Source organism: Methylophilus sp. E2MeOHC9 (genome assembly GCF_058744375.1).
Window position 1 is genome coordinate 1,035,196 of record NZ_CP196024.1, and the last position, 57,671, is coordinate 1,092,866.

The window sequence follows — 57,671 nt, forward strand, 5'->3', positions numbered from 1 at the left end:
TGGGCAAATTCGCCAGTGACCAATACCGCAGTGCCCTGCGCTTTTCATTCAGCCAGCCCTTATTGCGCAATGCCGGGCGTGATGTGAATGAAGCCAGCATCCGTATAGCCGAGCTGGATCGGGACGGCGTACAGTTGCGCACCCGTTTGCAAACTATCCGTATTGTGGCCATGGTGGATAAAGCCTACTGGGAGTTATACGAAGCCTGGGCGGCGCTGGATGTGAGGAAAAATCAGTTTGAATATGCCAGCCAGAATATGTCCATGGTCAAACGCCGGGTACAGGAAGGCCTCACCGCTGCTGTAGAGATCAATCGCGCCGAGATCGGTGTCGCTGATCGCATGGAAGCGCTGATTATCGCTGAAACCAACCTCAAACTCGCGCACAGGCAATTACAGTTTTTGTTGAATGACTTGCCGGATGACCAGGAAAAGCAATCGCCCTGGGTACCTGCGACCCCGCCTAACCTGGTCAGGTTCGAGTTTGACCGTGCGCACCTGATCCGTGACGCGCTCGATAGCCGCATTGAACTGCTGGACCAGGAGCTGAAATTAAGTGCTGACCTGATCCAGATTGACTATTTACAGAACCAGACATTGCCGATGTTTTCACTGGATTATCAATATGGCGCATTATCAGGCTCTGGCGAGCGCTTCAGCGATATCGGCCAGGATTTGTTTGATGGCCGCTACCGCGACTGGTCGCTGGGACTGAAGTTCGAGATGCCGGTCAGCAACGAGGCACGCAAAGCCAAGCTGGACCGGGCAGTTGCGCAGCGCATGCAACGCCTGACCACAAAAACATTGCAAACGCTGACCGTGAAACGCGAGATTCATGATGCGCTGGATAAAATAGACCAGAACTGGCAGCGTATCATTGCGGCGCGGCAGCAGGTATTGGTCGCTGGCATCAACTACGAAGCCGAACTCAAGCAGTTTAATGAAGGATTGCGCACCATGACTGAAGTACTGGAAACCCTGACCCGCCTTGGCGAAGCGCAACTCAAGGAGATACGTGCTATCAGTGATTACCAGATCTCGCTGGTCGATGTGGCTTTTGCGACTGGGACAGTATTAGGTCACGGCCAGATCAGTTTGCAGTAGTGTTTTTTAAAGTAAGCTAATGGATTTGCCGACGGGAGATTTGATTATGCCGGGTCTGCTGATGGCTTCGCGCGCACCAATTCGCTAAATTGCGATAAATTCATACGCTGTATGCCGGACTTCTCGCCATTTTTACGTGGCGCCGATCGAATATCATCCGCCTCAAAAATACTGATACGTTGCGTACCGAATCTCGTTTCCACCAACACTACCGGCACGCGTTTGCGCACCAATTCATGTTTCTGCTTGCCCGGACGGTCTGACATGCGGTATTGCTGCTCATCGCCGTGATAGGGGATATTCTGATTGAGCAGGTATATCTCCAGTTCTTTGGCGCTTTCGGCGAAGACGTGGATATCCGTATCGGCATAAGGCCCGGCGGTGCCGTCCAAGACCGAGCCAGTCAGGTGCGGATTGAATTTTTGTAATAGCTGCATGGTCAGCAACGCTGCCTGGCGCAGATCCAGCAAATGGGCAGCGTCGGCTTCGTCGGCATACAAGGCATGATATTCGCGCAAAGCCATATCGATTTCGGCATTGGTTGGCAATGGCGCATCCTGCTGTATCCCCAGTACCTTCACCGCCTTGCGCTTGGCGCGCGCGTAGTCGCTGATGCCTTCTTCAAACATCAGCCTGGCTGCCGATTGCGCTATTTCCTGGCGCAGGTCATTTGGAAAGTCGTCAAACATACGCGCTTTTTAACAATCAATCTCTAGTTAGGGCTCAATAGTTTTGCAGCAGGGTTGACCGGCGCTTTTCTGTCCTCATCGCCGCCGGAATGTTCACCGATCAAGCGCTCGAGGAAGGAAGGTTCATCTTGCTCCGGCGCTTGATCGCTTTCCGGGTCAAACAATCCTGGCAGGTTTTCAGGTTTCGATTGCGGCAAGTGTTCTTCATAGAAGTACTCAAAAATGCCCTGGTCATCTTCGCCCACCTGCGCGCCAGTGTAAGTGTCCACTTTTAGCTGCAGGATGCCCTCAGGCACTTTGTACTGATAAATCGGCACCCCTTTGAGTGTGTCCTGCATGTATTTGATCCAGATCGGCAAGGCGGCACGGCCACCGGTTTCGCCACGCCCCAGGTTGTGCGGGTTGTCATAACCGACCCAGGCCACTGCGACTTCTTTCGGGTGGTAGCCGGCGAACCAGGCATCAAACTGGTCATTGGTGGTGCCGGTTTTACCAGCGATATCCGGGCGACGCAGCGACAGGGCGGCACGTGCCGTTCCGTCACGCACCACGTCTTGCAGCATGGTGGTGATAATGAAGGCATTACGCTGGTCTATGACCCGCTCTTGCGAGATATGCTTGCCTGGTTGCACTGCCATCACCACTTTGTCACGGCTGTCTGTGATTTTTTCTATCAGGTAAGGGTGTACCTGGTATCCGCTGTTGGCAAAGGTCGCATACGCTGCCGCCAATTGCCAGGAGGTGGTAGAACCTGCGCCCAACGCAGTTGATAAATAGGGTGGGTGGTCTTTAGGATTAAAGCCGAATTTACGCAGGTAATTTTGCGCATAGCGCGCACCGATGGCATTCATCAGGCGGATGGAAATCGTATTCTTCGATTGTGCCAATGCTTCACGCAAACGCATGGGTCCGGCGTATTTCTCATCATAGTTGCGTGGCTCCCAGTTGCTGTTGCTGCCGGTTTCGGTAGAGGCAAAGCTGATAGGCGCATCTTCAAATACGCTGGCCGGCGAGTAACCTTTTTCCAGCGCTGCAGAGTAAATAAACGGTTTGAAACTGGAACCAGGCTGGCGACGGCCTTGGGTCACGTGGTTGTATTTATTACGCAGGAAACTGAAGCCGCCTATCAATGCATTGACCTGACCGGTTTCCGGGTTGAGCGCAATAAAACCGCTTTCTACTTCTGGCAATTGCACCACCATCCAGTGATCGTTTTGCTGGTAGACGCGAATCACGGCACCTGCGACCAGTGTGGTCGGTGTGCGTTTGGCGGGTGGCATATGGTTTTTCACCAGCAACAGGGCTTTATCCTGCAACTTGAGCACGGTGCCACGCTGAGTGACCAAAGTGAGCAGGTTGGGTTCGACCTTGGTGACCAAGGCGGGCACAAACTGGTTGTAAGTGACAAAATCACGCAGTAATTCCCTGGCTTCCGAAGCTCGCATTTTGCCCGATGGCAATGGAATGACTTTTTCCGGACCGCGGAACCCATGGCGCAGCTCAAAGTTGATGATGCCCTGTATCACGGCTGCATTGGCGGCTTCCTGGTGCTGTTTGTGGATGGTGGTGTAAACCTTGAATCCGCTGCTATAGACTTTTTCACCATAACGTTTGTACAAGCTGGTACGGACAATTTCAGACACATATTCTGCGCCCAATGCCTGCACCATGCGTTTTGAAGACTGGAACTTGAGCGGTGCCTGCATGGCGGTCTCAAATTCATTTTGTGAAATCATGTTGTAGCGGCGCATGTCGCGCAGTACTTCATGCTGGCGCCTGATGGCAAAGTCCGGGTGTATATAAGGGTCGTATTTGCTAGGCGCCTTCGGCAGGCCGGCTAGCAGGGCAGCTTCAGCCAGGTTGAGTTGGCGAAGGTCTTTATCAAAATAGGTTTTCGAGGCCGCGGCAAACCCATAGGCACGCTCGCCCAGGTAAATCTGGTTCAGGTAGAGTTCGAGGATTTTATCTTTGCTGATGGCGTTTTCAATCTTAATCGCCAGCAGCGCTTCCTTGATTTTGGTCCACATGTTGCGTGGCGTGGTCGGGCTGCTGAAAAAGTTCTTCGCCACTTGCATGGTGATGGTGCTGGCGCCTTCGTGGCCGCGCCCGGTCATGTTGTTGCGGATCGCCCGCAGAATGCCAGTAGTATCAATGCCGTTGTGCTGGTAAAAGCGCCGGTCTTCGATCGCCAGGATGGCGTCTTTCATCACCTTGGGCGTCTGTTCAATCGGTACAAACGCGCGTCTTTCCTGGCCAAACTCACCGATGAGGTTGCTTTCAGCATCGTAAATGCGCAAGGGAAGTTTCGGGTGGTAATCGGTCAGGGCTTCCAGCGACGGCAGTGAAGGGTAAAGGATGCTTATCATCAATACCAGTAGTGCCGCGACGATCAAACTGCCGATGATGGAGATAAAAAGAAAAGACTGTAACCAGCGTTTTGAATTCATGCCTAGTGTTGCCATCGTGAGAATTACCCCTGAATTGTAATCTTTTTTTGCTGATTCATCGGCAGTTAATTATGGAATCATGCAAATTGTCAGGGCTCGTCTATATCTATGAGCAATAACATAATTTACACAATTTACATTAATGCATAAAAAATTGATGGGTTGGCACGTTTGATGCATGCCCCTTTAAGAATTTAATACTAGCAAAGGGCAATTCAGTTGAGTCTGGGCTTTTTACAACGGAAAAAAACCAGTTTTATCGGTGTGGATGTCAGCGCGACCGCCATCAAGATGGTGGAGCTATCGGCGATTGGCAAGCACCAGTTCCGACTGGATGGTTACGCCAGCGTTGCCCTGCCTAAAGGTGTGATCAGCGACGGCAATATCAATGATTTAACGCAGGTGGCAGACACGATACGTTCTGCCTGGCGATTACTGGGCTCGCGTGCGCGGCAAGTGGTCATGGCGTTGCCTGCATCTGCTGTCATTTCAAAACGCGTCATCATGCCTGCCGGTTTAAGCGATGAAGACCTCGAGTTGCAGGTCGAAGCCGAGGCGAATCAGTACATTCCGTTTCCGCTGGAAGAAATGAATCTGGATTTCCAGGTGCTGGGGCCGATAGGTAAAAGCACAGATGAAGTGGAAGTGCTGATTGCCGCAGCCAAAAAAGAAAAGATTGATGACCGTGTCGCCGTGGCTGAAGAGGCTGGCTTGAAAGTCAGCATCATGGATGTAGATGCCTACGCCACAGAAACCGCTTACAGCCAGATTTTTAAGCAATTACCCGCGCATACCAAAAAAACCGTGACCATGATTCTCGATATCGGTGCCCATGTGACCCATATCAGCGTGATGGTCGGTTTGCATTCGGTGTATTCGCGAGAGCAGGCATTTGGCGGCGCCATGCTGTCACAGGAGATCCAGCGCCGGTTTGGGCTTTCTCCTGAAGAAAGCGAGATTGCCAAACGCCAGGGTGGCTTGCCTGATTCTTATGACCAGGAAGTATTGCAGCCGTTTTTGCAGACGCTGGCAGGTGAAGCGGCGCGTGCCGTGTCTTTCTTCACTAACTCGACCCAATACAACAAAGTAGACCATTTGCTATTGGCAGGTGGCGTGGCCGCGACTGAAGGCCTGGCTGCACTGATCCAGCAAAAAACCGAGATACACACACTGGTGGCTAATCCGTTTCACGGCATGACGCTGGTGAATAAAGTGAAACCGTCACAACTGGAGACTGACGCACCTGCGCTGATGATTGCCTGTGGCCTGGCATTGCGAGGGGTAGACGCATGATTAAAGTCAACCTGCTACCGCACCGACAGATCCGCCGTGCCGAACGGCAGCGTGAGTTTGGCCTGATGGCATCGCTGGTCGCTACTGCCGCCGCAGCCATCCTGTTTGTCAGCTGGAGTTATGTGGGTGCGCAGATACGTACCCAGCAAGAGCGTAACCAGCGCCTGCAGGACGAAATGGGGCGCCTGGATAAAGAAATCGCCGTGATTGTGACGCTTAAAGAGCAGATCAAGCACGTGCTTGAGCGCAAGCAGATTGTGGAAGGCTTGCAAAGTGACAGGAACCAGGCAGTGCAGATTCTGGATGAACTGGCCAGGCTGTTGCCGGAAGGCGTATCGCTGAAAAGTATCAAGCAGATCGAAAATGAGATAGAACTGAAAGGCATCGCCGATACTAATGCCAGGGTGGCTTCACTGGTGCATAACCTGAGCGGCTCGGCCATCATCCATAGCCCCAACCTGGTGGAAATCAAGGCCAGCACTAATCAGCAAGACATCAAGCAATATGAGTTTGTAGTCAAGATTACGCTCAAGCAAGAGCAAGCGGATGATAGCCAGGCCAAGCAAAAGCCTGCGGCACCACAAGGATAATGCGCGTCATGCAACTTTCGGATTTTAACAATATTGATTTAAAAAACGCCGGCAACCTGCCAGTGCCCATGAAAGTGGTGCTGCTGACCATATTGGCTGCTGTGGTGCTGGTGCTCGGGTATATGTTTCTGCTCAACCCTAATCTGAAGGAGTTGCACGCCGAAAAAGAAAAAGAGCAAGGATTGCGCGATGAATACCTCGCCAAAAAGATCCAGGCGCTGAAAGTGCCAGCCTATGAGCAGCAAGTGCAGGAGATCCAGCGTACCTTTGGCGTGTTGCTCAAGCAATTGCCGGATAAATCAGAGATGGATGGCTTGCTGACTGATGTGAACCAGGCCGGTTTGAGCCAGGGATTATCGTTTGAGGCTTTTGTGCCGCAGCCGGAAGTGTTTGCCGAGTTTTATGCCGAAAAGCCTATCAATATCAAGGTGTTGGGGCGTTATCACGAACTGGGTGCCTTTGTGACCGAAGTGGCCAAATTGTCGCGGATTGTCACCTTGCACAACTTGCAAGTGCAGCCGATGGCCAAAGATGACAAGCAGCCACACAGAGATATTCTGGTCATGGAAGCGGTGGCAAAAACCTACCGCTACCTGGACGCGGAAGAAGTCGCCGCACGCAAGGCACAAGAAGACGCCAAGGCAGGTAAAAAATGATGCGCATTCAATCCCTGTTAATCATCAGTCTGACCCTGCTTCTGGCGGCATGCGACGCGCCAAAAGAGGATGATCTGACGCAGTTTATGAACGAAGCCGAGCATACCCCGGTTGCGCCGATTGAGCCATTGCCGCAAGTGCAGGGGTTTTCGCCCAAGCAATATAACGCGGATGGCACGCTGCATGACCCGTTTGTGCCACGCAAGGCGACGGTGCATAACACTTTCCAGCCCGACCTCAAGCGCCATAAAGAACCGCTGGAAGCTTATCCGCTGGAAAGCCTGAAGTTTGTCGGCGTGATGAGCAAGGCGAGCAAAATATTTGCCACCATACAAACGCCGGATAACATGGTTTACCAGGTCAAGCCAGGCAATTATGTAGGCGAGAAGCTGGGGCTGATCACCGCGCTGGCTGAAAACAGACAGACGTTGAAGTATGAATTAAAAGTTAAAGAGACCATTCAGGATACGGTAACTGGTGAATGGACCGAGCAAATGACGACATTGGAATTGCAGGAACATCAATGATGAAAACACTTATATCTTTTGCTACACCGCTAGCATTATTTTTCGTTGGGATGACAACGCAACCAGTGATGGCGGCAGACATGCCCGCGGCTAATAATCAATTGCAGGCGGTTGAAGTGACGACGCTGCCGGGAGGCCGCCTGAACGTACAGTTGCAAATGGCACGGCCTTTGTCCGCAGCCCCGGCCAGCTTCACCTTGTCGAATCCGCCAAGAGTGGTGTTTGATATCCCTCGCACCAGTAATGCAACGGGTAAAAATGTGGTGGCTATCAATCAAGGTGCGTTGAAATCCGTGCAAGTCGCGCAAGCGAATGATCGTAGCCGCATCGTACTGAATTTATCAAAACCGGTGCAACACCAGTTGCAGTTACAGCAAAATAACTTGCTGATCGCGCTTGCGCAGGAAGGCGGCGAGCTGGTACCCGCCACCGCTGCTGCAAAAAGATTCTCGGAACCAGCCGCAGTTGCCAATCATCGCATCCAGAATATTGATTTTGTGCGTGGCAAAAATGGCGAAGGCCGCATCCTGGTCGACCTGTCTGACAGTCATGTGGGCGTGAATGTGCGTAATGCCGGTAAAACAGTGGTCATCGATTTCACTAACACAGAGTTGCCAGAATCCTTGCAACGCCGCCTGAATGTCACCAATTTCAACACGCCGGTACTGTATGTCGACGCCATGCGACACAACAACCAGGCGCAAATCGTGATTGAGCCGCAGGGCGACTGGGAACAATCGGCTTATCAGGCAGACCGCAAGCTGGTGGTGGATATACGGCCATTGGTGAAAGATCAGAACAAGTTAATCCAGGGCTCCAAGCAGGGCTATGCTGGTGAAAAGCTATCGCTTAATTTCCAGCGTGTCGATGTCAGGGATGTACTGAAAGTGATTGCTGACTTCACAGGTAAAAATATCGTCGTCAGCGACTCTGTTTCTGGCAGTGTCACCATAGGCCTGAAAGATGTGCCATGGGATCAGGCTTTGGACGTCATCATGCAAAGCAAAGGCCTGGATATGCGGGTGAACGGCAGCGTGATTTCCATCGCCCCGGCGGAAGAGTTTGCGGCCAAAGAGAAAGCACAATTAACAGCTGACGCAGAGCGTGAAACGCTGGAAACGTTACGCACAGAAGTGTTTTCCTTAAAGTATCAAAAAGCCGCTGATTTCAGGAATATGTTGCTGGGTGGTGGTGCCGGTGGGGCTGCAGCGCCGAGTGCTTCATCATCCACAGGCTCTTCAGCAGGACGTTTGAATCGTATCCTGTCGCAACGTGGCAGCGTGACTTTCGATGCACGTACCAATACCATTTTTGTGCAAGACACGACCAAAAAACTGGAAGAGATCCAAACCATCATTAATAAAGTGGATGTGCCGGTGAAGCAGGTGATGATTGAATCGCGCATGGTGATCGCTTCCAATACCTTCTCCAAAGCGCTGGGTGCGCGTTTCGGTATTCAGCAAACGGGTACGCCTGGCAGTAACTCTGCCGTGGCGATTGGTGGCAACATCGGTAATAGAGCCACCGCTTATACTGCACCAACAACGCCAACCGGTAATGGTACCTACACCCAGGGCACGCAAGGTGGTACTGTGCAAACAGTGACTGGTTTTGATAACGGGCGTGTGGACCCAAATGGCTATCTGCTGAGTTCCAATGGTCAACCTGACCTGATGTCCAACTTGCCAGTGACCAATGCCTATGGCGGGATCGCCCTGAGCCTGCTCAAGTTGTCCGCTAACTTGTTGTTAAACCTGGAGTTGTCGGCCCTGGAAGCGGATTCTCGCGGTAAAGTGATTTCCAGCCCGCGTGTGACCACTGCCAACCAGCAAAAAGCACGCATTGCACAAGGTGTAGAGATCCCTTACCAAACGGCGACCAGCAGCGGCGCAACAGCGGTCAGCTTTAAGAAGGCTGAATTAAGCCTGGAAGTCACACCACAGATCACGCCTGATCAGAAGATCATCATGGATCTGGATGTGCGTAAAGACAGCAGGGGTGAAGTATTGCCTGGCGGCGTCGCTATCAATACGCAAAACGTGCAAACACAAGTGTTGGTCGGCAATGGTGAAACGGTTGTCCTGGGTGGCATTTATGAGCAAGTATCACGTAAGAGTACTGACAAAGTGCCTTTCTTTGGTGACTTGCCTGTCGTCGGCTATGCGTTCAAGCGTAATACCAAGCAGGAAGACAAAACCGAGTTGCTGATTTTTATCACCCCTAAAGTCATGGATGAGACGCTGGCCCTGAACTAATTCCCGGTTGCTAGCCCGCTGTTACTGACAGCGGACTAGCTTTGCCTTAAAATGCCCAACTGGATCGGTTGGGCTTTTTTTATGGGTGAGCGTATACCAAACAATATCTTTTTAATCGGTTTAATGGGCGCAGGCAAAACCACGGTAGGCAAATTGATCGCCAAAAGCCTGGGAAAAACCTTCTATGACACCGATCATGTGATCGAGCAGCGCACCGGCGTTAAAATCCCTACCATCTTCGAGCTGGAGGGGGAGGCCGGTTTTCGCAAGCGCGAAACGTCTACCCTTGAAGAGTTTGGGCAGCAGGACAATATCGTGCTGGCCACCGGCGGCGGCGCCATTATCGCGCCAGAGAATCGCGCTATCCTGAAACAATATGGCTATGTGGTGTATCTGCGGGCAAATGTGAATGAGCTATATCTGCGCACCCGCAATGATAAAAATCGCCCCTTGCTGCAAAATGTCGATGTCAAAGCCAAGCTGGAACAGCTGTTTCATGCCCGCAACCCCTTGTATACCGAAACAGCCGATTTAATCGTGGATACCGGACATCAACCGGTGGCTGTCATCATTCAAAAAATAGAAACCGCATTGCACGCGCTGGAGTCCTCATGCAAACCTTGACTGTTAGCCTAGCTGACCGTAGCTACCCTATTCATATCGGCAATGGCCTGCTGAATCAGGCCGAGCTGATTCTGCCACACCTGAAACGCAAGCAGGTGGCGATTGTAAGCAACACCACCGTTGCTCCTTTATATATGCAAGCACTTGCCCAGCCTCTGCGTGACGCGGGCATCAGTGTCATTGAGATCATTCTGCCAGATGGCGAGGCTTACAAAAACAGCGAAACACTGCAAACGATTTATGATCATTTACTGCAGAATCGCTGTGAACGTAACACAACGCTGATTGCACTTGGTGGCGGGGTGATCGGCGACCTGACCGGCTACGCGGCGGCGACCTATCTGCGTGGTGTGCCATTTATCCAGGTGCCAACGACATTGTTGTCGCAAGTGGATTCCAGCGTGGGTGGTAAAACCGGGATTAACCATCCATTAGGTAAGAACATGATAGGCGCGTTTTACCAGCCTAAACTGGTATTGGCTGATATTGATACCCTGAAAACCTTGCCGCAGCGTGAGTTATCGGCAGGCGTGGCGGAAGTCATCAAATATGGCTTGATACGCGATGCCGATTTTTTTGACTGGCTGGAAATCAACATGTCTGCACTGATGGCGCTAGAAACTGCCGTGACCAGCTATGCGATATATCGCTCCTGTCAGAACAAGGCCGAAGTAGTGGCAGTTGACGAGCATGAGCAGGGCGAACGTGCTTTGCTGAACTTGGGCCATACCTTTGGTCATGCGATTGAGAACGCCATGGGTTACGGCGTATGGCTGCATGGTGAAGCGGTTGCGACCGGCACTGTGATGGCGGCGGATTTATCCCAACGCATGGGCTGGCTGAATGCCGCCGAAGTGCAGCGCATCAAGGCGATTTTGCAAGCGGCCAAATTGCCGATTGAGGCGCCGGACTTCGGCGCTGAAGAGTATTTGCGGTTGATGCAGCTGGATAAAAAAGTATCCGATGGCCGCATACGCCTGATCTTGCAGCAGGCGATAGGCAAGGCTGTGATCACCGCTGATTATGATGCCGATAAACTACAGCAGACGCTCTCGCTGGCCGCTTAACAGAAAATAGAGATCAACAGTGACCTTAGCCAGCTTTGCCGCGCATCCCGAACAAACGCGTGGTCGAAAGGTCATTGAGCAAGAGTCGCCCACGCGCAACGTGTTTCAGCGTGACCGCGACCGCATTATCCACTCCACTGCTTTCCGCCGCCTGGAATATAAAACCCAGGTGTTCGTGAACCACGAAGGCGATTTGTTCCGCACCCGCCTGACACACAGTATCGAGGTCGCACAGCTGACGCGCGGGATAGCGCGTACGCTAGGTTTGCATGAGGACCTGGCCGAAGCGATTGCACTGGCGCATGATCTTGGCCATACGCCATTTGGGCATGCCGGGCAGGATGCGCTTAATCATTGCATGCGCGATTTTGGCGGATTCGAGCATAACTTACAGTCTTTAAGAGTGGTCGACCTACTGGAAAACCGTTACGCCAGCTTTGACGGATTAAACCTCACGTTTGAAGTGCGCGAAGGTATCCTCAAACATTGTTCGCGTAAAAATGCCGAACAATTGGGTGATGTCGGTGAGCGCTTCTTACGTAAAGAATCCCCTAGCCTGGAAGCCCAGGTGACTAACTTTGCCGATGAAATTGCCTACAATAACCACGATGTGGATGATGGTTTGCGTTCTGGCCTGATCACTATTCAACAGCTATCTGGTATCCAGTTGTTTGCCGAAAATATGGCCGAAGTAAAACACCTGTATGGTGAGATTGAAGAGAAGCGGCTGATCCATGAAACCATCCGGCGCATGATTAATGTGCTGGTGGTGGATTTGTGTGAGCAGAGCCAGCAGGCCATCGCAAGCCTCAATCCAGCAGCGATAGAAGATGTACGTAAAGCGCCGTATCTGGTCGGCTTTAGCAAGCAAATTGCTGATAAAAACCATGAACTGAAGCAATTCTTGCACAAGCATTTATACCAGCACTACAAAGTCAATCGCATGAGCGCCAAAGCTAGGCGGATTATTGAGGAGTTGTTTGCAGCCTTCATGCAATCGCCCAAATTAATGCCGGATGAGCATCAGCTCGCAGCCAAACAGGATCAGGCGCGTGCAGTCGCTGACTATATTGCGGGCATGACAGATCGTTATGCGATTCGTGAGCATAAGCGGCTTTTTTCTGTTGAGGAAAGCTGGTAAAGCAGGGATTGTTCGTGGTGATATCTGCATGGGCGCTGATATCCAAGCTGGCTGGGCGATACTGCCAGGTTTGTGGTTGGTGGTGTGTGGGAATAAAGCAGGTATTAAAAAAGCGAGTGGCAGTTTTGCGCACTCGCCTTTTTTACGGCAGTCAGCTATTTAGCGACTTGTCTTTCACGCATTTCATCCAGCGTTTTGCAATCAATACAAAGGGTGGCTGTTGGGCGTGCTTCCAGGCGTTTCAGGCCAATTTCAATGCCGCAACCTTCGCAGTAGCCGTAGTCGCCAGCATCAATATTGCGCAATGTCTCATCAATTTTCTTGATCAACTTACGTTCGCGGTCACGGTTGCGCAACTCTAAAGCCATATCTGACTCTTGGCTGGCGCGGTCGTTTGGATCCGCAAAGCTAGTCACTTCGTCCTGCATGGTGTGCACCGTACGGTCAATATCGTGACTGAGTTCAGCTTTCCAGTTATTGAGGATTTTCTTGAAATGATCCTGCTGTTTTTTGTTCATGTACTCCTCACCGGCCGCTGGCTGGTAAGGGACAAAAGATTTGTTAACGGTGTCTGCCATGATGGTTCCAAAGGACGAAACTACTTGATATTACTGCCTTTACGGCGCTTTTTACTGCATTACGTTAATCAATAATCGCGCGAGTTTACACCGATTTTATGGGCTTGCAAAGTATCTTTGTCAAAGGGCGCCTTTGCCAGTTAGGCCTGTTCTCTGAGTTCCAGCGCCTTCAGCGTATTTTCCATCAGGGTTGCCACCGTCATCGGTCCGACGCCACCGGGTACCGGTGTGATATAAGCGGCACGTGACTTCGCCACCTCGAACTCAACATCGCCCGCCAGTTTGCCATCCGGCAGGCGGTTGATGCCGATATCCACCACAATCGCGCCTGGTTTAATCCATTCGCCTTTGATCAAACCAGGCTTGCCTGCTGCCGCTACCACGATATCTGAGCGCAATACATGCGCTGCCAAATCCTTGGTATGGCGATGGCAACTGGTCACCGTACAGCCAGCCAGCAATAATTCCAGCCCCATGGGACGGCCCACGTGATTGGAAACGCCGACCACTACCGCATCCAGCCCCTTCAGGTTAATGCCACTGGCTTGCAGCATTTTTATGACGCCATAAGGCGTACAAGAGCGTAATTGCGGTTGGCGCACAGCCAGTAAACCAATGTTGTATGGGTGAAAGCCATCCACATCTTTGGCCGGGTCTATCAATGCCAGAATGGCTGATTCATCAATATGATGCGGCAGGGGCGACTGTACTAAAATGCCATCCGTATTTGGGTCTTGATTCAGGGTTTCAATCAGGCTGAATAACTCAACTTGTGAAATGCTGGATGGCAATCTATGCGCTTGGGAAACAATGCCCACTTTCTCGCAGGCGATCTGTTTGTTGCGTACATAAATGGCAGAAGCCGGGTCGTCACCCACCAACACCACTGCCAGGCAGGGTGCGCGTTTGCCGGATTGCAGGCGTTGATCAATGTTATTTTTAATATCGTCTAACAGTTGATTGGCAATTTGCTTACCATCAATAATGTGTGCGCTCATGAGCAAAAAATCATCGTTAAAAATAGAATTTTATCACATCAGGATTGACACGATTTCGGAAAATCGGTTATATTCCTGCTTTCGGCGTGTAGCGTAGTCTGGTAGCGCGCCTGCTTTGGGAGCAGGATGTCGGGAGTTCGAATCTCTCCACGCCGACCAGTTTCTCTTGGTTGCCCAATCGTCATGTAACACCTATCTGCTCGTAGCTCAACTGGATAGAGCACCAACCTTCTAAGTTGGGGGTTACAGGTTCGATTCCTGTCGGGCAGGCCAATGTAAAAGTCTCTATGGTGGCTGTAGCTCAGTTGGTAGAGTCCAGGATTGTGATTCCTGTTGTCGTGGGTTCGAGCCCCATCAGCCACCCCATTTACCCCCCCCTGCAGATTTTCCTAAATCTAACATTAGATTTAATATTTAGCTAAATTTAAAAGACTGATTAAAAATACTGGCTCTCTTCGCCAGTAGTTCACAAGCTTGCCTCTGGTAAAGTGTTCAAAAATCCTTATGCTGAACACATGACTACTCAATTAAATCTCGGCGAATTTATGCAGGCGCTTACTGACCTCACCAAGGTCAGGGAGAGTCTTGCGCTGGATCCAGCCTTGCTTTCGCTGATGCAACACTGGTTAAATATCTTCGCGGCCCAACCGCAGCCAATCAGAATGCAGGTGTTATCCAGGCGGCAACTGGTGTCGGTCATCAATACCTTAGAAGGTGGTGAAAGCACCCATGCGGCATTTGATGGCTGGATGCCGGAAAATTACGCCTTATTGCTGGATCACATGGATAAAGGCTCCCATCAATATGAATGCCTGGAAACAAGTAGCGGCAAGCTGCATATTTTCCCTTTACAGCAAAGTATTGCGCACAAGCATGCCATTCTGCTGATTCAGCATGAAACCCTGGATGACGTATCCATTGGCTTGATCAAACAGTGCCTAGATATGTTTCATCATTATGCCAGCCTGATTATCGAGAATGAGCGTGATGCTTTAACCGGCCTGCTCAATCGCAAAACATTTGATCATTGCGTCAGCAAAATCCTGCTCAATGATTACAAGCCGGAATTCAAGTTTCCCCTGCATCACTTCCTGGCGATTTTTGATATCGATTTTTTCAAGAAAATTAATGATACTTACGGCCACCTGATTGGTGACGAAGTATTGTTACTGCTTTCCCGGCTGATGCAGCAAACCTTTCGCGAAGGCGATTTGCTGTTTCGCTTTGGTGGCGAGGAGTTTGTCGGTGTTTTTTCTTGCGCCGATGAAAACGATATTACGGTGTTGCTGGAACGATTTAAAGACACTTTAAATGCGTATGTCTTTCCACAGGTCGGGCATGTTTCCATGAGTGTGGGCTGTTCGCGTATGGCGCTGAATGTGTTGCCAAACACAGTATTGGAGCGCGCAGACGAGGCTTTATACTATGCCAAAGATCATGGCCGTAACCAGATCTGCTTCTACGAAGAACTCATTGCAAATGGCCTGCTCAGTGACAGTACCATTCAAGGTGAAGTAGAGCTGTTCTAAATTGTATAGAAAATACAGGAATTATTAACTTATAATTAAGTAAGTGGACTTTTAATCCGTTTGTCGTGGGTTCGATCCCCACACACCCTACCAAAATACAAAGACGGCTCGCAGAAATGTGGGCCGTTTTTCTTTTAGTCTGACGTAACTAAATTGTAACCACTCAAAACTGAGTCTAACTGTGAAGCAGCAACCTCTAGGCCTTCTGGTGCCACATGAGCATATATTTCAACCATCGAGCAGTTAACCAACCCCCGCCCGAGCTTTTGAAGTTCATTAGTTGGTGTGCCTGCTTACGTTGTCAGGTAGTCCATGTATGTCGTAAATCATGCGATCTAAAATGGGAATACTGCATTTGTGTGTAGACAAAGCCAAACCTAGACCTTACTTCCAAAGCTGGCGCTTTCACGCTTAAAACTCTTGCAGCTGTTGCTGACTTCGAAAGATATTTAATCAGAGAACGCACTCTTGCAGGTCAGGCTAAGGCTTGGCTGGCAGGTAAAACCAAAGGTAGACGTTCAAAAACCTCAATATCTGATAGAAAAAATAACAGAGAAATTAAACTCGGGAGTAAGCGTCAGCCATCTTGCAAGGGAATATAAAGTGAGCCGAGCCAGTATCATTAACATCAGGCCATTTAGTGAGTAATCTATCTTGGTTTATCAAACAGACCAATGGTGTGATAGGGTGAGTCATTCTTATCAATATTAATACCTATAACTAAACACAATTTAACGTGATCCGGCTCCACTCCGCTAGAAGCTGCTTGTTCAATAAATTCATTGCGCCTATCTCGGTTTTCATTCTTATACAAAACTATTGCAAGTGCGTGCTCAGATGATTGAGCTGGCACGTATATAAGCATATTTTTGTGGCCCTCAATTTGCCAATTCTTATTAACCACATAAGCTAGATCTTTAATCGCTTTAACTATTTTCACTTGGTCATACGGAGGGAAATAGTTCAGTATGCATCCAATTTCTGACCATCTAGGAATAGCGCGCTGTTCGAGCTTAGTAAGAATAGATTTAAAAAATGGGGCTATTTGCGGTTGTGGCTTTGGGATTTTTATACCTTGATCCTTGGACATATAGTACCGATCAAGCGGAATCGACATATCTGAGATAATTAGATCACTTTCTTTATCTGTATTTCCCATATCAAACAATGTTGAAATATGAATTTGCACTTCAAAACAGAGGGATCATGCGTGGTACTTACGGTGGATCAGATTTATTGAAACAAAAAAGGCTCGAATTAGAGCCCTGGCTTACAGATGAAGATGCAAGAATAAGGGCTTTTTCAGGAGACTATATTCTGAAACTTGATAAAAGAATCACTCAGGAACGGCACTATGAGGAACAACAGCATGAAATGTGGAAACGTCAGTTCTAGAAATGCTAACTTAGTGGACAAGCAAGCATTTATTTGGGGCTCAATCAGGGGCTTTTTTTTAAAAATCTCATTAGTTTATTCATAAATTTCAATAATTTTCACTTGTGTTCGGGGCCTCTCTTGGGCATCTAACTATTCCAAAGGCACCATATAAAAGTTTCTTTGTACATAGAAGTTAAGATGTCGCTGACGAGATTTGAATGAGTGTACTGTAATTAAAACGTAACTTGACTAGGTTGATTAAGGTTATGAAAAGTTCACCTAGACTAAAAAAACTCACTCACTCACTGCCCCACACCCTGTTCTGCGGCCATCGTGCTTTCGCATGGCGAAAACGGGCTGGGTGGCATACAATCCGTGTCTGGCGGGGTGAGTCACGCGATGAGCGCGCCTGTACATGCGGGCGAGCAGGAGAACGCAGATGGTGACCTGATGTTTGTCGACAAAGCCCAGCAGCAAACCGGGAATGCAGTCTTTGATGACAGGCTGATCATGCTGTCACCCAAAGTGCTGATCCAGCAAATGGTGCAAGCACAACGCCTGCCCTAAACGGAATCTATACATCAGGTATGCAAGACAATTTATTGCTACGCTACAGCCGGCACATCATGCTGCCGCAAATTGAATACGCGGGCCAGGAAACCCTGACGCAAAGTCACGCGCTGATTATCGGTGCCGGCGGGCTGGGTGCGCCTGTGGCCATGTACCTGGCAGCGGCAGGGGTGGGTACACTAACCATTTGTGATTTTGACCATGTGGATATGACCAATCTGCAACGCCAGATTATTCATACCACTGCTGCTGTCGGGCAGAATAAAGCGCTGTCAGCGCAGGCGACGATTGCACAGCTCAATCCGGAAATCACGGTCAATACAGTATTGGTGCGGATGAGCGAACAAGAGGCTGCCGAGCGTACTGCTGCCGCAGATGTAGTGATAGATTGTTCGGATAATTTCGCCACCCGCTATCTGCTGAATCAATTATGTTTTAGCGCGGGCAAGCCACTGGTTTCTGGCGCGGCAATTGGTTTTGAAGGGCAACTCAGCGTATTCGATTTCAGGCATGCTGAATCGCCTTGTTACCATTGCCTCTACCCCGATGTAGGCGATGATCAGGAGTTGCGCTGTGCCGATAATGGTGTGTTTGCGCCCCTGGTTGGCATGGTAGGGTCAACGCAGGCGGCAGAAGCGATCAAGCTATTATTAAATATCGGGCAGACGATGCAGGGCAGGTTGCTGTTGCTGGATGCTTTAAGTGCACAATGGCGCACCATCAAGTTATCCAAAGACCCGGCGTGCAAGGTCTGTGGTCACTCGGCCTGATCGGGCCCCGGCGCCGACTCCGCCATTAATGCCTTCACCAGTTCGCCTATATCCCACTCACACCCGCCACACCCACTGAGTGCGCCTGAGTAACGCGAAATGGCGTCCAGATCTTTGCCTTGCCTGACCATGTCCTGAATCATGCCGCGCGTGGTGCCACTGCAACTGCACATCACTTCGTTAGGCGATTCTTGGTTTTCTTCAGGCATGCGAGAGCATTCAGGTAAAACCGCATTTTACTGCCAGCAGCCACACCATGCCAGTGCTGGTTAATTGACTAGCGCTTGCCGCAAACTTGAAACCCCGTTAGCATCGTTAGCAATCTCCCTGTTTAAGGCAATGTCATGAGCAAAGGCGTTCGATTATCCGAGAAATGGTACAACCGTGCTTTATGGGTGGTAGCGATTGTTTTTGCCTGGTTTCTCACCGGCCTCGGCCAAAATATCATTGGTGATTTGCCACGGGTAGAGGCCAGCTACACCACAGAACATTTCGTGGATCATCGTAAGATTGATCCCTTGCGTACTGAACTGAAGGTGCTCGCCAGGCAGCACCAGACATTGGTCGATCAACTGGAGCAAGTCAATTTGCAGTTGATCATCCGGCAAAAAGATTACCAGGCCGCACGCTCCACTTTTGATAATTGGGTATCCACACGGGATGTCACCGACCAGGTAGATGACCTGGTTGGCCGAACGCGGACCTTGGATACCTTGAAGAAATTAGAGCGGGATGCTGAAAAAGCGATAGAAGACATCCAGCAGAAACAGACAGATATTTCACAGCATGAAACCCAGCTACTAGCGCAGGTGAATATATTGGAAGATATCGCGCGCCAGCGTTATGACGAGGCGTATGAAGACCAGGCAATGCGCGTATTTCTATACCGTTTAATGTTGACCCTGCCTTTGCTGGCAGCGGCTGCATGGCTGTTTGCAAATAAAAGAAAGTCCCAATACTGGCCATTTGTCTGGGGCTTCATTCTATTTGCCCTGATGGCCTTTTTTGTTGAACTAGTGCCTTACTTACCGGATTATGGTGGCTATGTGCGCTATATTGTCGGCATCCTGCTCACGGTGGTTGGTGGTAAATATGCCATCACTGCATTGCAAAACTACCTGGAACAGCAAAAACTGGCGGAAGCGCAGCCTGAATTTAAACGGCGGGAAAGATTAGGCTATGACACGGCGCTGGCGCGATGGGCCAAAAGTGTATGCCCGGGTTGTGAACGTAATGTGGACCTGAAAAACGAAAACAATGATTTTTGTACGCACTGCGGCATCTGCCTGCATAACTATTGCAATGCCTGCCAGTCACGCAAGAATGCGTTTGCGAAGTTTTGCCACAAATGTGGTGCTGTGGCCTAAAGCAGTTTGATCTAAGGTACCGTGGGTTAACGTATTCTGAAAATAAAATACCGTGACCTGAATTCCAGGCCACGGAATGACGGATTAAATAGCGTTTTAATCAGAAAATTACTTCAATTTTGCGAGTTGCGCCTGTAATTTTTCCAGGTTGGCACTAAATTCTGCCAGTCTGGCTTTTTCCTGCTCAACCACCGCTGCCGGGGCGCGGGCGACAAAACTCTCGTTGCCCAGCTTGCTATCGGCTTTGGTGATCTCCCCTTGCAGGCGGGCGATTTCTTTGCCTAAACGCTCTTTCTCGGCAGCGACATCAATCTCCACCTTCAGCATCAGCCTGAAATCAGCTGCCAGCATGACTGGTGCATCGGCCTCGGGTAATTCAGCCACGATAGCTACGTTTTCCAGCTTGGCCAACGACTTGAGGTAAGGCGCAAAAGCCTCTAGTTGGCCGGCATCACCCGCTGCAATCAGGGGCACTTTCGCCGCAGGCGAAATGCTCATTTCGCCACGCAGGCTACGGCAGGCTTCTACCGCGGTTTTCAACGTAGCCACCCAGGCTTCGGCTTCTTCATCAATCTTTTCCAGATCCGCCTTGGGGTAAGCCTGCAACATGATGCTTTCCGTGCCGCGCGACTTGTCTTTCAACTCTGTCATCGGTGCAACCGTCTGCCAGATTTCTTCAGTCACAAACGGAATAATCGGGTGCGCCAGGCGCAATATGGTTTCCAGCACGCGTAACAGGGTGCGGCGTGTGGCGCGCTGTTCGGCTTCGCTACCGCCCTGGATCTGCACTTTGGCAATTTCCAGGTACCAGTCGCAATACTGGTCCCAGACAAACTCGTAAATCGCCTTGGCCGCCAGGTCAAAACGGTAATCATTGAACGCGCGCTCGACTTCGGCTTCAGTACGCTGTAACAGGCTGACAATCCAGCGGTCAGCCTGACTGAATTTACGGCCACCATCGTCACAACTTTCTACGCCAAAACCGTTGTCCTGGCCTTCGGTGTTCATCAATACAAAGCGTGTGGCGTTCCACAACTTGTTGCAGAAGTTGCGGTAACCTTCGCAGCGTTGCAGGTCGAATTTGATATCGCGTCCCGGTGAGGCCAGGCTGGCAAAGGTGAAGCGGAGTGCATCGGTGCCATAAGCGGCAATGCCTTCCGGGAATTCCTTGCGCGTGCGCTTCTCGATTTTTTCAGCATCTTTCGGGTTCATCAGGCCGGTAGTACGTTTGCCTACCAGCGCTTCCAGGTCGATGCCATCGATCAGGTCTATCGGGTCCAGCACATTGCCTTTGGACTTGGACATCTTCTGGCCTTCAGCATCGCGGATCAGGCCGTGTACATACACATGCTTGAATGGAATCTTGCCGGTGATGTGCTTGGTCAGCATCACCATACGCGCCACCCAGAAGAAGATAATATCAAAACCAGTCACCAGCACTGACGATGGCAGGAATTGCTGTAAAGACTGATTCTGTGCATCGATCGCTTCGTCGCCTGTCCAGTCCAGGGTGGAGAATGGCCATAAAGCAGAGGAGTACCAGGTGTCGAGTACATCATTGTCACGGGTCAGGTCGCCGGCGTAACCATCTTTTGCCGCCAGTGCTTTGGCTTCTGCCTCGTCATGCGCCACATAGACTTTGCCGTCATCGCTATACCATGCCGGAATCTGATGGCCCCACCACAGCTGGCGTGAAATACACCAGTCCTGGATATTGTTCAGCCACTGGTTATAGGTATTTACCCAGTTTTCCGGGTAAAACTTGATTTCGCCATTGGCCACGACTTCCAGTGCTTTTTCGGTGATGCTCTTGCCGTCTTCGCCCGGCTTGCTCATCGCGACAAACCACTGGTCGGTCAGCATAGGCTCAATCACCACGTTGGTGCGGTCACCGCGCGGTACTTTCAATTTGTGTTTTTCGACTTTCACCAGGAAACCACCCGCTTCCAGGTCAGCGACCACCTGTTTACGGGCAGCAAAACGCTCCAGGCCTACCAGGTTGGCAGGCAAGGTGATCGGTGTTTTGCTGCTGCCATCAGCGGCATACACTTCAGCCGTCTCTGGCACAAAGCCTTGCAGGTTCAGGATCACAACCTTGTCCAAACCCTGGCGCTGGCCGACCATATTGTCGTTAAAGTCGTGCGCTGGGGTGACTTTAACCACGCCAGTGCCGAACTCTTTGTCTACATAGTCATCGGCAATCACCGGGATCTCACGGTTGCACAAAGGCAGTGAGACACGCTTGCCTATCAAGTGCGTATAACGTTCATCTTCCGGGTTCACCATCACGGCTACGTCACCGAGCATCGTTTCCGGACGCGTGGTTGCGACAGTCAGCTGGCCTGAACCATCTGCCAGCGGATAGTTGATATGCCACATGGAGCCATCTTCTTCTTCCTGCACCACTTCCAGGTCAGAAACAGCCGTACCCAGCTTCACATCCCAGTTGACCAGGCGTTTGCCACGGTAGATCAGGCCTTCATTGAACAAGCGCACAAAAGTTTCTGTCACCACTTTATTGAGGCCGGCATCCATGGTGAAACGCTCACGGCTCCAGTCGGGCGAAGTGCCCAAACGGCGCATCTGCTGCGTGATGGTGCCGCCGGAATACTCTTTCCATTCCCAGACTTTTTCCAGGAACTTCTCGCGGCCTAGATCATGGCGGCTCACGCCTTGTGCATCCAGCTGGCGTTCCACCACGATCTGTGTGGCAATGCCGGCGTGGTCTGTGCCTGGTTGCCACAGGGTATTGTCGCCGCGCATGCGGTGATAACGGGTGAGAGCGTCCATGATGGTCTGGTTAAAGCCATGGCCCATATGCAGGGTGCCGGTGACGTTAGGCGGAGGCAGCAGAATACAGAAGTTGTCTTTGACTTCAGGGTTCATGCCTGCGGCATAAAAGCCTTTGCTTTCCCAAAAGGCATACCATTGGCTTTCAATGGTTTTTGGGTCAAAGGATTTGGCGAGTTCGCGTGCGGTGCTGGAATTTTGTGTAGGGGTAGTCATGCGCCTGATTTTACCATAGGCCAGTGTGCGCTTTGATGCCTGAGCTTGTCTTTGCAGCAGATTCTATTGCGTAATGATGTAAGGCATTCGGCCGCTGTCATATCTGCAATCGGCAGACAATGCTAATATGCAACACTCATTCTTTAACCTGGGTGCACGCAGTGGGGGTATTTGACATGGATATTATGTGGATTTGGTGTGGTGTGGGCCTGATTTTACTGTGTCTGGAAATGCTGTCCGGCACCATGTACCTGCTTTGGCCAGGGTTGGCCGCGCTGGCAATGGCGTTACTGGCCTGGTTATTACCTGCATTTAGCCCGGCGTGGCAAATCTTCATTTATGCGGTTTTCTCAGTGTTAGCGGTGGCCATTTGGCGCAAACGCGAAAAAACCCAACCTACGCCGCGGGTCGGGCAGGCACAGGGTGAAGAAATCGGCCGCCAGGGGACTATCGTCCAAGCCGTCAGCCCGGCGCAGCCAGGACTTATCCGTTTTACCCAAGGCGTGATGGGCAGCAAAGAATGGTCAGCCGTGGCTGACGTTGAGATTGCGCTGAATCAAGCTGCCAGGATTGTGGCGGTGGAAGGCAATAGCGTACGTGTGGCGCCAGTTTAAAAGGCGGGCAGAGTTTAAAGATATAGCCACATCAAGGTTATCCAAGAGTTAAGTTTATCCACGAGTTGCCAGGTCATCAGCAGCTCAAACATTTGTTAATTGAAGGAGTACACATGGAAATCAGCATTATCGTGTTGATATTGGCAATCATTGCCATCGTCAAAGGCGTTCGTATCGTCCCGCAGGGTGAAGAGTGGGTGGTTGAACGCCTGGGTAAATTTGCCGGGATCATCAGCCCGGGATTACATGTGATTAATCCGGTATTGAGCAGGGTCAGTTACAAAGTGACGACTAAAGACATTATCCTGGATATTCCGGAACAGGAAGTCATTACCCGTGATAATGCGGTGATCCTTGCCAACGCGGTTGCCTTTATCAAGGTTTCAAATATCGAGCGCGCTGTTTATGGCATTGAGAATTTCAGGGAAGCGATGCGCAATATGGTGCAAACCAATCTGCGCTCTATCATTGGCGGCATGGATCTGAACCATGCACTCACCTCGCGCGACCGCATCAAGACTGAACTGAAGATCGCCATTGCTGACGAAGCACTCGATTGGGGCCTGACAGTGAAAAGTGTAGAAATCCAGGACATCAAGCCTTCGGCCAATATGCAGCACGCCATGGAACAACAAGCCAGTGCTGAGCGTGAACGCGTGGCTGTAGTGACGCGTGCTGAAGGTGAGAAGCAATCGCTGATCCTGAATGCGGAAGCACGCCTGGAAGCAGCGCGTAAAGATGCAGAAGCGCAAATGGTAGCTGCCAATGCGTCAGCAGAGTCGATTAAAATGATTTCGGAAGTAGTGAAAGAGAATAATACTTCAGCGACCTTCCTGCTGGGAGATCGCTATATTCAATCACTGCAAAAGATCAGCAGCTCGAATAACAGCAAAATTGTGGTGCTGCCGGGTGATGTGGTCAGTGCCGTGAAAAACCTGATTGGTGGCAAGTAGCGCCCATCACTGGTTATTGTGTTGATCCCGAACGCGGCAAACTTTCATCAGTTTGCCGCGTTTCTTATTTTTTATCCTGGCATCACCGCGCTGGCATCGTCACCCTAAACTGATGATGTACTAAGCAACTTGCATAATTCATGGCAACTGGCATATTTCCTGCATCTCTCTGTTTAAAACAATCATTTCAAGAGGGGTCGCAGTGGCAATTCGCGTGGCGTTACATCACCGCACCAGTTATACCTTTGACCGCCTGGTCAATCTTTCTCCTCACGAAGTCCGCCTGAAGCCAGCCGCACATGCGCGCACACCCGTGCTCGCTTACTCATTGACGGTCACGCCTGAGAAGCATTTTATCAACTGGCAGCAAGATCCCTACGGCAACTACATTGCGCGTTGTGTATTCCCCGAAATGGTGCGCGAGCTCGACTTTACGGTCGATTTGGTGGCGGATATGACCGTCATCAACCCGTTTGATTTTTTTGTCGAGAAATATGCCGAGCAATATCCCTTCAATTACACCGAACAGCAGGCGTTTGAACTGACCGCTTATTTGCAGCCTGATGACCTTGGTTTTTTACTGCAAAACTGGATCAATAAAATACGTAGCCAGGTGATTCAGCCTGGCATGGGCATCGTCGATTTCCTGATGGGTGTGAACCAGTGTTTGCAAAGCGAGATCGGTTATACGGTACGTCTTGAGCCTGGTATCCAGACGCCGGAAGAAACCTTGCAGAAGCTAACAGGCTCTTGCCGTGATACTGCCTGGTTGCTGGTGCAGATCATGCGTCATCTGGGGCTGGCTGCCAGATTTGTTTCCGGCTACCTGATCCAGCTCAAAGCCGATGTGGCGGCGCTGGATGGCCCTAGTGGCACCGACCAGGATTTTACCGACCTGCATGCCTGGACTGAGGTGTTTATCCCCGGTGCCGGGTGGGTAGGGCTGGACCCGACATCCGGGCTAATGGCAGGCGAAGGCCATATCCCGCTGGCCTGTACCGCACTGCCCTCATCGGCTGCGCCGGTGGTGGGGTTTACCGATGTGGCTGAGGTCACCTTCAAGCATGAGATGACGGTGACGCGTATCCACGAAGACCCGCGCGTGACCAAGCCCTATAGTGAACCTGACTGGCAAGCCATCCTCACACTGGGTGACCAGGTCGATGAAGAGTTGTTGGCCATGGATGTACGCCTGACCCACGGCGGTGAACCTACCTTTGTGTCTATTGATGATATGGATGGCGCGCAGTGGAACACGCTGGCCCTCGGCGAGCATAAACGCGACTTGGCGGGCAAGCTGGCGCTGCGCCTTAAATCGCAAGTGGCCGCCAATGGTTTTTTACATTATGGCCAGGGTAAATGGTATCCGGGCGAGGCCTTGCCACGCTGGGCGATTAATATTTACTGGCGTCCTGATGGCAAGCCGGTCTGGCACGATGCCAGCCTGTTTTCCGCCGAAGGTGCCAATGATGGCTATACGCTGGTGCAAGCGCAGGCTTTTACCAATCACCTGGCTGACATGCTGGGTTTTCCGCAGGCTTGTGTGATCCCCGCTTATGAAGATGCCCTGGCGCTCACCCTGCAAGAGCAGCAATTACCGGACAATGTGGACCCGCTGCAAGTGGATCTGACAGACAGCGCTGAGCGCAAGCGTCTCGCCCAGCTGTTGAATCAGGGCCTGGGTTCGGTGGTCGGCTTCATCATGCCACTTAAACCGGACGAAAAGCGCAAAGCCGGGGAATGGCTGACCAGCAAATGGCCATTGCGCCGTGAGCATTTATACCTGTTGGGCGGTGACTCACCCATGGGTTTGCGCCTGCCATTGGCATCTTTGCCCTGGCAACTGCCTGCCGATATTGAACCGGATTTTCCGCTCGATCCCTTTGCGGAAACGCCTGCCTTGGGCGAAGCCACCGCGCCTATCGTTCGCCTCAAACATAAAACCGTTCAGCCCTCGGCACGCGAGGTGATCCATACCGCCTTGTGCGTGCAGGTGCGCAAGGGCAGGCTGTATGTATTTATGCCGCCTGTCACTCGCCTTGAAGACTATCTGGATCTACTCAATGCCCTGGAGCAGACAGCCAGCGATTTAAAACTCAAATTGTGGCTGGAAGGCTATACGCCGCCACGCGATAGCCGGCTCAGGCTGTTAAGTGTGACGCCAGACCCTGGCGTGATAGAAGTGAATATTCATCCTTCCAAAACCTGGCAGGAGCTGGTGGCGAATGTCAGCATGCTGTATGAAGAAGCACGCCTGTGCCGCCTGGGCACCGAAAAATTCATGCTGGATGGTCGCCATACCGGCACTGGTGGCGGCAATCACGTCACGTTAGGCGGCGAAACAGCGGCGGATAGCCCCTTGTTACGCCGTCCTGATGTGCTGCGTAGCCTGATCACTTACTGGCAACATCATCCGGCGCTGTCTTACCTGTTTTCAGGCACTTTTATCGGGCCGACCAGCCAGGCACCGCGCGTGGATGAAGCGCGCGACGATAATTTGTATGAGCTGGGCATTGCTTTCCAGCAAATGGAAAAGGTCGTGCCTGCCGGTAAAGAGAGCAAACAACCGTGGCTGGTAGACAGGCTGTTGCGGCACTTGCTGGTTGATTTAACCGGCAACACGCATCGGGCCGAATTTTCCATCGATAAGCTGTATTCACCCGATGGGCCGACCGGGCGGCTGGGGCTGGTTGAGTTTCGCGCATTTGAAATGCCACCTCATGCGAGAATGAGTTTGCTGCAAAGCCTGCTGATCCGTGCGCTGGTGGCGCGCTTCTGGAAACAGCCTTACACCGGCAAACTGGTGCACTGGGGCACTGAGTTGCATGATCGCTGGATGCTGCCGCAATTTATCGCGCAGGACATGGCCGATGTGGTCAATGATCTGCGTGAAGCTGGTTATGCCTTCGAGCAGCGCTGGTTTGAGCCATTTATCGAGTTCCGCTTTCCGCGCTATGGCACGGTGGCGTATCACGGTATTGAAATGGAATTACGGCAAGCGATTGAACCGTGGAATGTGCTGGGCGAGGAGGTCTCGGCAGGCGGCACCGCACGTTATGTCGATTCGTCCGTCGAGCGCATGCAGTTACGCGTACGTGGCCTGACGGAAGGGCGTTATGCGGTGACCTGCAACGGGCGGCCATTACCTTTGCAATCCACCGGGGTAGCAGGTGAATATGTCGCTGGCGTGCGCTTCCGTGCCTGGCATCCCTGGTCTGCGCTGCACCCGACCATAGATGTACAGGCACCGCTGGTGTTTGACCTGGTGGATACCTGGAGCAATCAGTCACTCGGCGGCTGCACTTACCATGTCTCGCATCCGGGCGGACGAAATTACAATACTTTTCCAGTCAACGCCAATGAGGCGGAAGCAAGGCGATTCGCGCGTTTCTGGGCACATGGGCATACGCCTGGCAAGATAGATGTCGTCAAGGAACCGCCGAACCCGCGTTTTCCGTTTACACTGGATCTGCGCTGGCAGGCTATTTAGGCCAGCTGTAGCGACGTGTAAGCTCACCAAGCGGGCGTAGGTAATATAGGCGCGGCATAGAGTCATAGGCGAAAGCAATGCTTGTGTGTCGCAACCTATAGTGATGAACTGGTGTTTGCTGCAGGTTTCCCTAGGAACCTACTGTGACACTCACTCCTCTATGATGAGTAGTAATGAATATGTTTTAATTGAATCAACGGAATTTTTATATAGATCATCAGCATGCAACCAGTGCTCAACCAGCTTTATTTTTCTGACCGCTACAACGAGCTGCTGGATAGCAACGGCCAGTTGCGTCCGCATTGGCAGGCACTGGTGGCGCAACTGGAGTCAGAGGCGCCGACCGCGATGCGCCAGCGGCTGGAGGCGGTGCAGCGCCAGGTGCGGGATAATGGCGTAACCTACAACGTCTATGCCGATACGCATGGCGTGCAGCGGCCGTGGGACCTAGATGTGCTGCCACTGATCATTGCGCAGGATGAATGGCAGCATATTGCCGCTTCAGTCGCGCAACGTGCCACTTTGCTGAATAAAGTATTGCTGGATGTATATGGCGAACAGCGCTTACTGGAAAGCGGGCAACTGCCGCCTGCGCTGGTCTACGGCCACAGCGGCTTTTTACCTACCTGTGTCGGTATCCCGCATTACGACAACATTGCCCTGCATAGCTATGCTGCCGATATTGCGCGCGCGCCTAACGGGCAGTGGTGGGTGGTCTCTGACCGTACGCAGGCACCCACCGGGGCTGGCTATGCACTCGAAAACCGCACCATTATCTCCAGTGCGTTTCCTGAGCTGTTCCGTGACCTGAATATTGAGCGCCTGAGCGGTTTTTTTGCCAGCATGCGCGACAGCCTGGCGCAGTGGGGACATCGCGTGGCGGAAAACCAGGCGCTGACTGTCCCTGAAATCACGCCCTTAGGCGCCGGAGAGCCGCCACTGGTGGTGATCCTGACGCCGGGACCCTATAACGAGACCTATCATGAACAATCCTTCCTGGCCGGGTATCTAGGTTATCCGCTGGTGCACGGCAGTGACCTGACCGTCCGCAATGGCGTGGTCTGGTTGAAAACGGTGGCTGGGCTCAAGCCGATACATGCGATCCTCCGCCGTATCGATGATGACTATTGCGACCCGCTGGAGCTAAACGCCGAATCGCTGTTAGGTGTGGCTGGGCTGGCGCAGGTGGCGCGGCTGGGTAATGTGCTGATCGCCAATGCCCTCGGCTCTAACCTGTTGCAATCCGGTGCCTTGCTGGGCTTTTTACCTAAGCTGTGCCAATCGCTACTGGGTGAAGAATTACGCATGCCTTCCGTCGCGACCTGGTGGTGTGGCGAACCTGCCGCGCTGGAATACGTGGTCAACAACCTCGATTACCTGGTCATTCACCCGGCTTACCCGCAGGTGCAGTCATCCCCGGTGTTTGGCGAAGATTTAAACCCTGAGCAAAAAGAGTCGTTGATTGCCAGGTTGCGCGCGCAACCCGATCACTATATCGCGCAGGAACAATTGGATATTTCGCATGCGCCGGTGCTGGTCAATCACCCGCAACCGCAGATCAGTTCACTGGCAGTCAGTTTAAGGGTATACGCATTTGCCACGCCGAATGGTTATGCGATTATGCCGGGCGGCCTGTCACGTGTGGCCAGTGGCAAAGATGCACGCGAAGTCACCATGCAGCGTGGCGGGACCAGCAAAGACACCTGGGTTTTATCAAATGACAACCAGCCGCCCGTCAGCCTGTTGCGTAAAACCAATTCCAGTCATGACCTGGTGCGCGAAAACACCTATCTTTCCAGCCGCATGGCAGAAAACCTGTTCTGGTATGGCCGCTATTGCGTACGCAACCTGCAAAAAGCCATCATGTTGCGGGCAACCATACGCGCACTGGTGGAATACACGCCGGATACCCGTGCTGGTGAGTGGGCCACTATGCAAGGCTTGTGCCAGTGGTTTGATTTATTGCCGACGGCAAAAGAGGAAGAAGCACTGGCCCCCTGGCAACCATGGACGGATGATGACATTGCACCTTTGCTGATACAGGCGGTGTTTTCACAGCAATCTGCCAGCCTGGCCACCAGCGTGCAGCAATTGTTCCAGCAGGCGTTTAATCTGCGGGAGCGGATTTCCAATGACCACTGGCGCACGGTGAATACGCTGTCACGCCAATTTATTACCCGCCACCAGCAGCCAAGCTTGCAAGATGCCATGGCATCGATTGAAGTGGCGATTAATCATTTTGTGACCCTGACTGGTTTTGCCATGGACTGGATGACTCGCGACCTGGGCTGGCGTTTTATGTCATTGGGTCGTCGCATTGAGCGCCTGCAGTTCATGTGTGTGTTACTCAGCCGTGCGTTGACCATGCCGGAACAGAGCAACCTGGAGTGGTTATTACAAGTGACCAATAACCTGGTGACCTATCGCGCCCGTTATGCGGCGCAGCCAGAGTGGTTGCCGGTGCTAGATTTGTTATTGATGGATGAGAGTAATCCGAATGCCATTGTTTTTCAGATCAAGGGCTTGTTGAAATACCTGGAAGAAATGGACGCGCAGGACAATGCGGGCGGCATGGCCATTGAACTCCGTGATTGCTGGCAAGCTTTGCAATTGCTCGATGCAGATCAGTGTTTTCATGCTGGCAACCTCACACTGGCTGACTGGCTGAATCGGACTTACAATGTGACACAGTCTTTGTCTGACCGGCTGAGTTTGCGCTTTTTCAGCTATACCAGCCCGCACGCGACGCCTGGTTATTAAGAGACTTCCATGCGCTATCAAGTCGAACATCGCACCATCTACAACTATGACATCCCGGTGATCCAGTCACAGCAGTTACTGCATATGATGCCGCGCGAAACGCCTTATCAGCAGAGCGTTTCCTATACCTTGGTCTGTGAGCCACAACCAGCTGAGCAATCGCGCCGCCTGGATTTTTTTGGCAACCATAATGACTACGTCACTATCTTGATCCCGCACCAGTCATTGCAAGTCACCTCACGTTTCCAGGTGGATGTGCTGCCACGGCCGACCATGATGGCATTCACCGATAGTCCGAGCTGGGAGCAAGTTCAAGCGACGTTGCAATCGCAAGGCACGCAGCATATCGAGGCCATGCGCTATATATACTCCACCGTCAAAGTAAAAAGCAGCGAGGCGCTGGCCGATTTTGCACGTAGCTGTTTTACCGCGCAGCGACCATTGCTTGAAGCGGCCATGGCACTGACACAACAGATCTACCAGGAATTTGAATTTGACCCGCAGGCCACGGATGTGGCAACACCGCTGGATGAAGTGCTCAAAGGAAAACGCGGCGTTTGCCAGGATTTCGCGCACCTGATGATAGGCGCTATGCGTTCACTGGGGCTAGCTTGCCGCTATGTGAGTGGTTACATACTGACGCATCCACCCGAGGGCCAGCCACGCCTGGTGGGCGCAGATGCTTCGCATGCGTGGGTATCGGTGTATTGCCCGGTGTATGGCTGGGTAGATTTTGACCCCACCAATAATTGCCTGGTCCAGCACGAACACATCACGGTGGCATGGGGCCGCGATTTTGGCGATGTCTCTCCTATGCGCGGCGTAGTGCTCGGTGGTGGACAGCAACAACTTGATGTCAGCGTCACTGTCACGCCACTCGAATATGCGCTGACTTAGTCATTAGTTTTATTATGATTCTCCATCACTGCCTGCAGTCGGCTATGAATGGTGGGATGGGAAAAAGCCAATGGTTGGGTACGTATTTTTCTTGATGCTGACATATCCAGGCTGGCAATCACGCTAAAATAGCAGATTGTGATTTTTAAGATTTGCCGAGACTGCTACGTGATTAAAGCTGCTATTTTTGACATGGACGGTCTGCTGATCGATTCCGAACGCATCATCATGCAGGGCTGTATCCAGGCGGCTGCCACCATAGGCATTACCTATACACAGGCAGAATATGTAGAGCTGGTCGGGCGGGTCTGGACGGATTCCACCCGTTTGATGACCCAGCAACTGGGCAGTGAAGAAAACTTCCAGCACGTGATGCAGGGGCTGAACACCTATCTGGATGCCTGTAACCACGTATTTCCGCTAAAGCCCGGTGCGCATAAATTACTGCAGTTTTACCATTCGCAAGGCATTATCTGCAGTGTGGCGTCGTCCTCGCCAACGCAACATATCACCCATCGCTTAAGCCATACCGGCGTGCTGGATTACTTCAGTCATGTCACCAGCGGCCAGGAAGTCAGCCGCGGTAAGCCTAACCCTGATATATATTTGCTGGCCTTGCAAAAGCTGGGCTTGCAGGCCGACGAGTGTATTGCGTTTGAGGATAGCGAGTTAGGCGCGCAGGCAGCGATTGCCGCCGGGTTGCGCGTGGTGGTGGTGCCCGATTTAAGGCAGCCTAGTGATCTGGTGAGGACCAATGCGCATCAGGTCGTGGAGAGTTTAGAGCACTGGCTGCAAAACCATCCATCACTGGCAGGTTGCGTTATTTAGTTGGGTTTAATAACCAAAGCTTCTCTTGCGCCGGGTATTGTCCTTTTAAACCCGTCGGCATGATTTCTTCTGCCAGCAGCGTAATACTGTAAGTATCCCCGTAATGCGCGCTGATCTCATCCTCGCTGACATTGAATGGCGGCCCTGCCAGCAAAGATTGGTCGTAATGAAAGCTGATCAATAACTGGGGAGCACTGTTGGTGATATTGATCAGGTGTTCGCTATAAGTGACGCGCAAGTCTGGTGGCAATGCAATCAGTGCGGCCCTGTCATACACGGCGTTGATTTCCCCTAGCAACGGCTGATCCAGTGCAAAAAAATCACCCTGGAAAATATCAATAGTGACGGCATGTTGATCGACAGCGTGATAATGCCGTAGCGCACCTGACTGGGTGATGATTGGTGTGAGCCCTAGCTCGGCAAATAAGCTATCCACGGCCAACTGGTTCAGTTCGGCGCCAACGACATGGATGCCTTGAGACAACAGCCAATGGATATCCAGTGTTTTACCACACAATGGAATAAACACCCGTTGGCCAGGTGTTAAGCCAAGCGCCTGAAAATGCGCAGCTAACAGCGGGTTCACTGATTTCAGGTGAAAACCGATTTGCTGGTTCTGCCAGCGGGTGTGCCAGAAATTGTGATCAGATTGCATCGCGATAACCAGTAGATTGAGTGGCGCATAGTATAAATCAGCCACCGCCCACACACAGGCAGTTTATTTATGATTGCTGTGGCTCAGTTTCGCCTGTGCTTCCAGTACACCCTCTTCAACACCCGCCGCTTCAGTCAGTTTTGCCACATTATCGCGGGTAAAAAAGCCGTTAAATCCGTTGTAACGCTGCACATATTCTATGATCAGCGACGAATGCTCGGACGCATTGGAGAATATCTGTTTCAGGCCTTCTTCCTTGGAACCGATCACATCCAGCAAAAAGCCTTTGCCTTCACTGGCAATCGCATTCACCACGAATTCGATATTCTCCATGCCATCACGCGCGCCGTCTTTCACCGACAACGCGACGTGGTGCAAGCGTGGCCCATAATTGCGTACAAAAGTTTCGGTGGGCGAAGGCAGTTTTTCCAGATGGTTTACAAAGTAGGGCGTATTGTTGGCGGTAAAGACTTTGGCCGGGCTTTTGGTTTCGGAGAACCCGTGCACGCTCTTGGTCACATTGGTGGAAGAGTTCTGGTCCCAGATATTATAAGCGCCCCAGAAATAATAGCTGGACCATGAAAGGTATTCCAAAATGGCGACTTCACGATTCTGGCTATACACGCGGGTGGCCAGGTGATCCACCGGCAAAATCAAATCATCAATACGCAGTTTGGCTTGCAGGTTTTTGGCTTGGCTGTAAGCCGTATGCACATCAGGGCGTATGGTGCTGATTCCCAGTGCATACACGCGCAACTCACCCGGGTCGCGTTTCATATAACCAATAATGTTATGGGTGTAAGGCGAAGGTTTGCTGATAGCGACATTGCCTGGCAATTCCAGCTTGCGCACTTCATCCTGGGTAAAAAAGCGAAACTCGCGTTCCTCCTGCAGTTTCACCACTTCATGCATATTGGTCACGCGGATGATCTCGCCCATATAGCGGCTATTCGGCTTACGCGCCCCGACTGGATAGATTTCATTCAGTGAGCGGAAAATACCGCGAAAATTAGGGTCTTTGACTTCACGCACCAGCAAATCCGGAGAATCCAGGTCTATGCGCATCACATGCGTCCAGTGTTGCTCACTTTCCAGCGTCACCAGGTAGTGATAGGAAGTCATCAGCGATAATTCAGCGATATATTGAATCGAATGGTCGGGGTCCACCGTGATCATCAGGGCATCGATTTCCTGGATCATGTCGGTCAGGCCGAGTTGATCACGCTCCTCCAGCAATTTTTGCAGATACTCCTCAAAAAAAGCCGAGTTTTGTTTATCGCCATGGCGGGAAAACTGGAAAGAATTAAGCGTAGAAGGCGTATTCATAGGCGTTTTACCAAGTTGTGCATACCTTTATTAAGCAAAGCTTGTACCTAAGACTAAATATCGGGTGGATAGTGCAAAAAAGTCATTTTTTGGCTGAATTCGTTACTATCTGGTAAAAGTCTTACCAGGAAAAACAAACAGGGCACTTTAAAGTGCCCTGTTTTAGTGCCAGCTTGCGCCAGAAGTTAGCGCGTACAGCGATTGAGTTAACGGGGTTTCAGCGAACCACGACGCAGAATCGGGTCATCAAACGCAATACAGCGTCCCACGCCTAAAAAGCTTGGCCGCATACCCAAGGGGCAACCATTGCTGCGCTCAAACTGTTCCACTTTCACTTTGGCCACTTCGGCTTTTTTTGCATCTTTGAATTCCCAATAGCCATTGGCATGCAATACCACCTCATCGCCTTCGGCGGTTTTGGCGTGGATATCATCCGCCTCTTCTTTGGCGGCGAAAGCCATACCAGGAATGGCAATACCTGGAATAACCAGGCCAAGAAAAACAAACAGGTAGAGGCGAGACATTTTTTATCCTTGCAAAAGATTTAATAGCGTAAATAAATGGTGTGAAAAAGCCAGGTACGTGACCTGGCTTTATACAAGCAATTAACTCGCCATCCCGTTATGCCTTAACAATGCATCCAGGCTAGGCTCACGTCCCCTGAAAGCCACAAACGACTCCATCGCTGGGCGCGAACCGCCTTGCGCCAGTACTTCGTTCTTGAAGCGGCTACCTGCTTCGGCAGACAATACACCGAGTTCTTCGAACAGGCTGTAGGCATCGGCAGACAAAACCTCTGCCCATTTGTAGCTGTAATAACCGGCTGAATAACCGCCGGCAAAAATATGGCTGAAGCTATTCGGGAAGCGGTTCCATGTTGGTGGGCGTAGTACAGCGACTTCGTCCCTGACCTGTTCCAGGATATCCAGTGCTGTTTGTTTGCTATCCGGGTCAAAATTGCTGTGCAGGCGCATATCGAACAGTGAAAATTCAATCTGGCGTACGGTTTGCATGCCAGCCTGGAAGTTCTTGGCGGCGACCATTTTGTCGAATAATGCACGCGGTAATTGTTCGCCAGTGTCTACATGCGCAGTCATATGGCGCAACACGTCCCATTCCCAGCAGAAGTTTTCCATAAACTGGCTGGGCAGTTCAACGGCATCCCATTCCACGCCTTTAATGCCGGAGACACTGTATTCATCCACCTGCGTCAGCATATGGTGCAGGCCGTGCCCAAACTCATGGAACAAGGTAATCACTTCGTCGTGCGTGAACAGCGCAGGTTTGCCAGACACAGGTGCTGAGAAGTTGCAGGTCAGGTAAGCCACCGGCAGTTCAATGCCGCTGGCAGTTTTACGCCGGGTGATGCATTCGTCCATCCAGGCGCCACCGCGTTTGCCATTGCGTGCGTACAAATCCAGGTAAAAGTAAGCGATAGGCTGGCGCTGCTGATCGGTGATCTCATAAAAACTGGCGTCTTTATGCCACAGCGGCGCTTCAGTCTGGCGCACTTGTACGCCAAAGATGGTTTCGACTACTTTGAACAGGCCCGCTTTCACTTTATCTTCAGGGAAGTACTGTTTGACTTCCTGATCTGAAAATGCGTATTTCTCTTCACGCAGTTTCTCGCTGACATAGCCGACATCCCAGGCCTGCATCTCGCTAAAGCCCAGTTTGGTGGCATACGCTTTCAACTCGGCCATATCTTTCTCGGCATACGGCTTGGCGCGTTTGGCTAAGGTATCCAGAAACTCAGTCACTTGCTGCGGCGCATCGGCCATTTTGGTGGCCAGTGACAATTCGGCATAGTTCTTAAAGCCTAATAGCTGCGCTTCTTCCCGCTTGAGTTTCAGCAGGTCGGCAATCAATGGCGTGTTATCCCACTCTGGTTTGCTGAATTCTGAAGCACGTGTCGCGTAGGCGCGATACAGCGTTTCGCGCAGGGCGCGGTTGTCGCAATATTGCATGACCGGCATATAAGAAGGGAAGTGCAGGGTGAACAGGTAACCAGTTTTGCCTTCCGCTTTGGCGGCATCAGCTGCTGCCTGCAAAGCGTCTTCCGGCAATCCGTTTAACTCGGAAGCATTTTCCACGATGTGTTTGAAGTCGTTGGTGTTATCAAGGATGTTTTCTTCAAATTTGCTGCCGGATTTGGAGAGCTGTTCGGCGATTTCCTTGAAGCGTGCTTTCTCAGCGGCAGGTAATTCGGCCCCACCCAGTTTGAAACCACGCACTTCGTTCTCGATGATCTTCTTTTGCGCCGGGCTCAGTTGCGCGAATTCGCCACTGGCCTGGATGGCTTTGTATTTATTATACAAGCGCTCATCCTGCGATAAATCGCTGTAGAAATCGGTCAGTTTGGCCAGGTTGTCGTTATAGGCTTCACGCAGTTCAGGCGTGTTCACCACGGCATTCATATGCCCGACCGGCCCCCAGCTGCGCGATAGCTTTTCAGAGAAATCTTCAATCGGCTGCACAAAGTTTTTCCAGCTGGCCGGTTCAGTGGCAGTCGCCAATTGCTCCACCAGGGTACGACCTTCGCTGATCAGTTGCTCAATCGCCGGAGACACATGTTCCGGTTGTATCTGGTTGAATTTTGGCAGACCGCTAAAAATGAGTAATGGATTCGTGCTCACAACTTGTCCTTTGATGAAATGCAATATCGCTAATAATCAGATGCCTATTATTGGCCAAATGTTCGCGCTTGGGTGATTGTATATTTTGATGATGGTGATGAGTTTTGTTAAATCAAGCGATTTACTGCAAGCTGAGCGCTGATCAGGCAAACTCACCATTGAATTTTTTCACCAGCGGCTCTATTTTCTCCAGGTCGCTCAGGGACAGGATTTTTTTCGACTGCCGTGACAAGACTGCTTCCTCGCATTGCAGGATTTGCGATTTCACACTGAGTATCTGCGAGGGATGCATGGACAATTGCCGCATACCCAGGCCCACCAGCAAGCGCGTCAGCTTGATATCGCCCGCCATTTCGCCACATACCGAAACCGGTTTGCCATACTTTTCTGCCGCCTGTATGGTGAGCTGTATCAGTTTCAATACCGCCGGATGCAGCGGGTTGTAAAGATGCGCAACGGTGTCATCGGCACGGTCGATCGCCAGTGTGTACTGGATCAGGTCGTTGGTGCCTATCGACATAAAATCCAGCTCTTGCGCAAATGCCTCGGCATTAATCGCGGCTGCCGGGATCTCAATCATGCCACCCAAGGTGATCTGCTCATCAAACGGAATATTCTGCTGGCGCAATGAATCTTTGGCGCGCTGCAATAGCAGTTTGGTCTGCCTTAGCTCAGCCAGGGTGGAGAGCATAGGGATCAGGATTTTGACCTTGCCGTAATGCGATGCCCGCAACAGAGCCCGGAACTGGGTATGGAAGATATGCGGTTCTGACAGGCAATAACGTACCGCGCGTAACCCGAGTGCGGGATTGGTAGCGGTAACGATCTCATCAGGGTGTAATTGTTTATCGGCACCGATATCCAGGGTACGTATGGTCACCGGATAGCCCTTCATGGCCTCGGCCACATGTTTGTAGGCTTCAAACTGCTCCTGCTCGCCCGGCATTTCACTGCGGTTCATAAACAGGAATTCGGTACGGTACAAGCCAACGCCTACCGCACCCGAAGCCTTGGCGCTGACGACATCTTCCGGCACCTCGATGTTGGCTAGCAGGTCAATCGCAATGCCATCTACCGTGACTGCTTTGGTGGTTTTGATACGTTGCAGTTTTTGCTGCGCCAGTTGCCACTGGTTTTGCTTGAGCTGGTACTCGGACAGTACTTCCGGGTCGGGATTGACGATCACCACGCCCTGGGTGCCGTCGACTATCATCAGCTCGCCATCATTGATCAGATCACGGGCGCGTTGCAAGGCGACGATGGACGGAATATTCAGGCTACGCGCCAGGATGGCGGTGTGCGAGGTGATGCCGCCGACATCGGTAATGAACGCCGCAAACTGGTGATGTTTGAACTGGATGGCATCGGCAGGGGAGACATCATGCGCGACCAGGATCATGGCGCGTTCCTGTTTGGCCTGCTGTTTTTTCTCGCTGGCGTCCAGCTGGTCACGGCCAAGTAATACCTTGATCACGCGCTCGACGACTTGCACCACATCATGTTTGCGTTCGCGCAAATAAGGATCTTCAATCGCCTCAAACTGGGCGACGATATCGTCCATTTGTTGCTTAAGCGCCCATTCGGCATTACATCGTTCGTTCTGGATAATGACTTTTGGTGCCTCGGAAAGCGCCTTGTCACTGAGCATCGCCAGGTGGGTATTGATAAATGCGCTCAGCTCGGCTGGTGCGCTGGCCGGCAATTGCTGTTTGATCTGTTCCAGGTTGTTCTTGACGATCGCAATCGCGCTTTCAAAGCGTGCGATCTCTACCGGAATGGCCGTCACCGGTACTTTGAAATGCACGACTTCCAGCAAGGCATGCGAGATCAGGTGGGCATGCCCAATCGCAATGCCACTGGAAACGCCCACGCCATGCATGCTGAAACTGGTCAATTATTCACCCTCGCCAAAATAATTGTTGATCAGCGTCTGCAGGGCGGCGATCGCTTGCTCTTCGTCTGCGCCCGTGGCTTCGATTTCAACGATGCTGCCCTTGGCGGCTGCCAGCATCATCACGCCCATAATGCTTTTGGCATTGACGCGGCGCCCGTTCTTTTCTATCCAGACTTCGCTTTTAAACTGGCTGGCAGTCTGGGTGAGTTTGGTTGAGGCACGCGCATGCAGGCCGAGTTTGTTGATGATTTCTAAAGAAATGTTGGCCATAAAGTAGTGAAATTATTGTGTGTGATGACAAGTTGTTTTAGTGAAGTGAACCACCCCTTCGCGGCCACCGCTTAAGGCTTTGTCTATGCAGGCATGCAAGCCTTCATGACGGTAGTTGAGCACGCGCACCAGCATGGGCAGGTTGACGCCGGCCACGCCTTCGGTCGCATCCGGCGTCAGCAGGCGGGTGACGATATTGCACGGGGTAGCGCCATAAATATCTGATAACACCAATACCCCTTGGCCGCTATCCAGGGTTTTCACCAGGGCTTCGGCTTTGGGTAATATCTTTGCAGGGTCATCGTGATTGGATATTTCAAGATAATCCAATTGTGCCGGGCGATTTCCCATGACATGGGTTGCGCAGTCGATCAGGCTTTGGCCAAAACTGCCATGCGCAATAATCAAAACACCAATCATAGTTTTACTTTCAGAATCCGTGATTTAAGGGGATACCACCACTGCTACATCCTGCAATTCACGATGACGGATCATGACCTGATGTAGTTGTTTGAAATATGCCCCCAATTGTTCCACCAAAAAGACGGAACGGTGTTGCCCCCCTGTGCAGCCGATGCCAACCGTGACATAGCTGCGATGATCGTGATAAAAGCTTGGTAGCCATTTTTCTATATAGTGCTGAATATCATGCTGCATTTCAAGCACCATGGGTTCATTTTGCAGAAATTGCTGGATAGGCGCCTGTTTGCCATTGTAAGGGCGCAAAATCAGGTCGTAATGCGGGTTGGGCAGGCTGCGCACATCAAACACAAAATCGGCATCGAGCGGGATGCCATGCTTAAAGCCAAACGAAATAAACGACAGCACCAGGTTGTGCGGGCGCACTTCCTGGAAGCCCTGTTCGATCTGCAACATCCATTCGCGGGTGTGATTGCGCAGGGCGTTGGATGACAGGTTGCTGGTATCGACATGATGGCCGATGTTACTCAGGCCAGATAATAGCTCGCGCTCGTGGGTAATACTTTCAGCCAATGCCTGGCTGGGTGTGCTCAGTGGATGCTTGCGCCGTGTTTCAGAAAAGCGTTTGACCAGCGTTTCATTGTTGGCATCCAGGTAAAGCAAATGGAACTGTATGCCCTGCGTTTTCAGGGTTTGCAGGATATCGGGCAGCGACTCAATCGCGATGCTGCGGCTATCGATGCTGACAGCCACTTTGGCTGAGTTCTGGTCAGCCACATGGTTCTGGATATGCGGTAGCAGGGTCGCCGGCAAATTATCGATACAGTAATAACCGCTGTCTTCAAATACCCGCAGCGCGATGGTTTTACCCGAACCGGATAAGCCAGTCACAATGACTAGTTGCATGAGCGTGACCACCTGTTTGTCATCGTAATTTGCTCTCTCTCAGCATAATTTGCTTTTGCCGTTGCGTCAGTTGCTTGGTCGCATTGACGCCGCGTAATAACAACATATGGTTACGCACAGCCGCTTCTACAAGTACCGCGATGTTGCGGCCGGCAGCAATGGGAATGATCACCTTGCTGATCTCAACATCCAGCAGGCGTTCGGTCTGGCGGTTAGCGCTTAATCGATCCAGTTCCAGCGGGTTCATTTCATCGGCCAGTTCCAGCTGTATCATCATATCCAGCGGCTTGGTTGGTTTGACCGCATTATCGCCATAGAGTGCGCGTATATTCAAAATGCCCAAACCGCGCACTTCCAGGAAATCTTGTAACAGTTCCGGGCAGCGGCCTTCTACGCGTTCTGGAGATATCCGGTAAAAATCGACAATATCGTCAGCCACCAGGCGATGCCCGCGTGAAATCAGTTCCAGCGCCAGCTCACTTTTACCGATGGCAGCGCTACCGGTGATCAGCACGCCAAAACCTTGCACTTCCATGAATACGCCATGCAGGCTGGTCGTTTCCGCCGTGGCTACTGCCAGATAGTGACTGAGCAGCTCCATCAGTTGCGGGCTGATCATCGGTGTGGTGAATAGTGGCACCTGGCTTTGTTGTGCGGCTTCCAACATGGTGGGGGGGACTTGTTCGCCATTGGCGACCACCACCATGGCCAGGTCGGTGGAGAATAAATTAGTCACAGCCTGTTGCAGCGCCAGAATGCTCAGGCCACCAAGATAATCCATTTCAGCACAGCCAAGCACTTGCACCCGGTTCGGGTGGACAAAGTTTAAATGCCCAACCAGTGCCAGTGAAGGTTTGGTGACGGTGCCGGAGTTGAGGATTTTTTTGCCGCCTGATTCGCCGGCCACCCATTTCAATTTGAGTTTTCCGCGAATTTGCTTGTACAAGTCGGCCACTGAGATTTGTGCCATGAATGGTCCTGAACCAATTGCAACAAAGAGACTAGGCTTATTTTACAACTGAAAGTTGTTGCTGGGGAGTGAAACGAGGTAAAAGTAATCGGTGAGGGTGAATTCTCTACCCGGTGGGTAGAGAAGTTGAAACAGAAATTAAGCGCTCAACTGGTGCTTCACAGCACCGCCAGACTTATGATGGTCGCCGTGTTTTTCCTTGTGTTTCAATACCTGACGGTCAAGTTTGTCAGTAAGCATGTCGATGGCGCTGTACATATTCTCATCGGTGCAGGCAGCGTGTAAATCGTTGCCTGGAACATGTAGCGTGGCTTCTACCTTTTGGGCGAGCTTTTCAACAGACATGGTGACTTTGACATCAATCACATGGTCGAAGTGATTGCTGATGCGCGAAAACTTGGATAATACATACTCGCGCAAAGCCGGAGTGATTTCTAAATGATGTCCTGTAAGTTGTAGATTCATGACAAACTCCTTTTATGAAAAGATCCCATCCTGTTCTCAATTGCCTTATCAATTGGGCGGCGGGGACAAGTTCAGTGTACTCCTTTGAAAAACAGATGCAACCCGGAATAGCGCCACATTTTTGATGTTAATCAGAAGTTGCAGAGACACTGTAAGATTACCGACAACTCTCAAGCCAATAGTTCCAACCCATAAAATTCAACGCGGGTTTTATTTGGCTTTTCTCAATGTCAGGTTGATCCGCCTTGGGCCAACCAGCGGATGCGTGTCTGTTTTCACCTGCGCCACACCATGGTAGAAGCGTCGGCTGGCGCCTCCCCACACGACTACATCGCCATGCTGTAACGGAATCTTGACTGGCTTATCGCTACGTTTGCTACCGCCAAATAGAAAAGTGGCCGGGATGCCCAGTGACACTGAAACAATCGGCTGCGAAAAATCCATTTCATCTTTATCCTGATGCAGGCCCATTTTACTGCCAGGCGCATACATATTGATCAGGCAGCTATCCGGCACAAACCCAGCGTAACCCGCCTTGTGCGCGGCCTCTGCTGCCAGTTGCAATATCACCGGCGGGATGCGCGGCCATGGCAAACGGGTGCCCGGCTGCATGGCACTATAAGCATAGCCCTGGCGATTACCTACCCAGCCCCAATCGCCCATGCTGCTGGTTCTCACGGACATCAGGCCCATAGGTGTCATCATCTGTTGCGGTGGGTATTCGGCTAAATGCTGTTGCAAGCCTGCCCACAGTGCATCCATTACCGGCAAGGCAAAGCCAGGTAACCAGCTGGCACCTTCGGCCAGCGCAACGCGTTCGGGAGGTTGTTCGGAAAATAAGTCCATAAAATCACATTGATATCAGGCACAAGCCGGATCATTGGCAGATTGTTTTATTTAATGCATCCATTCGATACGGACATTCTTTTCGCGCGCCAGTTTTTCCATATGTGGGATGGCGCGCTCAAGCCGGATCAGATAATCCGCAGCGGTTTCCTGGTGAAAACCCAGCACCATGACGGGGTGATGGGCATTGATCAACTGCTCGAATAGCTGCAATAATGCTTTTGTATTGGTGTAGTCAGCCAGCGCCGCATTGTCCGGGTATTCCATCAGGTTCATACTCAGCGCAAATGGCTGCGCAAGCGGTGTGCTGTGCGGATGTAATTTTTTTAGCAAACGTATCATGCTGCTATCCTGGTGCCAGCGTCCGCTCAGCAGGTTTGCATCAATGGTTGAGCTATCCCACACAAAGCGGTTCGCTTCCAGGGCCGCCTGTAATTTGGGGCCAAATTGCCAGGCGCCTGCGCGAAAATGGCGCGGTCGCTGAAAGCCATTGGCCGTCAGTAAATCACTGCTACAGGCCACCAGTTTAGTGAGTTCCTGCTGGCTGTAAGCGTATTCCAGGCTCACCGAGTAACCACAGCTTGTGTGCGCACAATCCTCTTGCGCATCTGCAATTGATGGCGTTGCCTGAAACGCGATACCGCAATATTCAACCAGTGAGCGCATGGCATGCACATGCAGCCCCATCGTGTCATGCGCTAAAAAAGTGCTGCGGATATGACTGCCTATCTGCGCACGGTTCACGCCTGGCTGTATGAAATAGGCCGGATTGATCAGGTGCAATAAGGGGATGTAAGGAAATTTTTCGCGAAAGGCGCGTATGGACTGGAGGTTATCCTCTTCCAGCGACAGCCCTTCCCAGTCTACCGTCACCCATAGCTGCATGCTGTCTGTAGCCATGCCTGGCAAAGGCTGCATTAACGCCCACATGATCAGCAAGATCCGGCTAAGGAGATACGGCATTTTCGCGCTTCGCAGGCCGCTTGAGTGCTTGGTTGTGCCTGATGCCGATTAACCAGAATAAGCCGCCGCCAATCACTGCTGAAGCAAAGATGAACAGGCCTTGTGCATGTAGTTTTTGCAGCCTTTCCGCGTTGTCCAGCGGGCTCAGCATAAACATGAATACGATAGCGGCACATATCAGTGCCGCCACCATGCAGGCGGTTAAGCCCAGCCATTGTTTTGTATAGAGTAGCCAGAATAAAAGCGGGCCTATCGCCAGCACAAAAGGGTAGGTGATATAAGTGATCATCAGGCTGATCACCAGAGCATCGCCGAAGGGATAACCGCCAAATAAAACACACATGAAAGTGATGGCCAATGCAGGTGCGGTCAGAAATGCTGCAATCACTCTCAACATACTTGCTCCTATCCCGTGGCAGCAACCTGCCCAAGCGTCATAAAGATCACTTTAGGTCGTCAGGTAGTGCAGGTTAAGCGACCTAGTCCTGCGGACATTTTATCGTGTGATTGACCATTTTGCCATCCACCAGCTGTATGGTTTCTTCGCCTAGACGGCATTTCTTCTCGGCATCCATATGCCAGGCATTTTTATAGATTTCCGTATAACTATTTCTGTCCCATGACGATATGGATTCACTGCCATGCACCGCATCGCTAGAAGCTTCACTGATCTTCCTGTATCCGTTCAATTTCTTTTCTAACACGTCTACCTTGCTAGTGGCCGGCGCATGCCAGATCAGTTTTGCTGTGCTACCTTTCATTTGAAACAGCCATACCGGGCAAAAAGCATCGTTGCACAGGCAAGTGTGCGCGGGTTTCACCAGATAGGCTTTGGTCGTTTTATTCAGGCTCACTATTTCAGCTTCAAATACATCCGTAGGCTTGTGTTCCGAGCAACTGGCTAACGCACTTTTACCTACTTCTTTAGTCAGGTGCGCAATCACCGGCGCAGGGATTTTGGCCGGTGTTTTGAACTGTTCTTTGGTGTTGAACGTGTCATCCGCCTGCGCGGCAGTGGATATCGCCAAAAGGAAAAACAGGATGGCGGTTGCAGGGAGTGATGTTAGGGTTGCAAACATAGTGGTGATGCCTTTTCGCTTTCAATGCGCCGATATTTCAATGCGCTGATATTAAGTGCAAGGAAATGCATTGGTGAGAATTAAACTTTAAGACATACGTTTGATGTCTTAATCCATTTACCGTTTTTTAGTTCTTCGATTTCTGCTTCATTACATTCCCGCTCAGGGTTCCAGATCCACACCTGGTTGTAGATCTCCTGGTATTCCGCGCCATCCCACACATAACCTACCTCATAACCATGGGTGAGTAATCCGCCAGAAACCTTGATGTCGGGATAGCCCTTGCTTTGCTTGTCCGAGAAGGTGAGCAAGCCCGCCATCGGTGATTCAAAAATCAGTTTCGCCTCATTCTGTGAGGCTGCGAACACCCACATCGGGCAAGCGTCACTGCTGCAAAAACATCTTGCTCGTGGTTTTACGACCAATGCTTGCACCGATGAGTTCAAGGCAACTGTTTTTGCCTGAAAGGCCTTGTTGATAGTGGCAGCTTCCTGTTTGCACTCAGGATAAGTCGTATTGATTTCATGCGCCAGGTAAGTCACCACTGGCGCAGGCATCATGATCGGCTGATCAAATGTCTGGTCAGCGCGGATATTGTCGCCAGCCATGAGTACAGATGAGAAGGCGAATAGCAATAGCAGGCTGGCAAATGCATATCGACGCATGGTTAAAAGGGTTGAATACATGAGGTTGGCAACTTTATCGCCGCTATATCCTTAGCCAGGCAGGTTAAACTAAAATGCAAAGAGGGCGGGTGCGCCCCATCTATATCGGCAGAGTCGCACGGAGTCAACGACGGCTCATCAGCGAATAAACTTCGCGTACTGCCTGATTCACTGCACCCGCGCCGCTATTGTAGGTTAATCCGCGGCGCAACCAAAGCGCCGGCTAACCATCAGGGCACAAGGTCGGATAGCGTATAATATTGCTATGTCTTTATCCGTACGTCAGATTCTGGCCCATCAGGGCTTTGCTTTCCCCAAGTTGCTCGCTTTTCGTATCATGATGGTGCTGTCTTACCAGATGATGATGGTTGCTATCGGCTGGCATATCTATGAGCTGACGCATGACCCATGGTCGCTGGGGCTGATCGGCCTGGCGGAGGTGATCCCTTACATGAGTAGTGCCCTTTTTCTTGGGCACGCGGTTGATCACTATTTTTCGCGGCGCGGCTTTGCCATGATATCGGCGCTGTTTCTGGCGTTGAACGCCTGTATGCTGGTGCTCATCACCCAGCATCAGCCAGCGCATATCGTGATGTGGATTTATGGCACGGTCGCGCTGACCGGCTTTGCACGCGCGCTGATCTCTCCCAGTTATAACACCCTGTTTGCGTTGATTATCCCGCGGGCATCGATCGCCCGCGCATCAGGCATAGGCAGTTCCATGTTCCAGATCGGCCTGATCGTCGGTCCTGCTATTGGGGGATTGCTGGTCGGGTTTGCCGATAAGTATGTGGCGTATGAAATATCTGCCCTGCTGGCGCTGGGTGCTGCGATTGCGGCACTGACCTTGCGCGTGCAGGAACATCGCAGCCATGCGCCTATGAAAGTATTTGCCAGCATCGCCGAGGGTTTACGTTTCGTCAGGCGCACGCAGGTAGTGCTGGCGGCGCAGTTGCTGGATATGTTTGCCGTGTTGTTTGGCGGCACCGTGGCCATGTTGCCTGCCTTTGTGCATGACGTTTACCAGATGGGCCCGGAAGGGCTGGGCGTGTTACGTGCTGCGCCGGCGGTTGGGGCGATTGTCACTGGTGTCTGGCTGGCTAAGAAACCGATTCACCAACATAGTGGCCGTTGGTTATTGCTGGCGGTGGCCGGGTTCGGCCTGTGCATGATCGCCTTTGGCTTAACCAGTACTTACTGGCTGGCGATTGTCATTTTGGCGATTTCCGGCACCATGGATGCCGTGTCCGTGATTTTGCGGCAAACCATTTTGCAACTGGCGACACCTGATGGCATGCGCGGCCGTGTCTCTGCCATCAATGGTATTTTCATTGGCTCATCCAATGAGTTAGGCGCGTTTGAATCCGGCCTCACTGCCAGGTTGATGGGGTTGGTGCCTTCGGTGATATTTGGTGGTTTTATGACGATTGCAGTGGTGGGCGTGACAGCAGTCAAAGCGCCGAAACTGCGTGATTTGCATTTGTCGGAACTGCATTAATACGAGTCAATAGCGCATGCGTGATCTGGCTCAGTTGTTTCAAACATTGCAACGTTCCAAATTCCGCACCAGCTTTCATCTCAATGCCAGGGACCTGCAATACCTGCGGCAAAAAGGCCTGGCCGTGGTGCTGGATCATGCAGAAGCTTTTATTGCAGATCGTTTGGCACCGGCAGTGATTGCCAATGAAGGGCAGCAAACGCCGATGCGCGGGCATCCGGTGTTTGTGGCACAACATGCAACTGCGACTTGTTGTCGCGGGTGTTTGGCGAAGTGGCATCGCATTCCGGAGGGGAGGGTGCTTAGTCTGGATGAACAGGCTTATATTGTGGTGGTGTTGGAGCGGTGGTTAATGCCATTGATTGCTGATTCATAGCAATCACGCAACATTCTTCTGTTCGTCATTCTGGGTAGGATTTAGCAGGGGTTCCGGAGAGTAGCTCTGTGCCTGTGTAACGATTGGTTTATGCGAAAGGTGTGCGCCCTGCAATAGGGATACATTGCTACTCGTCATTCTGGCGGAGGCCAGAATCCAGGCAAGGTTCATGTGTAGCTTGGTTATAGTAAAGAAAAAGCGCCATCCTTGCATGAAGTCGTAATAAGTATTTCTTTAGCTGGTTAAGCATTTTATTTGGTTGTTCAATTGCACCATTCCTTTTCGCCCCTAGGCGAGTGACTTTTCTTTGCTTGCCCAAAGAATAAGTCACCAAAAGAAAGGGCACCCTAGCTTCCGCTTGTTTCCTGCGTTGCTCGTCAACGTGGGCGTCCAGCGAAACTCGCCCTAGCGGCTTGCACACTACGCAAGCCACCGCGGAACTCGAACAAGCGCTGGCCGACAACTCCCACGCTGACTGCGCTACTCGGCGCATCAGATAGGGGCCCGGTTAAAACCACCACGTTGTGGCTTTGGGAGATGAGTCCCCATCCTATCGCGCTAAGTACAGTAGCCATTAAAAGCGCAATGAAGGTGCTTTCTTGGTTACTTTTCGAGCGCCTTACTTCCAGCCGCCACCCAGCGAACGATACAGATTCACCACTGCGGAAACCTGTTGTTGTTTGGTTTCTATCAGTTCCATTTTGGCGTCCAGTGCATCGCGTTGCGTGAGTAGTACTTCCATATAATCGGCACGCGCGGCTTTGAACAATTGGTTGGCGACATCAATCGACTGCGTTAATGCTTCCACTTGTTTGTTTTTTAGCTGGTAGTTTTTGTCCAGGTTGTCGATGTTTGAAACCTGGTTGGCGACTTCCATATAGGCGTTGATGATGGTCTGCTCATACTCATAAGCGGCCTGAACCTGCATGGCGCTGGCGCTTTTGTATTGCGCTTCAATCGCGTTACGGTTGATAAGCGGGGCAACCAGTTCACCACCAAACGAGGCCGCGATCGAGGCTGGAATATTGAGCAGGTATTTCGGGTCAAATGCCTGAAAGCCCAGCCCACCACGGATAGAGAACGAAGGGTAGAAGTTGGCTTTGGCGACATCGATATTCAGCTTGGCCGCTGAGAGTTCCAGTTCGGCCTGGCGGATATCCGGGCGGTTAGCCAGCAACTCGGAAGGCACGCCTGCCTGGACCATTTTCGGTTGCATATCCATAAAGTGGGCCGATGAACGCGCAACCGGTTGCGAGGTTCTGCCTAACAAGAAGTTGATGCGGTTTTCTGTTTCCACAATTCGCTGTTTCAACACAAACTGGCGGCTCTGGTTCTTCTTCACCTCGGCTTCAAAGCGCTTCACCGCCAGGGAGTTGGCACGTGCGTATTGTTGCAGTTGTTTCACCACTTCAAAGGCGTTTTGCTGGATGGCGATATTCTGGTCCAGTGTATCCAGCTCGTTATCCAGCGCCACCAGCTCATAATATGAATTGGCGACTTCTGCTACCAGGTTGGTCACCAGGAAGTGTTTGCCCTCTATGCTGGCCATGTACTCCGTGACCGCGACTTTGGTGGCGTTACGCAGTTTCTTCCAGACATCCAGCTCCCATGAGGCAGTCAGGCCAAACTGGTAGTTACCGAGAAAACGCGGGTTAGAGCGGCCTTCCTTGATATCCAGGTTTTCTTCCACGGCGCCGTTGCGGGTGTATTTGCCGACTTTTTCTTTATCGGCACTCCCACCTATGCCGACAAATGGCAGATACTCACCGCGACGGGCCTGGATTTCATTCTGGGCGACGCTGATGCGCTGCGCCATCATGTTGACTTCTTTGTTGTTTGCCACCGCGATATTGATCAGGGAGATCAGGTGCTGATCGTCAAAAAAGTCTTTCCAGTTGACGCTCGCGCTATTGCCCGCCGGTTCTACCGCTTCCTGAAAGTGGGTTGGTAAGCTGGTATCTGCCTGCTTGGTCGTGATGCCCGGAATGGAACAAGATTGCAGCAGCATGGCTGTGCTACCCGCCATTAACCAGGCCGCGGTTTTACGTGAGTTAAGATTAAGCTTCATCATCATCTTCCAAGCCCTTGCTATAGTGATAAATTTCAGTCAGAGGGTCTTGTTCCTCGTGCTTGATCAGGGTTTTACCATCTGTCATTTTTGCGAACATGTAGTAAAGACCAGGGATCAGGATAACGCCGAATACGGTGCCGAACAGCATGCCGCCAAAGGCAGAGGTGCCGATAGTACGGTTACCTACTGCGCCTGCGCCAGTCGCCATCACTAATGGAATCAAGCCTGCCAGAAACGCAAACGAGGTCATCAGGATAGGCCGGAACCGGGCGCGGGCGCCTTCAATTGCGGCATCACGCAGTGACATACCCTGATTGTGTTTTTGCACGGCAAATTCCACGATCAGCACCGCGTTCTTGCCCAGCAGGCCCACCAGCATCACCAGCCCGACCTGTGCATAAATATCATTGGCCAGTCCCAGTGTTTTCAGCAGGAAGAAAGTACCGAACACGCCAGCTGGCAATGACAGGATCACCGCCAGTGGCAGTACAAAACTTTCGTATTGCGCGGCAAGTACCATGTAAACAAAGATCAGCACCACGCCAAAGATCAGTATCGCTTCGTTACCACGTTGTGCTTCGTCAAATGACAGGCCTTCCCAGCCGATGTCATAGCCGTGTGGCAGCGTGGCTTTGGCGACTTCTTTCACTGCTTTAATCGCATCGTCACTGGTATAGCCCTGCGCTGGCGCAGCACGGATAGTGGCTGAGTTATACAGGTTGTAACGCGTGATTTCGTTTGGCCCCTGCATTTTCTTCATTTTCATAAAGGCGGAGTAAGGCACCATTTCGCCATCTTCATTCTTGACGTAGTAGTTCAGGATGTCACTTGGATAGCGCCTGAATTCAGGGCTGGCCTGGGTATACACCTTGAAGAAGTTGTTGAAGCGGATAAAGCCCTGCTCGTAAGTACTACCGATCAGGATGTTCAGGTTATCCATCGCTTTACCGATGGACACGCCTTTTTGCATGGCTGCCTTGTTGTCGATTTCCAGCTCATATTGCGGATAGTTGGCCGCATAGAAGGTGAACAGACCGGACAGCTCCTTGCGTTTGCCCAGGGCCGCCATGAACTCCTGGTTGATCTTGTCGAAAGCATGGTAGTCAGTGCCATTGGTTTTATCCAGCAGGCGTAAGGCCAGGCCAGAAGCCGCACCGTAACCTGGTACTGCAGGGGGTTCAAAGTATTCGATCACCGCACCGAAGTTCTTGGTTTTTTCTTCCAGTTCTTCAATGATCTGGTGCACCGATTTACTGCGTTTTGACCAGTCTTTCAGGTTGATCAGGCAGGTACCGGCGTTAGAACCACGGCCTTCAGTAAGGATTTCATAACCCGCCAGTGATGAAACCGATTCAATGCCATCAATACTCTGCGCTTCTTTTTGCAGCAAGCGCGCGACTTTGTTGGTGGCTTCCAGCGTCGAGCCTGGTGGCGTCTGGATAATGGCGTAAATCTGGCCTTGATCTTCACCAGGAATAAAACCGGCTGGCAGGGTTTTGTTGACGACAAACGTACCAAAAGCGAAAGCAGCCAGTGCAAGTACCGAAATCGTACGCACAGTCACAATCTTGCCCAGCAGTTTGGTGTAATGCCCGGTCAGGCGGTCAAACCAGCGGTTAAATTTATCGAGCAACCAGCTGATCGGCGTTCTGCGTTTAGGCTGACCGTGATTATTTTTCAGCAGAATCGCACACAGCACTGGCGTTAGCGACAGCGCAACGATACCGGAAATCACAATTGAAGACGCCATGGTTATGGAGAACTGGCGGTAAAATACGCCGACCGGGCCAGACATAAAGGCCACCGGAATAAACACGGCCGTCATCACCAGGGTAATCGCTACAATCGCGCCACCAATTTCACCCAGTACTTTTTGTGTAGCGCGATAGGGCGTGATGTGCTCGTCTTCTTCAAACTTGGCGTGTACCGCTTCCACCACCACAATGGCGTTATCGACCACGATACCAATCGCCAGAACCAGCGCGAACAGGGTAATCAGGTTAATGGTGACGCCGAATAACTGCATGCAGAAGAAGGCACCGATCAACGACACTGGCACCGCCAGGATCGGGATCAGGGTAGAGCGCCAGTCACCAAGGAACACATACACCACCAGCGCGACCAGGAAGAACGCTTCTACCAGTGTGTGCAATACTTTTTCGATAGAAGCATCCAGGAACTTGGATACGTCATAATCGATTTCATAAGACATGCCTGCCGGGAAGTTAGGTTTCAGCTCTTCCATGCGCTTCTTCACGTTCTCAATCACTTCGCTGGCGTTACTGCCGTAGTTTTGCTTGAGCACGATGGCGGAAGAAGGGAAGCCATCCTTGTTGGAATAAATATCAAAGAACTCGCTGCCAAGTTCAATCTTGGCCATGTCTTTCAGTTTCAGTATTTCACCTTCGGAATCGGCGCGGATGATAATGTCGCCATACTCTTCAGGCTTGTTGTAGCGGCCTTTGTAGACCAGCACATATTCTTTCGATTGCGCAGAAATGCCCGAGCTTTGCCCCAAACGACCAGGGCGGCCGATAATGCTTTGCTCGCTGATGGCTTTCATCACGTCTTCAATCGACACCTTGTAAGCGCGCATGCGGTCAGGGTTCAGCCAGATACGCATGGCATATTGGCGGCTACCCAGGATCTTGGCGCTGGCGATACCGTTCACGCGCTGGATCTCGGGAATGACGTTGACGTTGGCATAGTTGTACAAAAACTTCTCGTCAGCATTTTTATCCTTGCTGAACAGGTTGATGTACATCAGCATGCTTGGCTGCACGCGTTCTACGACCACACCTTCCAGTTGTACCAGGTCCGGCAAACGGCTCATCACCTGGTCGATCCGGGTCTTGACGTTGATCATGGCCTGGTTAGGGTCGGTGCCCAGCGCAAAAATCACCTGGATAGTCGCTTCACCGGCACTGGTCGCATCAGACACGATGTACTTCATGCCTGGCACGCCGTTGATGGCGCGTTCGATGGTGATCAGTGATGATTGCACTAATACATCGGCACTCGCACCTGGATAAGCCAGCGACACGATCACGCGCGGTGGCGCAATGTCAGGGAACTGCGAAGTCGGCAGTGACTTGATGGAAAGAAAGCCTAAAAACACGATCAGTAGCGACAAAATAATCGCCATGACCGGTCTTTTGATAAAAATACTTAGCATGGGGGATTCGCTTTCTGGCTGACTATTCGGCGTAAAGATCTAAATGGGAATACACATGCTCCGGCGTCTGGAAGTTCACCGCAATGGTTTCCCCGTTTTGCACCCTGCGCAGGCCTTCGATCAATACGCGATCATCTTCTTTCAGGCCGGATTTGACGATAAACAGATGTGGCTGCTCGGCCGCGATCGTGATCAGGCGTTGTTCCAGCTTGTTGGCCTTGGTCACCACATAGACATAGGTTTTATCCAGCACTTCAAATGTGGCTTTCTGCGGAATCAACAGCGCATTCGCAAAAGGCACTTCCATTAAAATGTTGCCGGTTTCACCATGCCTGAGCACCCGGTCAGGATTGTTAAACACGGCGCGAAATTCAATATTGCCGGTTTTATTGTCAAAGTCACCTTCTATGGTTTCTATGGTGCCTTCCTGGTTGAACTCTTGCGCATTGGCCATTTTCAGTTTGACCTTGCGGTGTTCATCGCGGCCTTGTATCGCCATGTAATCCAGGTACTCGGCTTCCGGCACGTTGAAATACACCCACATTTTGCTGTTGTCAGACAGCGTAGTCAGCAGGTCGCCTTCGTCCATCAAGCTGCCTTTTCGTGCTGCCAGGTGGTCCATGACGCCGGTAAACGGCGCCTTGATATCGGTAAAGTTCAAATGTGTCTGCGCGAGTTTCACTTCGGCATTGGCTTTGTCGAGTTTGGCTCTGGCCAGTGCCAGTTCATTGGGCGAAACGATATTCTTCTCGGCCAGTGCGCGCGTGTTCTCGTATTCGATCTGCACGGTCTTGGTCTCGGCTTCGGCTTTCAGCAGCTCGACCTGATACACATTCGGCATGATCTTGAACATGGGCTGACCCTGTTTGACCACTTGTCCTTCATCGACAAATATATCCTGCAGATAGCCACGCTCCAGCGCGCGCAATTCAATATGCTGAATCGCATGGATCTGGGCGACATACTCCTTGGTGATGCTGGTGTCCTTGCGCAATGGCGAGGTCACTTCCAGTTTCGGAGGCGCTTCCTTGTGCTCTTCTTCTTTGTGGCAGGCGCTGAGCACGCTGCCAAGAAAGCCTAAAACAACCAGGTGCTTAATCATTGAGTGCTGTTTAATCATAGTGTTTTATGTGTATCAGATAATAAAGAAAGGGTAAGTCTAAGCACAGGTGCTGCGAGTGCTGAATTGGCATGAGCGATAAACCTGTCTGGCAATACACAGCCATGGAGTCCGCATGGTGAAGTTGAAGTTGCTTGGCTAGTTTGCTTTTTTCTGGCGCAAGCAAGCGCTTACCTACAGTGGCGGATTCGGGTGTGCGGGTGTTCAGGTTCAGCGCGCGCCATGCTCAGGCGCAAACGCGGGTAACACCTTAATGTGAGGCGGGCGGTGCGCGTGAATGCAGGTGACGGACAACCACCGGGCGTGGGGCCACGCGACGGCGAGAGAGACACAGCAACGCAAAAGGAATCACGCAGGCAATCGTCATGCTTGCGGCAGGGGGGATCAGGTAAAGCGGCGAAGTGAGCGGCGATTCGCCATCGCCGGTATATTCAATGATTTCGGCTACGCGCACCCTGACGGTGTCATCGCTGTAGCTGGAGTGATCGGAGAATTCAGCAACTAACGCAAAGCCGAGTACAGTCAGCAGTACTGTGACTACCCACAGTCTGAGTTGCATTGCAGCTGTATTCAAATGTTTATGCATTAAGTCAATTAACGGAAAAGAATCGATTTTCTGTAATGATGGTTTTAACGGATGAAATAAGCGCTTGAAAACCATGCATCAAAATGTCTTTTTGGGGCTTTACAATACTTACATTAAACGCTTTTACATTGCGAATGACAAGCCGCAAGCGCGCCAAGTTCGTACAAAATGGCCGTTTGTAAGCTGGGTGTCAGTTTCGAAGCATTTATTTCAATGAAATGGTTGTTTTGCAGAGTATGCGGAGTGCTTGCGTAGCGGTTGGCTTTCGCAAAAGCTGCCTGAGTACGGCACAAGCTCGTCATTCTGGCGTAGGGTGTAGCAGGGGTTTCAAAGAACATGCTCTTTGCCTGCGAAAAAACTGACTTATGTAGAAGCCAGTGCGCCCTGCAAGGGAGAATCCAGGCAGAGTTAATGCTTAGCTTGATGACAACAAAGAACGAATCTCACACTTGCTGGCAGGTGTAATCGGTATTTCTTTGGGTGGTTCAGCGTTCGACTTTGCTGCTTTATTGCACCGTTGCTTTTCGCCCTTAGGCGAGTGACTTTTCTTTGCTTGCCCAAAGAAAAAGTCACCAAAAGAAAGGGCACCCTAGCTTCCGCTTGTTTCCTGCGTTGCTCGTCAAAATAAGCGGTCACGAAACTCATCCTAGCGGCCTGCACACTACGCAGGCCACCGCGGAACTCGGACAGTCGCTCCCTTCCTCCTTATTTTGCCTGCGCTACTCGGCGCGTCAGATAGGGGCCCGGTTAAAACCACCACGATGAGATGTCAGCTAAACATGCTGCACTCAGGGCGCTAAGCGGCTTTTTTAAAGACAAAGCAAATGACCAACAAACTATTTTGTTGGTCATTTTGTCCGTTTGCTTTGTTTTAGTTCAGTCTCGGCGGGATGCAATGTGATGAATTTCAATATAAGTCACCGCGTGGTGATTTTAAACGGGCCCCTATCTGACGCGCCGAGTAGCGCAGTCAGCGTGGGAGTTGTCGGCCAGCGCCTGTTTGAGCTCCGCGGTGGCTTGCGTAGTGTGCAAGCCGCTAGGGCGAGTTCCGTTGGACGCCCACGTTGATGAGCAACGCAGGAAATAAGCGGAAGCTAGGGTGTATTGTTCTTTGCCTTCTTTCTTATGGACAAGCATAAGAAAGAGGGTCGCCTAGGGGCGAAAAGCAACCCTATCGAGTAAAGCACCAAAGCTAGTAATTCTGATTAAAACTAGCCCAATCTAAGTTTCAAAATCCCAAATGCGGCCGTAAATAAGTCAGCACAATAGGCAGCCCAATCGCGCTGATCACCCCATTCAGCCCCATCGCCATGCTGGCGTAAATCCCGGCTTCTTCGTTCACACTAAATGCCCGCGTAATACCCAGGCCATGTGCCCCGACACCGATCGCCGTACCACGTATCCACCATTGGTGTACTTTAACTGCGTTTAAAATATAGGGCGCCAGGATTGCGCCCAGCATGCCGGTAATCACAGTAAATACGGCAGTCAGGGTAGGCGATACGCTTAATCTCTCGGCAATGCCCATCGCAATCGGCGCGGTCACTGATTTGGCATACATACTGCCGACAATATTGTCAGAAGCGCCCATCAGTTTGCTGATCGCCACCGCGCTGATAATCGATACCGTACTGCCTGCCGTCAATGCGACCCAGATATGGAAAATCTTGCCCTGCATGCGTTTAAAGCCGTAGTAGATAGGCACTGCAAGCGCGATGGTGGCCGTGCCCAGCAGAAAGTGCACAAACTGCGCGCCTTCAAAATATTTCTCATACGGCATCTCCAGCGCATCAATAATCAGGCAGGTCAGGATCACGGCAATCGCGACCGGGTTGACCAGCGGATGCCGTTTTGCGCGCACGTATAACAAATAGCCTAGTTGGTAGGTCGCCAGCGTAATGATCAGCGCAAACAATGGGTCGCCGGACAGGTAGACCCAGATTTCAGAAATAGGGATACGTTTACTCATGGCGCTGCTCTCTGCTGATGCCCTTGTTGCGCTTGAGTGAAAAATACCAGAACACTTTTAGCACGATCGCTGTGACCGCGATGGTCAAAATCACGCTGACCAGTAAGGCTGTACTGACTGCCAAAGCATGCGTTTGTAATTCGGGCAGGAATAACAACACACCGACAGACGCGGGCACAAACAATAAACCCAGATGCTGGCGGAAAGCGTCTGCCACGTTGGCAAGGTCGGTATCAACCTGGCCTTTAAAACATAAAAATGCCAGTAGTAACAATAAGCCTAGCACCGGCCCCGGAATGCTGGGCAGGAAGAATTTGCTGAGCAATTCGCCCAGGCCCTGCCACAAAAAGAGTTGAACCAAACCTGATATCATGCAATCCCCTTACATAGCTGGCTGCTGAATGGCAGCCAGTTTTATCCATGCTGTTTTATACCAATAGAATGCCGCGATGTTAATGTCATTTTCCCGATTCGACTATATTTTTTTCAGCCGTGTTTTTTTAATTCTGGGTTTGCTCGGTTCACTGCCTGCATTTGCTGAGACTGAAGAAGACGGCCGCTACTGGTTAAGTGTGTATACGCAGGGCAAGTTGCCGGCAGATAATTTTTACTGGAGCATGGATACGCATCCGCGCTGGCGTGAAGAAGGACGGGACTTTGACCAACTGATTTTGCGCCCGGCGGTATTCTATAAATTCAATCCCAAATCCAGCGTCTGGCTGGGTTACGATACAGTGATCACGCATCCTGCCGGGCAATCCAGCTTCCGCGAAAACCGCTTATGGGAACAGTTTCAATACCAGTTTGATGAAGTGGCGGATATTACTTTTACCAGCCGCACGCGTTTTGAACAGCGTCGCCGTGAAGATTTTCAGGATGTAGGGCACCGCATGCGGCAAATGGTCAGGGCCACCACGCCGAGTACGCTGCACCCGCAATTACAATGGGTGGTGTATGACGAGTTGTTTATCAACTTCAATCAAACTGAGTGGGGTGTACGCCGTGGCATAGACCAGAACCGCCTGTTTCTTGGCGGCAACTGGAAATTCAGCGACTTTTCCAATGTCGATGTCGGCTACCTCAACCAATATATCAATACGCGCACCGTGGACCGCGAAAACCATGTGCTGATGACGACTTTCCGCTTCAATTTCTAGCAGCAGAGCTTGAAACCCGCTGTGATAAAATAGCGCTTTTATTTTCAAGTTGATACGCATGACGCAACCGTCAGTCTCCACCACTGAGCAATGGCTACGTGAAGCCTTGTCCAAACGCATCCTCATTCTGGATGGCGCGATGGGGACGATGATCCAGCAATACAAGCTGACTGAGGCAGATTATCGCGGTGAGCGTTTCAAGGATTTCCAGGGCCCGGCGGGCGAACGTGAACTGTTTGTCAAAGGCAATAATGAACTGCTGACACTGACCCAGCCGCACGTGATCCAGGAGATCCATGAGAAATACCTGGCGGCGGGTGCTGACATCGTAGAAACCAATACTTTCGGTGCCACCAGCGTCGCGCAGGACGATTACCATATGGCGCATCTGGTGTATGAGATGAACGTAGCATCCGCCAAATTAGCCAAGGCCGCCTGCGAAAAGTACAGCACACCGGACAAACCGCGCTTTGTTGCCGGTGCTTTGGGCCCCAC

The 57,671-nt window shown here is 51.4% G+C and carries 53 protein-coding genes, 3 tRNA genes and 1 pseudogene (2 of these 57 only partly in view); 28 read left to right on the forward strand and 29 right to left on the reverse strand.

Annotated elements, in window-relative coordinates; all coding sequences use genetic code 11:
• Window positions 1-1,103 carry the 3' portion of a TolC family protein gene (locus ACSSVF_RS04915; protein ID WP_492405847.1) on the forward strand. The gene continues 589 nt to the left of window position 1, outside the view, so the window shows 1,103 of its 1,692 coding nt (coding positions 590-1,692); the start codon falls outside the window, past its left edge; its stop codon occupies window positions 1,101-1,103.
• Between the two features lie 44 nt (window positions 1,104-1,147).
• Here the strand turns inward: ACSSVF_RS04915 and ACSSVF_RS04920 are convergent, their stop codons facing one another.
• Entirely contained in the window at window positions 1,148-1,792 is a 645-nt protein-coding gene (locus ACSSVF_RS04920) for a hypothetical protein (protein WP_492405848.1), read from the reverse strand.
• Window positions 1,793-1,815: 23 nt separating this feature from the next.
• Window positions 1,816-4,254: a penicillin-binding protein 1A gene (locus ACSSVF_RS04925; protein WP_492405849.1), complete on the reverse strand. Its 2,439-nt coding sequence runs from the start codon at window positions 4,252-4,254 to the stop codon at window positions 1,816-1,818.
• A gap of 204 nt (window positions 4,255-4,458) precedes the next feature.
• Here ACSSVF_RS04925 and ACSSVF_RS04930 point away from each other — a divergent pair, with 204 nt between their 5' ends.
• From ACSSVF_RS04930 to ACSSVF_RS04965, 8 genes are all read left to right on the forward strand, one after another.
• A complete protein-coding gene (locus tag ACSSVF_RS04930; RefSeq protein ID WP_492405850.1) occupies window positions 4,459-5,532 on the forward strand; it encodes a pilus assembly protein PilM in 1,074 nt (357 codons plus the stop codon).
• Window positions 5,529-6,122: a PilN domain-containing protein gene (locus ACSSVF_RS04935; RefSeq protein WP_492405851.1), complete on the forward strand. Its 594-nt coding sequence runs from the start codon at window positions 5,529-5,531 to the stop codon at window positions 6,120-6,122. The genes ACSSVF_RS04930 and ACSSVF_RS04935 overlap by 4 nt, the downstream gene beginning before the upstream one ends.
• 8 nt (window positions 6,123-6,130) lie before the next feature.
• The gene (locus tag ACSSVF_RS04940; protein WP_492405852.1) at window positions 6,131-6,778 is read left to right on the forward strand and encodes a type IV pilus inner membrane component PilO; all 648 of its coding nucleotides are present in this window, start codon (window positions 6,131-6,133) and stop codon (window positions 6,776-6,778) included.
• Window positions 6,775-7,305 carry a pilus assembly protein PilP gene (locus tag ACSSVF_RS04945; RefSeq protein ID WP_492405853.1) on the forward strand — a complete coding sequence of 177 codons (531 nt, stop codon included), beginning with the start codon at window positions 6,775-6,777 and terminating at the stop codon, window positions 7,303-7,305. Before ACSSVF_RS04940 ends, ACSSVF_RS04945 begins: the two co-directional genes overlap by 4 nt.
• A gap of 50 nt (window positions 7,306-7,355) precedes the next feature.
• Entirely contained in the window at window positions 7,356-9,560 is a 2,205-nt protein-coding gene (locus tag ACSSVF_RS04950; RefSeq protein ID WP_492406307.1) for a type IV pilus secretin PilQ, read from the forward strand.
• Window positions 9,561-9,641: 81 nt separating this feature from the next.
• Window positions 9,642-10,184 carry a shikimate kinase gene (locus tag ACSSVF_RS04955; protein ID WP_492405854.1) on the forward strand — a complete coding sequence of 181 codons (543 nt, stop codon included), beginning with the start codon at window positions 9,642-9,644 and terminating at the stop codon, window positions 10,182-10,184.
• Window positions 10,172-11,251 (forward strand): 3-dehydroquinate synthase, encoded by a 1,080-nt coding sequence (aroB, locus tag ACSSVF_RS04960; protein WP_492405855.1) that lies wholly within the window; start codon window positions 10,172-10,174, stop codon window positions 11,249-11,251. The genes ACSSVF_RS04955 and aroB overlap by 13 nt, the downstream gene beginning before the upstream one ends.
• Window positions 11,252-11,270: 19 nt before the next feature.
• Window positions 11,271-12,392 (forward strand): deoxyguanosinetriphosphate triphosphohydrolase, encoded by a 1,122-nt coding sequence (locus ACSSVF_RS04965; protein WP_492405856.1) that lies wholly within the window; start codon window positions 11,271-11,273, stop codon window positions 12,390-12,392.
• Between the two features lie 155 nt (window positions 12,393-12,547).
• Here ACSSVF_RS04965 and dksA read toward each other — a convergent pair whose 3' ends face one another.
• A complete protein-coding gene (gene dksA, locus ACSSVF_RS04970) occupies window positions 12,548-12,970 on the reverse strand; it encodes an RNA polymerase-binding protein DksA (protein WP_379033123.1) in 423 nt (140 codons plus the stop codon).
• Window positions 12,971-13,110: 140 nt separating this feature from the next.
• Entirely contained in the window at window positions 13,111-13,968 is an 858-nt protein-coding gene (gene folD / locus ACSSVF_RS04975; RefSeq protein ID WP_492405857.1) for a bifunctional methylenetetrahydrofolate dehydrogenase/methenyltetrahydrofolate cyclohydrolase FolD, read from the reverse strand.
• An 82-nt stretch (window positions 13,969-14,050) separates the two neighbouring features.
• On the opposite strand from folD, the gene ACSSVF_RS04980 reads away from it, so the two are divergent.
• The 5 genes and pseudogenes from ACSSVF_RS04980 to ACSSVF_RS05000 all read left to right on the forward strand — a co-directional run.
• A tRNA-Pro gene (locus ACSSVF_RS04980) sits at window positions 14,051-14,127 on the forward strand.
• Window positions 14,128-14,164: 37 nt separating this feature from the next.
• Window positions 14,165-14,241: transfer RNA gene (locus ACSSVF_RS04985), tRNA-Arg, on the forward strand.
• Between the two features lie 17 nt (window positions 14,242-14,258).
• Window positions 14,259-14,334, forward strand: a tRNA-His gene (locus ACSSVF_RS04990).
• Window positions 14,335-14,483: 149 nt separating this feature from the next.
• Window positions 14,484-15,497 (forward strand): GGDEF domain-containing protein, encoded by a 1,014-nt coding sequence (locus ACSSVF_RS04995; RefSeq protein ID WP_492405858.1) that lies wholly within the window; start codon window positions 14,484-14,486, stop codon window positions 15,495-15,497.
• Window positions 15,498-15,934: 437 nt separating this feature from the next.
• Window positions 15,935-16,099 (forward strand): annotated as a pseudogene (locus tag ACSSVF_RS05000) (hypothetical protein); the annotation flags it as partial.
• Between the two features lie 47 nt (window positions 16,100-16,146).
• Here ACSSVF_RS05000 and ACSSVF_RS05005 read toward each other — a convergent pair.
• Window positions 16,147-16,656: a hypothetical protein gene (locus tag ACSSVF_RS05005; RefSeq protein ID WP_492405859.1), complete on the reverse strand. Its 510-nt coding sequence runs from the start codon at window positions 16,654-16,656 to the stop codon at window positions 16,147-16,149.
• 47 nt (window positions 16,657-16,703) lie between these two features.
• Here ACSSVF_RS05005 and ACSSVF_RS05010 point away from each other — a divergent pair, with 47 nt between their 5' ends.
• The 3 genes from ACSSVF_RS05010 (at window position 16,704) to ACSSVF_RS05020 (ending at window position 18,214) form a co-directional block, all read left to right on the forward strand.
• Window positions 16,704-16,892 carry a hypothetical protein gene (locus tag ACSSVF_RS05010; protein WP_492405860.1) on the forward strand — a complete coding sequence of 63 codons (189 nt, stop codon included), beginning with the start codon at window positions 16,704-16,706 and terminating at the stop codon, window positions 16,890-16,892.
• Between the two features lie 315 nt (window positions 16,893-17,207).
• Window positions 17,208-17,441: a hypothetical protein gene (locus ACSSVF_RS05015; RefSeq protein WP_492405861.1), complete on the forward strand. Its 234-nt coding sequence runs from the start codon at window positions 17,208-17,210 to the stop codon at window positions 17,439-17,441.
• 20 nt (window positions 17,442-17,461) lie between these two features.
• The gene (locus tag ACSSVF_RS05020) at window positions 17,462-18,214 is read left to right on the forward strand and encodes a HesA/MoeB/ThiF family protein (RefSeq protein WP_492405862.1); all 753 of its coding nucleotides are present in this window, start codon (window positions 17,462-17,464) and stop codon (window positions 18,212-18,214) included.
• Here the strand turns inward: ACSSVF_RS05020 and ACSSVF_RS05025 are convergent.
• Entirely contained in the window at window positions 18,202-18,423 is a 222-nt protein-coding gene (locus ACSSVF_RS05025; RefSeq protein ID WP_492405863.1) for a (2Fe-2S)-binding protein, read from the reverse strand. The two genes, ACSSVF_RS05020 and ACSSVF_RS05025, sit on opposite strands and share 13 nt — an antisense overlap.
• Before the next feature lie 135 nt (window positions 18,424-18,558).
• On the opposite strand from ACSSVF_RS05025, the gene ACSSVF_RS05030 reads away from it, so the two are divergent.
• Window positions 18,559-19,581 carry a serine endopeptidase gene (locus ACSSVF_RS05030; RefSeq protein ID WP_492405864.1) on the forward strand — a complete coding sequence of 341 codons (1,023 nt, stop codon included), beginning with the start codon at window positions 18,559-18,561 and terminating at the stop codon, window positions 19,579-19,581.
• A gap of 108 nt (window positions 19,582-19,689) precedes the next feature.
• On the opposite strand, the gene ACSSVF_RS05035 is transcribed toward ACSSVF_RS05030, so the two are convergent.
• Complete coding sequence (locus ACSSVF_RS05035; protein WP_492405865.1) at window positions 19,690-22,587, reverse strand: valine--tRNA ligase; 2,898 nt, start codon at window positions 22,585-22,587, stop codon at window positions 19,690-19,692.
• Between the two features lie 176 nt (window positions 22,588-22,763).
• Between ACSSVF_RS05035 and ACSSVF_RS05040 the strand changes: the two genes are divergently transcribed.
• From ACSSVF_RS05040 to ACSSVF_RS05065, 6 genes are all read left to right on the forward strand, one after another.
• Window positions 22,764-23,201, forward strand: a complete 438-nt coding sequence (locus ACSSVF_RS05040) for an NfeD family protein (protein ID WP_492405866.1) — start codon at window positions 22,764-22,766, stop codon at window positions 23,199-23,201.
• 113 nt (window positions 23,202-23,314) lie between these two features.
• Window positions 23,315-24,154, forward strand: coding sequence for an SPFH domain-containing protein (locus tag ACSSVF_RS05045; protein WP_492405867.1), 840 nt, complete (start codon window positions 23,315-23,317; stop codon window positions 24,152-24,154).
• A 202-nt stretch (window positions 24,155-24,356) separates the two neighbouring features.
• Window positions 24,357-27,644, forward strand: a complete 3,288-nt coding sequence (locus ACSSVF_RS05050; RefSeq protein WP_492405868.1) for a transglutaminase family protein — start codon at window positions 24,357-24,359, stop codon at window positions 27,642-27,644.
• A 222-nt stretch (window positions 27,645-27,866) separates the two neighbouring features.
• Complete coding sequence (locus ACSSVF_RS05055; RefSeq protein ID WP_492405869.1) at window positions 27,867-30,404, forward strand: circularly permuted type 2 ATP-grasp protein; 2,538 nt, start codon at window positions 27,867-27,869, stop codon at window positions 30,402-30,404.
• A 9-nt stretch (window positions 30,405-30,413) separates the two neighbouring features.
• Complete coding sequence (locus ACSSVF_RS05060; protein ID WP_492405870.1) at window positions 30,414-31,301, forward strand: transglutaminase family protein; 888 nt, start codon at window positions 30,414-30,416, stop codon at window positions 31,299-31,301.
• 168 nt (window positions 31,302-31,469) lie between these two features.
• Window positions 31,470-32,129, forward strand: coding sequence for an HAD family hydrolase (locus ACSSVF_RS05065; protein ID WP_492405871.1), 660 nt, complete (start codon window positions 31,470-31,472; stop codon window positions 32,127-32,129).
• Here ACSSVF_RS05065 and tmpT read toward each other — a convergent pair.
• The 15 genes from tmpT to ACSSVF_RS05140 form a co-directional block, all read right to left on the reverse strand.
• A complete protein-coding gene (tmpT, locus tag ACSSVF_RS05070; RefSeq protein WP_492405872.1) occupies window positions 32,122-32,784 on the reverse strand; it encodes a thiopurine S-methyltransferase in 663 nt (220 codons plus the stop codon). The genes ACSSVF_RS05065 and tmpT overlap by 8 nt on opposite strands.
• A gap of 63 nt (window positions 32,785-32,847) precedes the next feature.
• The gene (locus tag ACSSVF_RS05075; protein ID WP_492405873.1) at window positions 32,848-34,110 is read right to left on the reverse strand and encodes a hypothetical protein; all 1,263 of its coding nucleotides are present in this window, start codon (window positions 34,108-34,110) and stop codon (window positions 32,848-32,850) included.
• 206 nt (window positions 34,111-34,316) lie between these two features.
• Window positions 34,317-34,634, reverse strand: coding sequence for a hypothetical protein (locus ACSSVF_RS05080; protein WP_492405874.1), 318 nt, complete (start codon window positions 34,632-34,634; stop codon window positions 34,317-34,319).
• Window positions 34,635-34,715: 81 nt separating this feature from the next.
• Window positions 34,716-36,746, reverse strand: coding sequence for a M3 family metallopeptidase (locus ACSSVF_RS05085; RefSeq protein WP_492405875.1), 2,031 nt, complete (start codon window positions 36,744-36,746; stop codon window positions 34,716-34,718).
• A gap of 142 nt (window positions 36,747-36,888) precedes the next feature.
• Window positions 36,889-38,640 carry a phosphoenolpyruvate--protein phosphotransferase gene (gene ptsP, locus ACSSVF_RS05090; RefSeq protein ID WP_492405876.1) on the reverse strand — a complete coding sequence of 584 codons (1,752 nt, stop codon included), beginning with the start codon at window positions 38,638-38,640 and terminating at the stop codon, window positions 36,889-36,891.
• Window positions 38,641-38,910, reverse strand: coding sequence for an HPr family phosphocarrier protein (locus tag ACSSVF_RS05095; protein ID WP_492405877.1), 270 nt, complete (start codon window positions 38,908-38,910; stop codon window positions 38,641-38,643).
• A gap of 12 nt (window positions 38,911-38,922) precedes the next feature.
• Window positions 38,923-39,330, reverse strand: coding sequence for a PTS sugar transporter subunit IIA (locus tag ACSSVF_RS05100; protein ID WP_492405878.1), 408 nt, complete (start codon window positions 39,328-39,330; stop codon window positions 38,923-38,925).
• Between the two features lie 24 nt (window positions 39,331-39,354).
• Window positions 39,355-40,236 carry an RNase adapter RapZ gene (rapZ, locus tag ACSSVF_RS05105; RefSeq protein WP_492405879.1) on the reverse strand — a complete coding sequence of 294 codons (882 nt, stop codon included), beginning with the start codon at window positions 40,234-40,236 and terminating at the stop codon, window positions 39,355-39,357.
• Window positions 40,237-40,255: 19 nt separating this feature from the next.
• Complete coding sequence (gene hprK, locus ACSSVF_RS05110) at window positions 40,256-41,206, reverse strand: HPr(Ser) kinase/phosphatase (RefSeq protein ID WP_442584946.1); 951 nt, start codon at window positions 41,204-41,206, stop codon at window positions 40,256-40,258.
• Between the two features lie 138 nt (window positions 41,207-41,344).
• Complete coding sequence (gene hpf / locus ACSSVF_RS05115; protein ID WP_379058759.1) at window positions 41,345-41,671, reverse strand: ribosome hibernation-promoting factor, HPF/YfiA family; 327 nt, start codon at window positions 41,669-41,671, stop codon at window positions 41,345-41,347.
• Window positions 41,672-41,881: 210 nt separating this feature from the next.
• Window positions 41,882-42,517, reverse strand: a complete 636-nt coding sequence (gene alkB / locus ACSSVF_RS05120; RefSeq protein WP_492405880.1) for a DNA oxidative demethylase AlkB — start codon at window positions 42,515-42,517, stop codon at window positions 41,882-41,884.
• Window positions 42,518-42,568: 51 nt separating this feature from the next.
• Window positions 42,569-43,480 (reverse strand): hypothetical protein, encoded by a 912-nt coding sequence (locus ACSSVF_RS05125; RefSeq protein ID WP_492405881.1) that lies wholly within the window; start codon window positions 43,478-43,480, stop codon window positions 42,569-42,571.
• On the reverse strand, window positions 43,464-43,877 hold the full coding sequence (locus tag ACSSVF_RS05130; protein WP_492405882.1) for a hypothetical protein: 414 nt from the start codon (window positions 43,875-43,877) through the stop codon (window positions 43,464-43,466). Before ACSSVF_RS05130 ends, ACSSVF_RS05125 begins: the two co-directional genes overlap by 17 nt.
• Window positions 43,878-43,959: 82 nt before the next feature.
• Entirely contained in the window at window positions 43,960-44,559 is a 600-nt protein-coding gene (locus ACSSVF_RS05135; protein ID WP_492405883.1) for a hypothetical protein, read from the reverse strand.
• Window positions 44,560-44,639: 80 nt separating this feature from the next.
• Window positions 44,640-45,245 carry a hypothetical protein gene (locus tag ACSSVF_RS05140; RefSeq protein WP_492405884.1) on the reverse strand — a complete coding sequence of 202 codons (606 nt, stop codon included), beginning with the start codon at window positions 45,243-45,245 and terminating at the stop codon, window positions 44,640-44,642.
• A 244-nt stretch (window positions 45,246-45,489) separates the two neighbouring features.
• On the opposite strand from ACSSVF_RS05140, the gene ACSSVF_RS05145 reads away from it, so the two are divergent.
• Together ACSSVF_RS05145 and ACSSVF_RS05150 are read left to right on the forward strand one after the other, a co-directional pair.
• Complete coding sequence (locus ACSSVF_RS05145; protein ID WP_492405885.1) at window positions 45,490-46,722, forward strand: MFS transporter; 1,233 nt, start codon at window positions 45,490-45,492, stop codon at window positions 46,720-46,722.
• Between the two features lie 16 nt (window positions 46,723-46,738).
• Window positions 46,739-47,098 (forward strand): DUF4186 domain-containing protein, encoded by a 360-nt coding sequence (locus ACSSVF_RS05150; RefSeq protein WP_492405886.1) that lies wholly within the window; start codon window positions 46,739-46,741, stop codon window positions 47,096-47,098.
• A 377-nt stretch (window positions 47,099-47,475) separates the two neighbouring features.
• On the opposite strand, the gene ACSSVF_RS05155 is transcribed toward ACSSVF_RS05150, so the two are convergent.
• The 7 genes from ACSSVF_RS05155 to ACSSVF_RS05185 all read right to left on the reverse strand — a co-directional run bounded on the left by ACSSVF_RS05155 (window position 47,476) and on the right by ACSSVF_RS05185 (window position 56,392).
• Window positions 47,476-47,673 (reverse strand): hypothetical protein, encoded by a 198-nt coding sequence (locus ACSSVF_RS05155; protein WP_492405887.1) that lies wholly within the window; start codon window positions 47,671-47,673, stop codon window positions 47,476-47,478.
• 44 nt (window positions 47,674-47,717) lie between these two features.
• Window positions 47,718-49,124 carry a TolC family protein gene (locus ACSSVF_RS05160; RefSeq protein WP_492406308.1) on the reverse strand — a complete coding sequence of 469 codons (1,407 nt, stop codon included), beginning with the start codon at window positions 49,122-49,124 and terminating at the stop codon, window positions 47,718-47,720.
• A 31-nt stretch (window positions 49,125-49,155) separates the two neighbouring features.
• Window positions 49,156-52,344 carry an efflux RND transporter permease subunit gene (locus ACSSVF_RS05165; RefSeq protein ID WP_492405888.1) on the reverse strand — a complete coding sequence of 1,063 codons (3,189 nt, stop codon included), beginning with the start codon at window positions 52,342-52,344 and terminating at the stop codon, window positions 49,156-49,158.
• Window positions 52,345-52,366: 22 nt separating this feature from the next.
• Entirely contained in the window at window positions 52,367-53,446 is a 1,080-nt protein-coding gene (locus ACSSVF_RS05170) for an efflux RND transporter periplasmic adaptor subunit (RefSeq protein ID WP_492405889.1), read from the reverse strand.
• Window positions 53,447-53,714: 268 nt separating this feature from the next.
• A complete protein-coding gene (locus tag ACSSVF_RS05175) occupies window positions 53,715-54,023 on the reverse strand; it encodes a hypothetical protein (protein WP_492405890.1) in 309 nt (102 codons plus the stop codon).
• Window positions 54,024-55,278: 1,255 nt separating this feature from the next.
• Window positions 55,279-56,019, reverse strand: a complete 741-nt coding sequence (locus ACSSVF_RS05180; protein WP_492405891.1) for an LrgB family protein — start codon at window positions 56,017-56,019, stop codon at window positions 55,279-55,281.
• A complete protein-coding gene (locus tag ACSSVF_RS05185) occupies window positions 56,012-56,392 on the reverse strand; it encodes a CidA/LrgA family protein (RefSeq protein ID WP_492405892.1) in 381 nt (126 codons plus the stop codon). The genes ACSSVF_RS05180 and ACSSVF_RS05185 overlap by 8 nt, the downstream gene beginning before the upstream one ends.
• Window positions 56,393-56,474: 82 nt before the next feature.
• Between ACSSVF_RS05185 and ACSSVF_RS05190 the strand changes: the two genes are divergently transcribed.
• Window positions 56,475-57,176, forward strand: a complete 702-nt coding sequence (locus ACSSVF_RS05190; protein ID WP_492405893.1) for a DUF2490 domain-containing protein — start codon at window positions 56,475-56,477, stop codon at window positions 57,174-57,176.
• Window positions 57,177-57,234: 58 nt separating this feature from the next.
• Window positions 57,235-57,671, forward strand: partial view of a methionine synthase gene (metH, locus tag ACSSVF_RS05195; RefSeq protein ID WP_492405894.1) — the 5' end (the start) only. Its footprint extends 3,352 nt past the window's final position; the window shows 437 of its 3,789 coding nt (coding positions 1-437); the start codon lies at window positions 57,235-57,237; its stop codon lies beyond the right edge, outside the window.

What these genes read in the sequence shown, in the direction of transcription:
- ACSSVF_RS05180 (WP_492405891.1), bottom strand. Translation starts at nt 56,019, where the DNA reads ATGAGTAAACGTATCCCTATTTCTGAAATCTGGGTCTACCTGTCCGGC.
- ACSSVF_RS04925 (WP_492405849.1), bottom strand. Translation starts at nt 4,254, where the DNA reads ATGGCAACACTAGGCATGAATTCAAAACGCTGGTTACAGTCTTTTCTT.
- ACSSVF_RS05140 (WP_492405884.1), bottom strand. Translation starts at nt 45,245, where the DNA reads ATGTATTCAACCCTTTTAACCATGCGTCGATATGCATTTGCCAGCCTG.
- ACSSVF_RS05060 (WP_492405870.1), top strand. Translation starts at nt 30,414, where the DNA reads ATGCGCTATCAAGTCGAACATCGCACCATCTACAACTATGACATCCCG.
- ACSSVF_RS05080 (WP_492405874.1), bottom strand. Translation starts at nt 34,634, where the DNA reads ATGTCTCGCCTCTACCTGTTTGTTTTTCTTGGCCTGGTTATTCCAGGT.
- ACSSVF_RS05175 (WP_492405890.1), bottom strand. Translation starts at nt 54,023, where the DNA reads ATGCAACTCAGACTGTGGGTAGTCACAGTACTGCTGACTGTACTCGGC.
- ACSSVF_RS04945 (WP_492405853.1), top strand. Translation starts at nt 6,775, where the DNA reads ATGATGCGCATTCAATCCCTGTTAATCATCAGTCTGACCCTGCTTCTG.
- ACSSVF_RS05145 (WP_492405885.1), top strand. Translation starts at nt 45,490, where the DNA reads ATGTCTTTATCCGTACGTCAGATTCTGGCCCATCAGGGCTTTGCTTTC.
- ACSSVF_RS05040 (WP_492405866.1), top strand. Translation starts at nt 22,764, where the DNA reads ATGGATATTATGTGGATTTGGTGTGGTGTGGGCCTGATTTTACTGTGT.
- ACSSVF_RS05045 (WP_492405867.1), top strand. Translation starts at nt 23,315, where the DNA reads ATGGAAATCAGCATTATCGTGTTGATATTGGCAATCATTGCCATCGTC.
- ACSSVF_RS05100 (WP_492405878.1), bottom strand. Translation starts at nt 39,330, where the DNA reads ATGATTGGTGTTTTGATTATTGCGCATGGCAGTTTTGGCCAAAGCCTG.
- rapZ (WP_492405879.1), bottom strand. Translation starts at nt 40,236, where the DNA reads ATGCAACTAGTCATTGTGACTGGCTTATCCGGTTCGGGTAAAACCATC.
- ACSSVF_RS05190 (WP_492405893.1), top strand. Translation starts at nt 56,475, where the DNA reads ATGTCATTTTCCCGATTCGACTATATTTTTTTCAGCCGTGTTTTTTTA.
- ACSSVF_RS05160 (WP_492406308.1), bottom strand. Translation starts at nt 49,124, where the DNA reads ATGGCGGGTAGCACAGCCATGCTGCTGCAATCTTGTTCCATTCCGGGC.
- aroB (WP_492405855.1), top strand. Translation starts at nt 10,172, where the DNA reads ATGCAAACCTTGACTGTTAGCCTAGCTGACCGTAGCTACCCTATTCAT.
- ACSSVF_RS05135 (WP_492405883.1), bottom strand. Translation starts at nt 44,559, where the DNA reads ATGTTTGCAACCCTAACATCACTCCCTGCAACCGCCATCCTGTTTTTC.
- ACSSVF_RS04920 (WP_492405848.1), bottom strand. Translation starts at nt 1,792, where the DNA reads ATGTTTGACGACTTTCCAAATGACCTGCGCCAGGAAATAGCGCAATCG.
- ACSSVF_RS05155 (WP_492405887.1), bottom strand. Translation starts at nt 47,673, where the DNA reads ATGGCTACTGTACTTAGCGCGATAGGATGGGGACTCATCTCCCAAAGC.
- ACSSVF_RS05075 (WP_492405873.1), bottom strand. Translation starts at nt 34,110, where the DNA reads ATGAATACGCCTTCTACGCTTAATTCTTTCCAGTTTTCCCGCCATGGC.
- dksA (WP_379033123.1), bottom strand. Translation starts at nt 12,970, where the DNA reads ATGGCAGACACCGTTAACAAATCTTTTGTCCCTTACCAGCCAGCGGCC.
- ACSSVF_RS05185 (WP_492405892.1), bottom strand. Translation starts at nt 56,392, where the DNA reads ATGATATCAGGTTTGGTTCAACTCTTTTTGTGGCAGGGCCTGGGCGAA.
- ACSSVF_RS04995 (WP_492405858.1), top strand. Translation starts at nt 14,484, where the DNA reads ATGACTACTCAATTAAATCTCGGCGAATTTATGCAGGCGCTTACTGAC.
- tmpT (WP_492405872.1), bottom strand. Translation starts at nt 32,784, where the DNA reads ATGCAATCTGATCACAATTTCTGGCACACCCGCTGGCAGAACCAGCAA.
- ACSSVF_RS05150 (WP_492405886.1), top strand. Translation starts at nt 46,739, where the DNA reads ATGCGTGATCTGGCTCAGTTGTTTCAAACATTGCAACGTTCCAAATTC.
- ACSSVF_RS04935 (WP_492405851.1), top strand. Translation starts at nt 5,529, where the DNA reads ATGATTAAAGTCAACCTGCTACCGCACCGACAGATCCGCCGTGCCGAA.
- ACSSVF_RS04940 (WP_492405852.1), top strand. Translation starts at nt 6,131, where the DNA reads ATGCAACTTTCGGATTTTAACAATATTGATTTAAAAAACGCCGGCAAC.
- ACSSVF_RS05130 (WP_492405882.1), bottom strand. Translation starts at nt 43,877, where the DNA reads ATGTTGAGAGTGATTGCAGCATTTCTGACCGCACCTGCATTGGCCATC.
- alkB (WP_492405880.1), bottom strand. Translation starts at nt 42,517, where the DNA reads ATGGACTTATTTTCCGAACAACCTCCCGAACGCGTTGCGCTGGCCGAA.
- ACSSVF_RS05095 (WP_492405877.1), bottom strand. Translation starts at nt 38,910, where the DNA reads ATGGCCAACATTTCTTTAGAAATCATCAACAAACTCGGCCTGCATGCG.
- folD (WP_492405857.1), bottom strand. Translation starts at nt 13,968, where the DNA reads ATGAGCGCACACATTATTGATGGTAAGCAAATTGCCAATCAACTGTTA.
- ACSSVF_RS04955 (WP_492405854.1), top strand. Translation starts at nt 9,642, where the DNA reads ATGGGTGAGCGTATACCAAACAATATCTTTTTAATCGGTTTAATGGGC.
- ACSSVF_RS05055 (WP_492405869.1), top strand. Translation starts at nt 27,867, where the DNA reads ATGCAACCAGTGCTCAACCAGCTTTATTTTTCTGACCGCTACAACGAG.
- ACSSVF_RS05035 (WP_492405865.1), bottom strand. Translation starts at nt 22,587, where the DNA reads ATGACTACCCCTACACAAAATTCCAGCACCGCACGCGAACTCGCCAAA.
- hprK (WP_442584946.1), bottom strand. Translation starts at nt 41,206, where the DNA reads ATGGCACAAATCTCAGTGGCCGACTTGTACAAGCAAATTCGCGGAAAA.
- ACSSVF_RS05025 (WP_492405863.1), bottom strand. Translation starts at nt 18,423, where the DNA reads ATGCCTGAAGAAAACCAAGAATCGCCTAACGAAGTGATGTGCAGTTGC.
- ACSSVF_RS05125 (WP_492405881.1), bottom strand. Translation starts at nt 43,480, where the DNA reads ATGCCGTATCTCCTTAGCCGGATCTTGCTGATCATGTGGGCGTTAATG.
- ACSSVF_RS05020 (WP_492405862.1), top strand. Translation starts at nt 17,462, where the DNA reads ATGCAAGACAATTTATTGCTACGCTACAGCCGGCACATCATGCTGCCG.
- ACSSVF_RS05165 (WP_492405888.1), bottom strand. Translation starts at nt 52,344, where the DNA reads ATGCTAAGTATTTTTATCAAAAGACCGGTCATGGCGATTATTTTGTCG.
- ACSSVF_RS05010 (WP_492405860.1), top strand. Translation starts at nt 16,704, where the DNA reads ATGCGTGGTACTTACGGTGGATCAGATTTATTGAAACAAAAAAGGCTC.
- hpf (WP_379058759.1), bottom strand. Translation starts at nt 41,671, where the DNA reads ATGAATCTACAACTTACAGGACATCATTTAGAAATCACTCCGGCTTTG.
- ACSSVF_RS04950 (WP_492406307.1), top strand. Translation starts at nt 7,356, where the DNA reads ATGACAACGCAACCAGTGATGGCGGCAGACATGCCCGCGGCTAATAAT.
- ACSSVF_RS05170 (WP_492405889.1), bottom strand. Translation starts at nt 53,446, where the DNA reads ATGATTAAGCACCTGGTTGTTTTAGGCTTTCTTGGCAGCGTGCTCAGC.
- ACSSVF_RS05005 (WP_492405859.1), bottom strand. Translation starts at nt 16,656, where the DNA reads ATGGGAAATACAGATAAAGAAAGTGATCTAATTATCTCAGATATGTCG.
- ACSSVF_RS05030 (WP_492405864.1), top strand. Translation starts at nt 18,559, where the DNA reads ATGAGCAAAGGCGTTCGATTATCCGAGAAATGGTACAACCGTGCTTTA.